This window comes from Streptococcus parasanguinis, assembly GCF_000963275.1.
GTDB classification, from domain to species: Bacteria; Bacillota; Bacilli; order Lactobacillales; family Streptococcaceae; genus Streptococcus; species Streptococcus parasanguinis_B.
This window is the reverse complement of sequence record NZ_JYOW01000001.1, coordinates 175514-233184: the sequence shown is the minus strand read 5'-3', so window position 1 is coordinate 233184 and position 57671 is coordinate 175514. Positions and strand designations below refer to the sequence as shown.

General features: G+C 40.9%; 54 protein-coding genes (2 of these 54 running past the window's edge). 11 read left to right on the top strand and 43 right to left on the bottom strand.

Annotation, left to right across the window (positions count from 1 at the left end):
• The 10 genes from dnaK to TZ97_RS01085 all read right to left on the bottom strand — a co-directional run.
• A protein-coding gene (dnaK, locus tag TZ97_RS01130; protein WP_045759112.1) for a molecular chaperone DnaK crosses the window boundary here: on the bottom strand, positions 1-1557 show its 5' portion. Its footprint begins 267 nt before the window's first position; 1557 of the gene's 1824 nt are visible here — the first part of the coding sequence; the start codon lies at positions 1555-1557; its stop codon lies beyond the left edge, outside the window.
• 244 nt (positions 1558-1801) lie between these two features.
• Positions 1802-2323, bottom strand: a complete 522-nt coding sequence (gene grpE / locus TZ97_RS01125) for a nucleotide exchange factor GrpE (RefSeq protein ID WP_412179258.1) — start codon at positions 2321-2323, stop codon at positions 1802-1804.
• A gap of 24 nt (positions 2324-2347) precedes the next feature.
• Entirely contained in the window at positions 2348-3382 is a 1035-nt protein-coding gene (hrcA, locus tag TZ97_RS01120) for a heat-inducible transcriptional repressor HrcA (protein ID WP_045759110.1), read from the bottom strand.
• A 168-nt stretch (positions 3383-3550) separates the two neighbouring features.
• Complete coding sequence (locus TZ97_RS01115) at positions 3551-4324, bottom strand: M15 family metallopeptidase (protein WP_045759109.1); 774 nt, start codon at positions 4322-4324, stop codon at positions 3551-3553.
• Complete coding sequence (locus TZ97_RS01110) at positions 4314-5015, bottom strand: histidine phosphatase family protein (RefSeq protein ID WP_045759108.1); 702 nt, start codon at positions 5013-5015, stop codon at positions 4314-4316. The genes TZ97_RS01115 and TZ97_RS01110 overlap by 11 nt, the downstream gene beginning before the upstream one ends.
• 123 nt (positions 5016-5138) lie before the next feature.
• Entirely contained in the window at positions 5139-5828 is a 690-nt protein-coding gene (locus tag TZ97_RS01105) for a histidine phosphatase family protein (RefSeq protein WP_045759107.1), read from the bottom strand.
• A gap of 81 nt (positions 5829-5909) precedes the next feature.
• Positions 5910-7247, bottom strand: a complete 1338-nt coding sequence (locus TZ97_RS01100) for a PFL family protein (protein ID WP_045759106.1) — start codon at positions 7245-7247, stop codon at positions 5910-5912.
• A gap of 18 nt (positions 7248-7265) precedes the next feature.
• Positions 7266-7532, bottom strand: a complete 267-nt coding sequence (locus TZ97_RS01095) for an ACT domain-containing protein (RefSeq protein WP_003004214.1) — start codon at positions 7530-7532, stop codon at positions 7266-7268.
• A 284-nt stretch (positions 7533-7816) separates the two neighbouring features.
• The gene (locus TZ97_RS01090) at positions 7817-8938 is read right to left on the bottom strand and encodes a VanZ family protein (RefSeq protein WP_045759105.1); all 1122 of its coding nucleotides are present in this window, start codon (positions 8936-8938) and stop codon (positions 7817-7819) included.
• 144 nt (positions 8939-9082) lie between these two features.
• Positions 9083-9673 carry a rhomboid family intramembrane serine protease gene (locus TZ97_RS01085; protein WP_045759104.1) on the bottom strand — a complete coding sequence of 197 codons (591 nt, stop codon included), beginning with the start codon at positions 9671-9673 and terminating at the stop codon, positions 9083-9085.
• A 317-nt stretch (positions 9674-9990) separates the two neighbouring features.
• Here TZ97_RS01085 and TZ97_RS01080 point away from each other — a divergent pair, with 317 nt between their 5' ends.
• Entirely contained in the window at positions 9991-10194 is a 204-nt protein-coding gene (locus tag TZ97_RS01080) for a CsbD family protein (RefSeq protein WP_003014014.1), read from the top strand.
• A 1123-nt stretch (positions 10195-11317) separates the two neighbouring features.
• Here the strand turns inward: TZ97_RS01080 and TZ97_RS01075 are convergent.
• The 12 genes from TZ97_RS01075 to TZ97_RS01020 form a co-directional block, all read right to left on the bottom strand.
• Entirely contained in the window at positions 11318-11644 is a 327-nt protein-coding gene (locus tag TZ97_RS01075) for a hypothetical protein (RefSeq protein ID WP_031576111.1), read from the bottom strand.
• A gap of 8 nt (positions 11645-11652) precedes the next feature.
• Entirely contained in the window at positions 11653-11949 is a 297-nt protein-coding gene (locus TZ97_RS01070; RefSeq protein WP_031576114.1) for a hypothetical protein, read from the bottom strand.
• A 14-nt stretch (positions 11950-11963) separates the two neighbouring features.
• On the bottom strand, positions 11964-13340 hold the full coding sequence (locus TZ97_RS01065) for a hypothetical protein (protein ID WP_045759103.1): 1377 nt from the start codon (positions 13338-13340) through the stop codon (positions 11964-11966).
• Between the two features lie 4 nt (positions 13341-13344).
• Positions 13345-13932: a hypothetical protein gene (locus tag TZ97_RS01060; protein WP_045759102.1), complete on the bottom strand. Its 588-nt coding sequence runs from the start codon at positions 13930-13932 to the stop codon at positions 13345-13347.
• A 366-nt stretch (positions 13933-14298) separates the two neighbouring features.
• Positions 14299-14583, bottom strand: coding sequence for a hypothetical protein (locus tag TZ97_RS01055; RefSeq protein WP_014334291.1), 285 nt, complete (start codon positions 14581-14583; stop codon positions 14299-14301).
• A gap of 69 nt (positions 14584-14652) precedes the next feature.
• Positions 14653-14787, bottom strand: coding sequence for a hypothetical protein (locus TZ97_RS11010; RefSeq protein ID WP_003004655.1), 135 nt, complete (start codon positions 14785-14787; stop codon positions 14653-14655).
• Between the two features lie 45 nt (positions 14788-14832).
• A complete protein-coding gene (gene cadX, locus TZ97_RS01050; protein ID WP_025022989.1) occupies positions 14833-15171 on the bottom strand; it encodes a Cd(II)/Zn(II)-sensing metalloregulatory transcriptional regulator CadX in 339 nt (112 codons plus the stop codon).
• An 11-nt stretch (positions 15172-15182) separates the two neighbouring features.
• Entirely contained in the window at positions 15183-15797 is a 615-nt protein-coding gene (locus TZ97_RS01045) for a CadD family cadmium resistance transporter (protein ID WP_045759101.1), read from the bottom strand.
• Between the two features lie 631 nt (positions 15798-16428).
• Positions 16429-17064: a PBECR4 domain-containing protein gene (locus TZ97_RS01035; protein ID WP_268747582.1), complete on the bottom strand. Its 636-nt coding sequence runs from the start codon at positions 17062-17064 to the stop codon at positions 16429-16431.
• A 390-nt stretch (positions 17065-17454) separates the two neighbouring features.
• Positions 17455-18621, bottom strand: coding sequence for an HNH endonuclease family protein (locus tag TZ97_RS01030; protein ID WP_045759098.1), 1167 nt, complete (start codon positions 18619-18621; stop codon positions 17455-17457).
• A complete protein-coding gene (locus TZ97_RS01025) occupies positions 18611-19810 on the bottom strand; it encodes an adenine-specific methyltransferase EcoRI family protein (RefSeq protein ID WP_045759097.1) in 1200 nt (399 codons plus the stop codon). The genes TZ97_RS01030 and TZ97_RS01025 overlap by 11 nt, the downstream gene beginning before the upstream one ends.
• Before the next feature lie 178 nt (positions 19811-19988).
• Positions 19989-21332 (bottom strand): hypothetical protein, encoded by a 1344-nt coding sequence (locus TZ97_RS01020; RefSeq protein ID WP_045759096.1) that lies wholly within the window; start codon positions 21330-21332, stop codon positions 19989-19991.
• Between the two features lie 174 nt (positions 21333-21506).
• Here TZ97_RS01020 and TZ97_RS01015 point away from each other — a divergent pair, with 174 nt between their 5' ends.
• The 6 genes from TZ97_RS01015 to TZ97_RS00990 all read left to right on the top strand — a co-directional run bounded on the left by TZ97_RS01015 (position 21507) and on the right by TZ97_RS00990 (position 26701).
• Positions 21507-21824, top strand: coding sequence for a hypothetical protein (locus TZ97_RS01015; RefSeq protein ID WP_045759095.1), 318 nt, complete (start codon positions 21507-21509; stop codon positions 21822-21824).
• Complete coding sequence (locus tag TZ97_RS01010) at positions 21811-22152, top strand: hypothetical protein (RefSeq protein ID WP_045759094.1); 342 nt, start codon at positions 21811-21813, stop codon at positions 22150-22152. The genes TZ97_RS01015 and TZ97_RS01010 overlap by 14 nt, the downstream gene beginning before the upstream one ends.
• A gap of 250 nt (positions 22153-22402) precedes the next feature.
• The gene (locus TZ97_RS01005) at positions 22403-23494 is read left to right on the top strand and encodes a P-loop NTPase family protein (protein ID WP_045759093.1); all 1092 of its coding nucleotides are present in this window, start codon (positions 22403-22405) and stop codon (positions 23492-23494) included.
• A gap of 232 nt (positions 23495-23726) precedes the next feature.
• Positions 23727-25100, top strand: a complete 1374-nt coding sequence (locus tag TZ97_RS01000) for a Rep family protein (protein WP_045759092.1) — start codon at positions 23727-23729, stop codon at positions 25098-25100.
• Positions 25101-25162: 62 nt separating this feature from the next.
• On the top strand, positions 25163-25414 hold the full coding sequence (locus tag TZ97_RS00995; protein ID WP_045759091.1) for a helix-turn-helix domain-containing protein: 252 nt from the start codon (positions 25163-25165) through the stop codon (positions 25412-25414).
• Positions 25415-25483: 69 nt separating this feature from the next.
• Entirely contained in the window at positions 25484-26701 is a 1218-nt protein-coding gene (locus TZ97_RS00990) for a site-specific integrase (RefSeq protein ID WP_045759090.1), read from the top strand.
• Positions 26702-26811: 110 nt separating this feature from the next.
• Here TZ97_RS00990 and rpsI read toward each other — a convergent pair whose 3' ends face one another.
• The 5 genes from rpsI to rlmB form a co-directional block, all read right to left on the bottom strand.
• Positions 26812-27204 (bottom strand): 30S ribosomal protein S9, encoded by a 393-nt coding sequence (gene rpsI / locus TZ97_RS00985; RefSeq protein WP_000075973.1) that lies wholly within the window; start codon positions 27202-27204, stop codon positions 26812-26814.
• A gap of 18 nt (positions 27205-27222) precedes the next feature.
• Positions 27223-27669, bottom strand: coding sequence for a 50S ribosomal protein L13 (gene rplM / locus TZ97_RS00980; RefSeq protein WP_002876943.1), 447 nt, complete (start codon positions 27667-27669; stop codon positions 27223-27225).
• Between the two features lie 152 nt (positions 27670-27821).
• Positions 27822-28685, bottom strand: a complete 864-nt coding sequence (locus tag TZ97_RS00975; RefSeq protein WP_045759089.1) for a DegV family protein — start codon at positions 28683-28685, stop codon at positions 27822-27824.
• Positions 28682-29197, bottom strand: coding sequence for an NYN domain-containing protein (locus TZ97_RS00970; protein ID WP_045759088.1), 516 nt, complete (start codon positions 29195-29197; stop codon positions 28682-28684). The genes TZ97_RS00975 and TZ97_RS00970 overlap by 4 nt, the downstream gene beginning before the upstream one ends.
• 19 nt (positions 29198-29216) lie before the next feature.
• Positions 29217-29945, bottom strand: a complete 729-nt coding sequence (gene rlmB / locus TZ97_RS00965; RefSeq protein WP_045759087.1) for a 23S rRNA (guanosine(2251)-2'-O)-methyltransferase RlmB — start codon at positions 29943-29945, stop codon at positions 29217-29219.
• 96 nt (positions 29946-30041) lie between these two features.
• On the opposite strand from rlmB, the gene TZ97_RS00960 reads away from it, so the two are divergent.
• Both TZ97_RS00960 and TZ97_RS00955 read left to right on the top strand, forming a co-directional pair.
• Positions 30042-31004 carry an aromatic acid exporter family protein gene (locus tag TZ97_RS00960; RefSeq protein WP_045759086.1) on the top strand — a complete coding sequence of 321 codons (963 nt, stop codon included), beginning with the start codon at positions 30042-30044 and terminating at the stop codon, positions 31002-31004.
• A 114-nt stretch (positions 31005-31118) separates the two neighbouring features.
• Positions 31119-34349 carry an LPXTG-anchored zinc carboxypeptidase gene (locus tag TZ97_RS00955; RefSeq protein WP_045759085.1) on the top strand — a complete coding sequence of 1077 codons (3231 nt, stop codon included), beginning with the start codon at positions 31119-31121 and terminating at the stop codon, positions 34347-34349.
• A 58-nt stretch (positions 34350-34407) separates the two neighbouring features.
• Here the strand turns inward: TZ97_RS00955 and TZ97_RS00950 are convergent, their stop codons facing one another.
• The 12 genes from TZ97_RS00950 to TZ97_RS00895 all read right to left on the bottom strand — a co-directional run bounded on the left by TZ97_RS00950 (position 34408) and on the right by TZ97_RS00895 (position 50146).
• Positions 34408-36075: an alpha-glucosidase gene (locus TZ97_RS00950; protein ID WP_045759084.1), complete on the bottom strand. Its 1668-nt coding sequence runs from the start codon at positions 36073-36075 to the stop codon at positions 34408-34410.
• A 66-nt stretch (positions 36076-36141) separates the two neighbouring features.
• Entirely contained in the window at positions 36142-37272 is a 1131-nt protein-coding gene (locus tag TZ97_RS00945) for an ABC transporter ATP-binding protein (RefSeq protein ID WP_045759083.1), read from the bottom strand.
• Positions 37273-37396: 124 nt separating this feature from the next.
• Positions 37397-38257 (bottom strand): helix-turn-helix domain-containing protein, encoded by an 861-nt coding sequence (locus TZ97_RS00940; protein ID WP_045759082.1) that lies wholly within the window; start codon positions 38255-38257, stop codon positions 37397-37399.
• Entirely contained in the window at positions 38254-38652 is a 399-nt protein-coding gene (locus TZ97_RS00935; protein WP_045759081.1) for a Mini-ribonuclease 3, read from the bottom strand. The genes TZ97_RS00940 and TZ97_RS00935 overlap by 4 nt, the downstream gene beginning before the upstream one ends.
• A complete protein-coding gene (gene cysS / locus TZ97_RS00930) occupies positions 38645-39988 on the bottom strand; it encodes a cysteine--tRNA ligase (protein ID WP_045759080.1) in 1344 nt (447 codons plus the stop codon). The genes TZ97_RS00935 and cysS overlap by 8 nt, the downstream gene beginning before the upstream one ends.
• A gap of 20 nt (positions 39989-40008) precedes the next feature.
• A complete protein-coding gene (locus TZ97_RS00925; protein WP_045759079.1) occupies positions 40009-40875 on the bottom strand; it encodes a GNAT family N-acetyltransferase in 867 nt (288 codons plus the stop codon).
• 12 nt (positions 40876-40887) lie between these two features.
• A complete protein-coding gene (gene cysE, locus TZ97_RS00920; RefSeq protein WP_003018264.1) occupies positions 40888-41505 on the bottom strand; it encodes a serine O-acetyltransferase in 618 nt (205 codons plus the stop codon).
• A gap of 24 nt (positions 41506-41529) precedes the next feature.
• Positions 41530-43752, bottom strand: coding sequence for a polyribonucleotide nucleotidyltransferase (pnp, locus tag TZ97_RS00915; RefSeq protein ID WP_045759078.1), 2223 nt, complete (start codon positions 43750-43752; stop codon positions 41530-41532).
• Between the two features lie 584 nt (positions 43753-44336).
• Positions 44337-45074 (bottom strand): hypothetical protein, encoded by a 738-nt coding sequence (locus tag TZ97_RS00910; protein WP_045759077.1) that lies wholly within the window; start codon positions 45072-45074, stop codon positions 44337-44339.
• Positions 45075-45086: 12 nt separating this feature from the next.
• The gene (locus TZ97_RS00905; RefSeq protein WP_045759076.1) at positions 45087-46409 is read right to left on the bottom strand and encodes a DUF6287 domain-containing protein; all 1323 of its coding nucleotides are present in this window, start codon (positions 46407-46409) and stop codon (positions 45087-45089) included.
• 78 nt (positions 46410-46487) lie between these two features.
• Entirely contained in the window at positions 46488-49133 is a 2646-nt protein-coding gene (locus tag TZ97_RS00900) for an SEC10/PgrA surface exclusion domain-containing protein (RefSeq protein WP_045759075.1), read from the bottom strand.
• Positions 49134-49180: 47 nt separating this feature from the next.
• Positions 49181-50146, bottom strand: coding sequence for a hypothetical protein (locus TZ97_RS00895; protein ID WP_024054789.1), 966 nt, complete (start codon positions 50144-50146; stop codon positions 49181-49183).
• A 330-nt stretch (positions 50147-50476) separates the two neighbouring features.
• Between TZ97_RS00895 and pepF the strand changes: the two genes are divergently transcribed.
• Together pepF and TZ97_RS00885 are read left to right on the top strand one after the other, a co-directional pair.
• Positions 50477-52273: an oligoendopeptidase F gene (gene pepF / locus TZ97_RS00890; RefSeq protein ID WP_045759074.1), complete on the top strand. Its 1797-nt coding sequence runs from the start codon at positions 50477-50479 to the stop codon at positions 52271-52273.
• A 129-nt stretch (positions 52274-52402) separates the two neighbouring features.
• Positions 52403-53278, top strand: coding sequence for a hypothetical protein (locus TZ97_RS00885; protein WP_045759073.1), 876 nt, complete (start codon positions 52403-52405; stop codon positions 53276-53278).
• A 77-nt stretch (positions 53279-53355) separates the two neighbouring features.
• On the opposite strand, the gene trxA is transcribed toward TZ97_RS00885, so the two are convergent.
• The 4 genes from trxA to TZ97_RS00865 form a co-directional block, all read right to left on the bottom strand.
• Positions 53356-53670, bottom strand: coding sequence for a thioredoxin (gene trxA, locus TZ97_RS00880; protein WP_003013593.1), 315 nt, complete (start codon positions 53668-53670; stop codon positions 53356-53358).
• 12 nt (positions 53671-53682) lie between these two features.
• The gene (locus TZ97_RS00875; RefSeq protein ID WP_024054957.1) at positions 53683-53907 is read right to left on the bottom strand and encodes a DUF4649 family protein; all 225 of its coding nucleotides are present in this window, start codon (positions 53905-53907) and stop codon (positions 53683-53685) included.
• A gap of 419 nt (positions 53908-54326) precedes the next feature.
• On the bottom strand, positions 54327-54596 hold the full coding sequence (gene rpsO, locus TZ97_RS00870) for a 30S ribosomal protein S15 (protein WP_003004251.1): 270 nt from the start codon (positions 54594-54596) through the stop codon (positions 54327-54329).
• A gap of 411 nt (positions 54597-55007) precedes the next feature.
• Positions 55008-57671, bottom strand: partial view of a Cna B-type domain-containing protein gene (locus TZ97_RS00865; protein ID WP_045759072.1) — the 3' portion only. It continues 12 nt past the right edge of the window; only the last 2664 of its 2676 coding nucleotides appear in the window; its start codon lies beyond the right edge, outside the window; it ends in the stop codon at positions 55008-55010.

The following is a 57671-nucleotide window of genomic DNA, read 5'->3' as shown; positions in this document are numbered from 1 at the left end:
TGTCTTTTCAGTCGCAAAGATAGCTTGGTCTACTTCGTTACGAAGGTCAACTTCTTCTTTACGTTTCTTATCTGCTTCAGCGTTTGCTTCTGCATCTTTCATCATGCGGTCGATTTCTTCGTCTGTCAAACCTGAGTTTGATTGGATAACAATTGTTTGTTCTTTTTGAGTTCCAAGATCTTTGGCCTTAACAGATACGATACCGTTCTTGTCGATGTCAAATGTTACTTCAATTTGTGGGATACCACGAGGTGCAGCTGGGATATCAGTCAATTGGAAGCGTCCAAGAGTCTTGTTATCTGCTGCCATTGGGCGTTCCCCTTGAAGAACGTGGATATCAACGGCTGGTTGGTTGTCTGCTGCAGTTGAGAAGACTTGTGATTTAGATGTTGGAATCGTAGTGTTGCGATCGATGAGTTTTGTGAAGACACCACCCATTGTTTCGATACCAAGTGACAATGGCGTTACGTCAAGAAGGACAACGTCTTTCACGTCACCAGTGATCACACCACCTTGGATCGCAGCACCCATAGCTACAACTTCGTCAGGGTTCACTGATTTGTTTGGTTCTTTACCAGTTTCAGCTTTAACAGCTTCTACAACGGCAGGAATACGAGTTGAACCACCGACAAGGATGACTTCGTCGATATCTGACAAGCTCAAACCTGCATCTGAAAGGGCTTGACGAACTGGAGTTTTCGTACGTTCTACAAGGTCACGAGTCAAATCGTCGAATTTCGCACGAGTCAAGGTCATTTCCAAGTGAAGAGGTCCAGCAGCGCCTGCAGTGATGAATGGCAAGCTGATTTGAGTTGAAGTCACACCAGAAAGGTCTTTCTTCGCTTTTTCAGCTGCATCTTTCAAACGTTGAAGTGCCATCTTGTCTGTTGACAAGTCGATACCATTTTCTTTCTTGAATTCTTCAACCATGTAGTCGATGATTTTTTGGTCAAAGTCATCACCACCGAGTTTGTTATCCCCTGCAGTTGCCAATACATCAAAGACACCATCACCCAATTCAAGGATAGATACGTCGAATGTACCACCACCAAGGTCGAATACCAAGATTTTTTCTTCTTTATCAGTCTTATCCAAACCATAAGCAAGGGCTGCTGCTGTTGGTTCGTTGACGATACGTTCTACTTCAAGGCCCGCGATTTTACCAGCATCTTTAGTTGCTTGACGTTGTGCATCGTTGAAGTAAGCAGGAACTGTGATAACTGCTTTCGTTACTTTTTCACCAAGGTAATCTTCAGCATAACCTTTCAAGTATTGAAGAATCATAGCTGAGATTTCTTGTGGTGTGTATTCTTTACCGTTTGCAGAAACTTTTTCAGAAGTACCCATCTTAGATTTGATAGAGATGATCGTATCTGGGTTTGTGACTGCTTGACGTTTTGCAGCGTCACCAACGATGATTTCACTGTTTTTGAATGACACAACAGATGGAGTTGTACGGTTACCTTCTGGGTTTGCGATAATTTTTGATTCAGTTCCTTCAAGAACTGCTACTGCTGAGTTTGTTGTACCTAAGTCAATACCGATAATTTTAGACATATGTTTTTCTCCTCGTTGTTTTTTATCTTTTTTTCTTTTTGATATTTCCCTTAAGTGGTGGGGACGTGAGCAACTCCCTTCGGGATTTCATCACTTATTTTTGAGCCTACTGTCTCAAAAATCCCCTGTTTCAGTAGCACAAGCTACTGAAACTTTCACCACGGCGGGAAATATCTTCCTTGCAAGCCTCCGGCTTGCATCTTATCTTTCTTTCATAGTTTAGTGTCGTTTCGGACAAGATATCCTAATTGTAGACAACTACCATAGCCGGTCTTAGGATGCGGTCATGGAGTTTGTAGCCTTTTTGGAAGACTTGTGCGATAGTGTCTGCTGGATGTTCGTCATCAGCTGGGACTGTTTGAATAGCCATATGATAGTTATGGTCAAATTCTCCGTCCGCTGCGATTTCTTCAATCCCTTCTTCTTTCAGGGCGTGAATCAAGCTTTCTTGTACCATTTCCAAGCCCTTCTTCACATCATCTGTCAATCCTTCGACGGCAAGGGCACGTTCGAGGTTGTCCAGTGATGGTAAGATCGCTTTTGCCAAATCTTGGCTACGGTATTTTTGTAATTGTTGACGTTCTTCATTGGCACGGCGCTGAATGTTTTGCATCTCTGCATGAGCACGAAGGTATTTGTTTTCAAATTCCTCGGCACGCGCTTGTGCTTCTTCTAACTCAGAAGGTTGGTTGCTTTCCTCTACAACTTCTTCAGTTGTTTGGTCAACTTCTTCTTTCACGTCTTCTTTTTTGATATCTTCTGTCAAGGCATACACCCCTTTCATTTGGTCTTAATTTACTTCATAATGGTTGCTGTTGAGGTAACGGTAGTAATCCGTCAACTTCATGACCAATACCCGTCCGATGACATTGACCAAGCTAATCACACGCCTGTAATCCATCTCTACGGGACCGATCACATGCATGAGGGCCATCCCACGATAAGGAACTAAGAACTTGTGACTAATGACCGTCACATTTTTCAAGGCCTTTTCTTGGGATTCCGCAACCAGGATCTGGGTCATTTGGTCTTCCGGCATTCCTCCTCGTAACTCCAAGGCTACGTGTTGGGGATTATCTAAGAACTGATAGGTCTGAAGATCGGCATAACTCAAAGATGAAACCTTTCCTTCTACAAAGACCAGTTCTTGAAACAGTTGCGAGAAGACGTAATCGAATAGATCCAAGACATTGTCTGTCGTCTTGAAATAGCGCTGTACAATCTGTGGAATCTCCGTCCGCAAGCGGTAGTGGATATCCAAGACCGTATTTCCAATGAAACGTTCTTGAACTAGCTGATGGAAGATTTCCAAGTCACTGGTTAAGAAATTCTTTGGAATAGCAAACTGTACGGTGACAGGCTTTGATTCATCCAAGGTCAGAACTGCTAAGGCATCGTGATTGGATAATGGAACAATTTCAAAACCAGTCAAGCGCTGACGTGTCGGTTCAACATCCTGAATCACTGCGGTGTAACCCGTCATCTGGGCTAGTAACTTGGCCGTAGCATCCAAGATATCGTCTAACTTAAAGGCTTCGAAATCAAAGGCTTTCACCACCTGGTAGACATCTTGCTCATCAATCAGCTCTAGATCAAGCGAGTTCTGAACAAAATATTGGAAACCAGCTCGGCTAGGCATGCGTCCACTCGAAGTGTGGGCTTTTTCTAGTAAGCCTTGCTTTTCGAGAGCAGCCATGTCATTTCGAATGGTCGCACTACTGGATTGAATGACATCTTGTAGCGCTTTTGAACCGACTGGTTCGTGGGTCTTGGTAAAGATATCGACAACAAGATTGAGAATCTCATTTTGACGTTCTGTAACCATGACCTCACCTCTCTTTCATTTTTTAGCACTCTAAACACTCAAGTGCTAAACCATGATTCTATTATACACCCATCCAAAAGAAAGTCAAGAGAAAAATCCAAAAAATTAGCACTCTTTTTTCAAGAGTGCTAAAAATCATTCTTAAGACCTAGAGAAGTGAATCTCCTCTTATTTGCCAGCTTTTTTCAATAGCTGAATATATTCTTCCAATACTAGCTGATGCTTGGCCATATACTGAGCATTTTCTACGCCAACATAACGGAAATGCCAATTCTCAAAGTTCACACCCGTGATGTTGCTCTTCCCATCTGGGTAGCGAAGAACAAAGCCATATTGCGGTGCGATGGCAGCCAACTGCAAGCCCAACTCATCACTTTGACCAGCTTCGACACTCATATCAATCGCAAGTCCTGTCTGGTGTTCACTCGCACCAGGGACCTGTACCTGGGTCTGCACCTGCTTTTCAGCTTCTTCGTGCGAAAGGCCGCTAGCCTCTAGTTGCGCAACACGCTCATTATAGAGCTCTGTTTGCTCGGCCACACTTCGATAGCCTGATATCAAGGTTTCTTCTGGGGCAATTTTGCGAGCTGCTTCTAAGAATTGACGAGTTGGTTCTACAATCCGACTATCCACTTTGATAGCATCTACATCTGTCAATTGTGGGTTCAGCTCTGGCTTCACATTGTCACGATTGACCAAGATCAACTGCCAGTCTTTGGTCGAAACGGCTGGTAAATCTGATTTTTCTTTCTTTTTCTTAGAAGAAGAGGGAGTCGTTACAGCTGTTTTTTTAGCCTTCCAAAACTGAAGCCCTGAAAACAAGCTTGGTTTCGCTAAGTAAGCACCAATTCCTGATCCAAGGACCACAAGAAGAAAGAAACTCAATAGGTAAGGCCACCACTTCTTACGTTTTTTTCTTGCGCGTCTATACTTATTCGTCATGGCCACCCTCTAGAAGTTTTGCTCCAACCTTACGATAAGATAGATCCCCAATCTTTTCAATACTGAAAGCACCATCCTCATAGGCCAAAACTGTCACGCTTCCGTTGTCCAAGACCAATTCTTCGACTGCTTTTGGATCAATGAGATAAATCAAGGTCGTAATGGTCATACCATGGCTAACCACAATAGCATTGCCGCCGCCAGCTGCTTCGACCTCTTTTGCGATGGCTTCAAAACCTTCTTTGATCCGACTACTCAAGGCTCCCCAGGATTCAGCCCATCCAGTGGTATCCACTTCGACGATTCCTTCTGCTAACTCCATTAGGCTCAACTGATGGAAATCATCGACCTTAAAGACACGAGGTAAGACCCCCATGAAGAGATCACCATCATAAGCACCGTCAAAACTACCAAAACACCACTCGCGGATCCGTTTGTCATAACGATAAGGGATTTTCCCTGTCAGACCGAGTTCTTGAAGAATAATTCCCATGGTTTGAATGGTGCGTCCAGAATCACTCGAAACAGCCTCTTCAAAAGAAAGCCCAGCTTCCTTGAGACCAAGTCCTAATTCTCGAATCCCACGCTCTCCTGCTTCTGTCAGCGGAGTGTCTGACCAGCCCTGTGCTCGCCCAATGGTATTAAACATGGTTTTTCCATGACGAGCAATATATAATCTGGTTTTTGTCATTCTATTACCTCCGTATGTATCTCTTTCATTATATCATTTTTTGCAAAAAGAAAGTAGGAAAGCTCTTACAAGTTTTGAGAGAAAGAAAAGGCCATGACCAAAGGGTCAGCCTTTCAGGATGGACTAGGATTCTTGCAAGCTTTCACCTACCTCACGGTAACTGCTATCTCCAACCCCCTTAACCGTCAATTTTCCATCTTCATATTCTACAAGGGTAACACTACCGTTTGAAAGAGGCAGATTGAGATTTGGTTTTCCTTCGATCAAGCAGACCAAGGTCTGAATGGTCCAACTATGGCTGACCACCAAGGCATTGCCTCCACCATTTTCTTCTACTTCTTTGGCGATGGCTTCAAAACCTTCTAGGATTCGGCTTTTCAAAACTTCCCAAGGTTCAGCCCAATTCGCTGTGTCCACTTGGCAAATGCCATTGGCCAAGTCTTCCAAGGTCAAGGTCTTATAATCCTCTACATCTAGCACGCGCGGCACGACACCGTGAAAGAGCTCCCCACCGTATGCCCCATCAAAGCTACCAAAACACCACTCGCGGATCCGTTTGTCAAAGCGATAAGGAATCTGGTCTTTCAAGCCCAATTCATCGAGAATGATCCCCATGGTCTGAATGGCACGGCCTGAATCACTGGAATAAGCTCGAGTAAACTCCAAACCAGACTCACGCAAGCCGATTCCCAGAGCCTGAATCCCTCGTTCTCCTTCTGCTGTCAAGGGTGTATCGGACCAACCTTGAGCACGGTCAATGGTATTAAACATGGTTCTCCCATGACGAATCACAAATAATCTTGTTTTAGCCATCTTGTCTCCTTTTGCAAGAAAAAAGTCTGGAGTTTTATCATCACAGACTTTTCTATTTTCTACTATTATACTAGATTTCTCTTAGTTTTTAAAGCTATGAACCGGAGCTGGAATTTGACCACCACGGGCAATGAAATCAGCTGACGAAGCCTTGTTGACCTTCATTACCGGAGCAGACCCAAGAAGTCCACCAAGCTCTAACATATCGCCTTCCTTGCCATAAGGAATGATCCGAACGGCTGTTGTCTTTTGGTTGATGACCCCGATAGCTGCTTCATCGGCGATCATGGCCGCAATGGTTGTATCTGGAGTATCAGCTGGGATGGCAATCATATCTAGACCGACTGAGCAGATAGCTGTCATGGCTTCCAATTTTTCCAAGTTGATATGACCGGATTGAACCGCCGCAATCATCCCCTCATCTTCTGAGACCGGAATGAAGGCACCTGACAAACCACCGACTTGATTACAAGCCATGATGCCACCTTTTTTCACTTGGTCATTGAGCAGAGCGAGCGCTGCAGTAGTTCCATGGGTTCCTACTACTTCAAGCCCCATAGCCTCAAGGACACGGGCAACCGAATCCCCAACAGCTGGCGTTGGTGCGAGAGACAAGTCCACAATCCCAAACTCAACACCGAGACGTTCACTAGCCATTTGACCGACTAATTGACCGACACGGGTAATCTTGAAGGCTGTCTTCTTAACTGTTTCCGCCAATACATCAAAGCTTGCACCGGGGACTTTTTCAATGGCCCGTTGGACGACACCAGGACCTGAAACCCCAACGTTAATGACAACATCCGCTTCACCGACACCATGGAAGGCACCCGCCATAAAAGGATTATCTTCTACTGCATTGGCAAAGACTACGAGCTTACCTGGTCCCATTGGATCCGCTTGGGAAGCTTCTTTAATGATGCGCCCCATTTCTCGGACAGCGGTCATATTGATCCCCGTCTTGGTCGATCCGATATTGACTGAAGAGCAGACAAAATCTGTCTCCGCAAGGGCGCGAGGAATAGAATTAATGAGGATTTCATCCCCCTTTTGGTAGCCTTTTTGAACAAGGGCTGAGAAGCCACCGATAAAGTTGACCCCAACTTCCTTAGCTGCACGATCCAGTGCCTTAGCAAAGGGGACATAATCTGTCGCATTGGTTGCAGCTCCGATAATAGAAATCGGAGTGACCGAAACCCGCTTATTCACAATGGGAATGCCAAGTTCTGCCGCAATCTCGTCTCCAACAGCCACTAGGTCTTTGGCCTTTGTCACAATCTTATGGTAGACTTTTTCCGCTGCCTTTTCGATATCTGGATCAATACAATCGAGAAGGGAGATCCCCATGGTGATAGTCCGAACATCGAAGTTCTGCTCCTCAATCATGGCAATGGTTTCTGTTACCTGTTTAATGTCCATAAATTCTCAACCCCTATCTTACAAATTGTGCATGGCATCAAAAATCGCTGCGCTTTGGATATTGATTTTCACATGCAGAGACTGACCGAATTCTTCCAACTCTGAACGGAGCTGTGTGAAATCTTTTTTCTCATCCGATGATACGACTGCCATCATGGTGAAGTACTCATCCAATACGGTTTGAGAGATATCATCGATATTGAGTCCTAATTCTGCCACTTTCGTTGCAACACCCGCTACGATTCCTTTTTGGTCTTTACCAACGACTGTAATAATTGCTTTCATTTCACTGCTCCATTCTATCTATTTGCTTCCATTGTAGCACAATCCCCTTAAAATCGCCCTTCTCAACTGGGAACGTTCGGATATATTAAACGTGTATAAAACAATAAAGAGGCTGGGACAAAAGTCCTAGCCTCTTTATTGTTTTTGGATTGTCGAGCAAGACGCAGTGGTTGAGTGGGCTCTACTACGCTGATTTCATCAGCTTTTACAGCCCCACTCAACTGTGCGGAGGTGAGACGACGAAATCGAATTCTAACGAATTACCGATTTCTGTCCCACTTTCTCTATTTTGACGATTCAGTTTCATCTTTTAAGAGCTCTTTCTTCACGCGCACCGTACTCTCATACTCAGCTCCAGCTAGACGATCAAAGGGAAAGCGACGATTGAGTAAGACGATGGCAAGAGTGAGAATTAGGTACAATAAAACCACAAAGAAGAGCAATAAAATCATGGACAGGGTTAAGAGGGAATTGTCCGTCAAATCGCTATTCAAGAGCGAAATCAAATAGAACAACCCTTGAGGAATCAGATAGAAATAACCTACTACCAGGATTCCCCGCCAGATGGTGCGAAGCCATTTTTGCTTGTCAAAATGCAGGCGGAATTTCAATAAAGCCATTCCCAAGGTTTTTCCCCGCCACAAGGGAATCAAGGCAAAATAGACAGCCAAAACCGCTACATAAGGAACCGTCTCTAAACGCTCGATTACCGCGTAAAGCAAGGATAGCATCACAAAGTCGATCAAGAAGGCAAGACCCATCCGGAAACCAGATACTCTGGTTCCTACTCGGAAAGAATGCTCGTCAATTTCGTCTCGTGTCGGCAATAACCAAACCAGGAACCAACCGAGCAGATAGCCCACTCCACCACCAGTGGTATTTTGAATAATATCATCGACATCTGCTAGGCGGTAAGGACCTGGATACAGAAAGTAGAGACCTGACAACTGGGTCAGCTCCAAAAAGAGACTAAAGAAGGCTGTCAGAAGGATCGTTTTCTTAAAACCACACTTGAAATAATAGCGCAGATACATCCCAAAAGGAATCAACATCAGGACATTAAAGGCGGGCACATAAAAAGTCGGATGCTTAAGGGCTTGAATCCAAGTACCAGTCTGCGCTAAATCAAAGGGGCTCTCCTTGAAATAATCCACCACAAAAGCAAAGGGATGGAGATTGACCATTTCCGAGTAGCTAGTATGAATCTTACTTGGATCCGGCAGAGGCAAAATCACCAGCAGATAGACCGTCATCAAGTAAAGCATAAAAGAATAGAAAATCAGCACCCGCAATTTATTGACCGAACCATATTTTCGATAATTCAAAATCATGTAGGGCAAGGTCAGCAAAAATGCCAGGAAAGGGAAGAGCTGAACCGCCGTTTTAATAGTAGAGATATACCCCATTGTGTCTCCTTTTTTTCGTTATAAAATCACCCTTTGCACAATGACAAAAGGTGATTTCTTCATTGATATAGAATATTATACGGCCTGGTAGAGGAAGAGTCAAGGAAGTACGATGAAAACCTTACTGAGGAGCCGTCTTAATAGTTAGCTTCTCCCCTTCAAGATAGTACTTCCGATAAAGACCAATAGATAACTCACAATCCCTGAAAGATGCAATAGCGTTGAGATCCATCCGGTGATTACTGGTAAGAGCATGAGACCAGATAGAAAAATTAAAAATAGATAAAACCATTTTACGGTGCGTGAGAACTCTTTCCACACGTTTGGCAGGATCATAACCCCTCCGGTCACAAAGGCGTATCCGACAGCAGATATCCCTGTTGCTTGAATGTCCTGCTCCTGGGTTAAGAGGTGAAAAACGATGGAAGAGAGGACTGTCGCCGTCACAAAAACGATCAAGACTTGTCTGGAGCCTCTTTTTCTTTCTAGCAGTCCTCCAAAAGGAAGGATCATGAGTCCATTTAAAATCAAATGGACCCATAAAAACCAGATAGGGGCTCCTTTACTACCGTGCATCAGGGTCCCGCTGACATATTGCCAAGCATAGACTGGCTTCGAATGAAAGGCCAACAGGTCATACATAGCATCCCCATAAAAGGAAGTCAATAGACCGAGCAACAAACAGATTAGAGCTAAAGTACTGATAACCGGGTAGATTGTGAGGATTCTTTTCATGTTTATCTTCTCTTTTTCAAAAAATAGCGTTACGATGTTTCCATTCACGACCATTATACCATTTATTTCATTGGAGACAGAAAAGTTTTTGCTTCTTTCGTTTCAAATCTTTGCTGGAAAAACGAAATATCGTGACTTATTAGTCGGTCATTATTCGTGACCGGAAAGCGATCCTGTTTTTTAGCCGTAGCAAAAATTTGACTTTCCATTTTAAAAAGAATATACTCATTCTAATCTGAGACAAATATTTTTTATTTTTTTAAATCAACAGTATTGCATTCAGAGAAATAAACGACTAACTTCATGGAGGTGACGCTATGTCATTAGAAGAAAAATTGAACCAAGTAAAAGGTTCTGTTAAAGAAGGCTTCGGTAAATTAACCGGTGATACAAAAACAGAAGCTGAAGGCACTGCTGAAAAAGTTGCTTCAAAAGCAAAAGAAGTTGCTGAAGATGCAAAAGAAGCTGTCGAAGGAGCTATCAAGGGCGTTAAAAATATCTTTCATAAAGACGACAAATAGTCTTTAACATCCTAGACCCACTCTATTTTCTACAGTCATGTTTGACTGTGGAAGATAGGGTGGGTTTTTATTTTCCATTTATCTTAGGTATAGAAAAAACACCCCGAAGGGTGCTCTTTGTAAGTATAGTAATTCTTTCGAATTAACATTTTGCGTGCAGTGGTTGCTATCCATTCAAATATCGCTTCGCTTGTTTTCTTGGGGCAACTGTGCATAGCATATCTCTACGCGACTAAAGTCGCTAGAGCTATCCTAATTACGCACCGCCAGTTCTCATAGATAAAAACACCTTGCAAGATGTAAAATGTTTTCGCTTGTATTCTGTATTCCAGTAACGAATTAACGTTTAGAGGCAATTGACTTCGTCGAATTGCAGCCGTATTTGTATGTAGTTAAAGCCACAACAACTGTGTCAATTGTACCAATTTAGTATGGAAGCATAAAAAAGAACACCCCGAAAGGCGCTCTTTACAAGTATTGTAATTCTTTCGAAGAACGTTTTGCGTGCAGTGGTTGCCATCCAATCAAACATCGCTTCGCTTGTTTTCTTGGGGCAACTGTGCATAGCATATCTCTACGCGACTAAAGTCGCTAGAGCTATCCTAATTGCGCACTGCCAGTTCTCATAGAAAAAAAACACCTTGCAAGATGCAAAGTGCTTTCGTTTGTATTCTGCTGTCCAGCAACGAATTAACGTTTAGAGAACTGGCTAGCTTTACGAGCTTTCTTAAGACCTGGTTTGGAAAGTATGAGTTTCAGTTGGACTAAAAACAGCGTAATATCAAGTCTTTTCAGAACTAAAACTACTTATTCATTTCATAAAATTTGAATCAATATTTTTTAAATAGGGGAATAGTTTAGTTCTGTAAGTATTGATATAACACACCTACAAAGCTTATTATATCAGATTTTTCTCAGTTTTAGAAAAATAGGTAGAGAAAAAAACAACATCTGGATTCTCCAAAAAATCTTGATCAAACAATCTTTACAACGAGTTGACGTATTTATAAATAAAAGGAATCGCTATCAAAAATTAGTTCATTTTCAATTTGGAATTTACACAAATTTTCGGACAATTGGAGCAAGTAGTATTACTATAAAGTATTATAAATAGTGATAGGAGTTACACCTTCTTCTTTTCTTCTTCAAGAGATTCCATGCTTTTATTATAAAGTTTATTTTCTTCCTGATACGTTTGGCTTAATCTAGTTTCAAACCTAGAAATTCTCTTTTCAAAATTATCTCTATTTTCTTCTAATTGCTGCAATTCATGTATTGGAAGTTCTTGATTATGTTTATGACAATAGGAGATGATAAAGTCAGTTATATCTTCATATAGTCTTTTTGCATCTCGCTTCATATCTTGATAATCTAATTCATAATCTGCTACTTTTCTTCTGAAAGCTTGATGATCACTCTCGACTTTATTAATTTTATCATTAATATTCATGTATTCTCTTAAAGTATTGGGCTGGACAGATCAGGTTTAGGTACTTCGGTTAAAGTTTTGTTGATGGCATCAGCAGCACCCCCCGTTAATCCTCCTTCTAGGGAAGCAGGTACTTGAAAAGTGGAAAAATTCTGCATCTCAAACGCCTGATAGTCCAACCATGTTTGTAAAATAGCTCCTTCTGCCATTAGGACAGCTCTTGTTGTTGAAACTAAGGCCTGGATTGCCAATCGTTCTTGAACTTTCATATATTCAATTTTTATGCGCTCTGCTTCTAAACGATCTTCAGTATTCGGTTCAATCATTCATTAACTCCCTTTTAATTGCTAAAAATCTTGGCACCTATTTGATCACTTTCAATAATTCTATCAGCAACTTTATTCAGATTATCTGAAATTTGAGACATTCTATTCCTATAATCGCTTGCCGCAGAGATAGTGTTTGACTCTTTCACACTGTTCCATGCAATATCTAAACTTAGTTCAGATAATAGAACCTCTACTTCACTAGATGGTAAGTGATGAGCAATACTATATGCTTCAGATTTAAGGGATGAAATTTTTTGAGAAACCTTTTCCTTTTCAGATTCAATTTTTGATTTAATTTCTTCTTCGTAAACCTCAGCTTGAAGTTTCGTGGTTTCCGCACTTACTCGGACCAATTCTTCTCTTAAACTAATTTTTTTACTACCAGAACTAGACTTCAAAGAGGCCTTTATCTCTTTTATTTGTTTGATATTTAAAGTGATTAAATCTTGTTTAGTTAGCTCAGAAGCGAAAGGACCGTAATTATCTAGATACTTTTTGACGTAAGACTCTGGTAAATTATAACTACCTTTTACTTTAAAATAATCAAGTATTTTTTTCGTTTTATATTCTGCAATCTTTCGGACTTGTTTTTCTGTCATGCCAGAAGCAAAACGGTTATTCTTATAATACCAGTCAATGTCTAAAGCATTACCCTTCATATGTGGTGTCCTAGGTGAATGTCCATCTTCGTCTCCAACGACTTCAAACATCATTGTTTTTCCATAGGGAACAGCACCACCATTACCATCAAGATTAACAACGTCCCTTCTACTATCTCTATAGATCGTAGCGTTCTTATTAAGATAGGCTACCTGTTCCTTTGAAATGCCACCTGTATCTACAGCTTTTTTAGCCGCGAAATCCATGAAATTTGTAACTTTAATATTCCGATTCTCTTTAAGACCATACTTTGAAGCTGTATATGCAACTCCTGGACCTGATTGACTATGACCAGACATGTTAGAGATCACACCATTTTTATCTTTGGATTTAATCTTCTGTTGTGTATCTAAGTAAAATTTATCAATATCCTTTGCCTGAGCCGTCAAGCCAAATACTGTAGAATCTATGGCATTTGAAAAAGAAAACGTAATATCGAAATCTTTTTTCCAAAAATAGCCTTGCTCATCAAAATACTTTAAATGCTCAAAAGGAATCTGAGTCCCCGCCACAACTATCGTTGTTTCCTGATAATTAGGATTATTACCTTTTTGATCATCAACAGGGACAAAAGCAATTGCTTGAGTAGTGGCATCCATACTGTTAACGATTTGGAAATATCTTTCCTCTTCGTTTATATAATAACGGATTATCTTACCAGGCTTTTCTCTGACTTTACTTTTTAGCCCCAACTGTAAGTTCTGTACTTCTTCATCAGACAAAGTCATATCATTAGTCTCCTTTACTCAAGTTAATATTATAAACAATTTCTGCAGTCGGACTCCCTTTACCATTCTTCATAACTCCTTTTAATTGACCATCCTCAACTAATAATTCGATATTTCCATCGATAAAAGGCTGTCTAGTCAGTTTAACTTCATTAGGTAAGTGTTGTTCATTGGAAACATCAATAAATTTCCCATTTGAGTCCTTTAATTCTATAACTTCATTCCCATCTCCATCAAAATCAACTATTATATGTGAGACGATACCAATGTCACTTGAAATTACATTTTTAACTTTAGTACCAAGAGTAGCTTTATTTCCATACTTATCATATATAGTTGGACGCACATAGACATTTGAAAATGTTGAGCCTTCTTCGGTAACGTAGATTGGGGAAAATTCAATCTTTTCAACTCCTGAGTAATACTCTTTGATATAAGTTCCTAGTTGCTCTTCTAGCAAACGAAAGCCATGCTGATAGAGTTTGGCTGTTTTGGGGCCAAGATTTGGTTTAGTCAGCTTATTATACATATATGTTCCTCCAAATATAAGAATGATTACAATAGCAATTATTTTAGTAACCTTATTTCTCATTAGTCGCCTCCGATCTAATTGATTATCCACCATTTTTTCATGCAACCATATTACTTATTATAACATAATTGCAAATTTGTAACATTAAGCCAAACAGAAAAGCATCCCGTATGTTGAATACGAAATGCTTTCAATATCTGTAAATAAGTTTTAACGTTTACTAAATTGTGATGCTTTACGAGCTTTCTTCAAGCCTGGTTTGGAAAGTATGGGTTTCAGTTGGACTAAAAACAGCGTATTATCAAGGCTTTTCAGGACGATATCTACTGATTAATTTCATAAAATATGAATCAATAGATTATAAATAGGGGAATAGTTTAGGTCTGTGAGCATTAAAATAATACACCTAACTTTGATCACCATTTTTTAGTTATTCACTCTTTTTTCAGATAGTGTTTTTAAAGTTATGATGTAAAATGCCGCAATCAAAACACTATACATCATAATCGGAGGATAGAGAATTAAGGATAGAATCAATCCCACTCCTTTAATTATTAGGTCAGGTATCAATAACTTTCTATATTGTGCGGTAGCTTCAAGTAATTCTTTCTGATCTATATTGGGTTTATCAATTACTTTATGTAAAAACCAGTTTGCTACCGTTGAAACAATAACGATCAGTCCATAAAAGAGCTGTGCCGTATGATTCATGAAATGACTACTAACTATTCCAGTAGCATAGGACATAAATGAAACAAAAAATAAAAGATACAAATCCTTTCAAATTCCTCCCTTTTCAACTTGGCTAACTTGACCTGCATTACCTAGGTCGCTTTGCTTTAAATTATACTTTTTTCTTAAACATTTGCTACGAGCAGGTCTTTCTTGTGAGTAATTTTCATCAAAAAATTTCATAGATAAGTCCTATATATAATCATGGAAAAGTAGTAAAAATAGTTGTTATCCTAGTTGATTAAAAAAATCTCTGATTTCCTCATCTTTTATAAAATAATATATAATTTTCCCCTCTCTTCTAGTATCCAAGATGTTTTGATTGGCTAGTTTACGAAGATGGTGAGAGGCAGATGCCATACTGAGATTTAGTAAACAGGCTATATCGCAGACACAGAGTTCTTCGACGGCAAGGAAATAAAAGATGATATTTATCTGTTTATTATCGGTAAATTTTGATAAAATGCGAAGTGATTTTTGGACTTTTTCCTTTTTAAGGTAGTTCGTTGCGGTTGTAACATTTTGTTGATTTATAACATCCACTTGACAGATACTATCTTTTTTCATAATTTTTTCTCCTAGCCTAACACAGCCCATAGCATGTCAAAGCTGTTGTTTTCAATCAGGATATACATCCCCAATCCTAAATAGACAACGGCAATAAACCATCTGCTATATTTTTCCAAAGTTTCTCCAACAGAAGGGACTTGTGCTAATTTTTGGGCAGAAAAAACCAAGAGATAAATCATGACTAGAAAAGTAAGTAAAGTCACTATCAAATTCGCTAAATTTAAGGTGGTAAAATATGGGACAAAGACACCAATATTGTCAGCGCCACAACTTGCAAAAGTAATCATAGCGACTAGAAAAATCAGGTTTTTATTGTCTTTTCGCAAACCATCTTTTGCAATAGCTTCTCCATCAGAATCTCCTAAAAGCAAAACTTTGAGGCCTAGGAAAATTGGAATCAAACCGAGTAAACCTAAAATCTCTTTACTAGGAATATAATTCAAGACAAATGCAAAAAGCAAACTTAGGAATATTAGACTAACAGAGCCTAGAAATTGTCCTAAATAGATGTTAATGATGTCCTTTCTGCTTTTTCTTTTGGCAAAAAATAACATTAGGATAATAAGTAAGTCTACGGCTGTCCCAGAATACAGGATTATTGAAGTAACAACATTTTGAACCATAAAGCACCTCATTCAAATATATTTTTGAATGTATTTTAACATTAAACTTTGTAGATGTCAACTTAAAATCCACCAATTAATAATTGCATGTCAATATTTGTATTGTGAAACTAGTTTCAGAAATATATAGTCTTAAAGTATGTCCACTGCCAATGGTTTTTTCAATATTTAAGAAGAGATTTATAATGGTTCATTTCTATAAATTTATAAACGAGTTATATATTTTGTTTAACCAATTATTAACTATTTTTATCAATAATCACTTCATTAATTTGTACTTTTTAATTTTCCCAATTTGTAAAATTAAACCAGAAAAAAAGCATCTCGTATTAGACGAAATGCTTTCAATAAGTATAAATAAGTTTTAACGTTTACTAAATTGTGACGCTTTACGGGCTTTTTTCAAGCCTGGTTGGAAACACTTCTATTTGAATAAGTTTTAATATGTGCTTAAAATCAATGTTTTCCAACATTTTCAGAAAACAGAATTTCATCTAATTTGAATAACTTTCATTTTAATGGTGTGAATTTTACCCTAAAAATACACGAATTGAGCTAGATTTTACCCAAAAGTTCACACCATATATAGCAACAATCACTATCAAAAAATAGCTTACTTGATATCAAGAAGCTATTTTTTATATAGTGTAGTAGTAGTTTCTCCCTGTATTTTTTCAACTTTCACTAAGTTGATAAGAGTTTGACTCATTTCATAATGTTTTGCGGTATTCCCTGCTCTCATTTCGCTCTGTATTTTTTTTCGAAAAACTGAAACTGGGTAGCAAATATCAGTATTCTTAACCTTCTTAGCGGATTTATCAAATAAAAAATAAAATTCCTTATCCCTATATTGAAAATGTAATAAATACTTTGCTTTAATATTAGAACCTATTTTTTTGGGATCAAAATAATACAACCCCTTTAAGTTACCCCTTATATTATCCAACATCGTATAAATTAGATTCAGAGAAGTTGCCCTAGATAAAAATGCGGCCTTGTGCTGAGATGTATCTTTATCTAAATCATAAAAAGTAATATGGTTTCCCAAAATTTGGTTATATATATCCTGAGCCGTCTTACCGTTGAAACACTTGACTTTATCTACCCCTTTAAGCTTGTGCAAACCTATAAGATGATGGAAATTCGGTTCTGTGAAGCTTAATTCAATATATTTTTCTGTAGTTTGTCCAGAAATGGTCTGAGTAGTAGTAAATTTATACTGAGTGTCCATCAACGTCCTATAACTAAGAATTAAATTCCTTAACATATTATACCTTTTCTCAAAAAAATAAAGAGGCTATTTACACCTCTTTCTACGATATATTTATTCGTCTGCTTGCGGAAAATATATAAAACCCAAATAAGCCTATCTACAAACCACTGACCAAAACAGACCGACCAGTGATTCTTTGGCTACGCTAAAAGCGATAGTTGTGTTCTACAATTACTATACTACCTAATTCCCATCACTTTGTCAAGTAAAAATTTTTAAAAAAACTTTTTAATCAATACGTTCAATAATTTTTATGACTCAAATTTTCATCTAATCTAACTAATATAATCTGATAAGAAAAAATCTCTACAAATACATGAATTAGAACACATCTTACCCAAAAGTTCTCTCCATTGATAATATTAGTCTCAAGAATTAATTTTCCTAGTAATTAGATTTCAAACTATTATGGTGCTTACACAACATTTGAAGGTTGTTACGCTCTGTTTTTCCACCTTTACTCCATGGTACAATATGGTCACCAGCCATTTCGTTATATGCCCATATATGAGTCATGTGGTCATACGGTGTATCAGTATTACAAACAGGACAATTTGAAACGTTTGTCTTTTTAGCTTCGTTGGTTTGTTCTTTATATTTTGATTTTTTATCCGTTTCAGTAAATGCTCGAATTGATAGTAACTTTATTAATTCGGGTTTTTCTTTACTCAATAAATACTCATAAATACCTGATTTCTTTGAAACATCACTATCCTCATATAATTCAGATAGCCGTTGTTCTATTTCAGAGGGATTATAGGAATTATTATGGTAAGTCTCATATAATCTACCCCATTCCAATCCACGCATCTCAGTTTCTACATTGACAAAGACACTCGAAACCCAGTCAATAACGGTGTTAAAATATATCTTCAACTCATTAATAGTCGTATCTTGTCTATGTTTTGACATATAGGCGTCTATGTCACCCATGCTTACCCATTTCAATGCTTCTTCCAAAATCTCTTGCCTATTTGGTACACCTTTGATATAAGATTGCCATTTCTGCTGATTCGCATTTTGTGAGTTTGAAAATTCTTGCTTAGACAATGATACAAACGAACCTGAATAAATAGCATTTCTTAACTCTTGTTGATTTAAGGGAACACCAGCGATATTGATTGTTTTAAACCATTCTTTAATTTCTGTCTCAGTCCCTTCACACTCATAGACGAGTAAAACAGAATTTAAAATAAGTTCTTGTTGCTCTTGACTCAAGCCAGAAAAATAATGTTTATTTCCATTAAATTCTATTGCAAACTTTCCATTCACATATCTACCTATAGACGTTATCCGTTGTTGACCATCTAATACTTCATAGTTATCTTCATCTATCTTGTTGAAATATATCAATCCCAATGGATAGCCCTTCATGAGTGAGTCAATACAGGCTACATCTCTTTTTCCATCAGCATAAATATAATTTCTTTGATATTCCGGCTGAATTGTCAGCTTCCCAGACAAGCCGAAAAGACCCTTTCCTTCAAATTCGTTGTAGACAAAACCTTCTGTGATTTCTTTTACTGTGTATGTTTTTAATTCAGTCTTCATTTTTCAGAGCCTCAATAAAAATTCTTTTATATACTTTACGACCATTTATATATGGCTCGTTGTGTTTCTTAAAGTGAGTCAATTTGTATTTATCATCGATAGCGCCATTATCGCTTGCACCTAATATTTTAAATTGTTCAGGATTGTACTTATCTAAAAATGATATTGGAACTCCCATAACACCCTTGTAATCACTGGGGATTGCATCTGTATATGGTACTTCTAGAGCATCGTAATTTTCGTAATATAAATACTCCTGCCCTTTGATATTTTTGTGTTTACTATACTTGATATTGTCAGCCATCGTCATTAAAGATAAAGGTTGATGACGTTTCCCATGGTCAATATTTGTCAACCAGAGTGCATTATTTGTCGATACAATCCGAGCACCTTCTTCAATCCTGGCTTCAGTTCCATACAATTCATAACTCTCAGGAACAATGAAGCCTGAAATCCAACGTCCCATTCCAGTTCCAAGCCATATTTTATTTTCCTTAATTAATGGGAATACTTCTTTATAGGTAATTGCATTCATATTTCCAATGATTAAGAATTGTTTCTCCAATGGATTAATCCAACTTAAAAACTCACGAAATAGGGAAAATGGTGGGTTAGTAATTATCATATCTGCTTGATTTCGTAGTCCAGTTACCTCTTCACTTCTAAAATCACCTGCAGAAAACCTGCTAATGCCATCTGGGTTATTATCTCCATTCAAATATGATAAAATTTGACTATTTTGGCCTGAATCTATTAAATCTTTTTCTTTTTGTAAACGTTTTATAACATCTTCTATATTAACTGTACCAGTCCCATCTTCATCAATCACTTCATTTAATTCTATTTTGTATGCTCCTTTTATCTGCTTATCACTAGATACTTCAAAATCGATATCCGGAATAAGTTCAGGTAGCAAACTTAATTGGGTATTGACAATAGGGCTCGGAGCATATGAGGTCGCTATCAGCTTTTTGATTCCAAACTCATTAAACTTTGTCGCAAAAAACTTAAAAAAATTGCTCTCAAAAGGGTCATCAGCTGGGAGTAAAATTATTTTGTTACGAAAAACATCTGGATTATATTCGATATATGCATTAACCTCTTTTTCTATATCCGACCACTGAGTATAAAATTCATCATTCTTTCCTTTTTTTGCTTTTGTCAAATGCGCTTGACGCGAATTAGCCATTTAGATTCTCCTATTATTTTGATATTCCTTATTTAATCATTTCTTTAAATATCCCATTAAAAAATATATTTGTTAAACTTTATACTATATTTCTTTTCTTTAATTATATCATGTAGTTCCCATAAATAGAAAACTAGAGCCGATAAAAGCTTAGATTTCTTATTTTATTATCATATTTTCATTTATCAAGCAGTTCAAAGTATTCATCAGCTTCCATATAATATCCATACTCGATTAAATCAATATTTGAGAGATAACTATTATACTTCTTTAACCAATCACTATGAAGATTTTCAATATCTGAACACGCTATATAACATCTTTCTAGATCCTTTTGAGCAGAATCTACTGATCTTGCTCCATCTGTAAGCCACTGAATATGTTTGAGATCAGATATGTAAACTTTGGTAGTTTGCAACCACTTCTTATACATGTTACTATTCGGATTTGTAGTATCATCAAATTGTTCTTGAGAAACTTTACTTGCGTAAGAAAAAATACTTTCAATATCTGTTTCAATAATATTTTTTACTCTATATCCAAGCGAGTAGTTTTTAAACTCATCCGAATCGCCTAATAATTCCTTGAAAAACGGTGTTAGAATATTCAAAGTAAATTTAGATATTTTTTTATTTAAAGATTTAAAATTATCCAGTTGATAAAAATAATCTTGAAACAATTCAAGTAAACTATCAAAATTTGTATAAATGATACGGCCAATCGCCTCTCTCCTGAAGTATTCTATATTTGTTCTCAATATCTGAAATGAAATAAAAACAGAGTGTATATCATTTCTATCCTCATTTTTCCCAACCAAATCCATTATAAAATTAATTGTTGCATACATGATAATTGCCAAATAGTCTCCTTTTTGTAAACTATTAATTAGGTGTTCAAGATCATTATCTAACAAATTAATAAATGTATTCCATATTTCACTATTTTTCTTTTTAATTCCCATCAAATCTGACTGATCTGAAGATTCACTATACTGTTCGATACATCTCTCTACAATCATTTGGTAATACGCTAAATCTCTAGAATAAGGAACATAATCTATTAAACACAAATTTAGTATCTCACTCAATTCCGACTGATTATCAGCCAATACTTCTTCAAACAAATTTGTATAAAAAGTCTTTGCTATATATTCAGTTTCAACAGACGCTCCCCAAAATAGCTCGCGTTTACTATTAAACTGTAACTGTTTTACTAATAATTCTTCATATGAAGGTGGGATCAAAAAAGGATTCGGGGAGCTTCTTCTTCCAATCTTTCCCCTCTCATTATTAATAATTCGTGAAATTAAAGTAGAGTCAAATTTCGTTTTCTCTATATTATCCTCACTTATAAATTTTTCAGGCTCATCTTCATCTGTTGCCCAATCCTTATACGCCTCGTAATGCACAAAAATTTTTTTTCTAGCAATCACATCATTTGTTAATTTCAGCACCTCTCTACGTCTTTTCAACCTATCTGCTGTATATTGGTAAAATACATTACTACTATTAATAAAATCCATCTTCCTCACCTTTGGTGTATTTTTTTTATTAAACCATCTGAATTCTACACCAAAATACACCAAATGGCAAATGATACAATTAAATCACAAAGAAATCTTGAAAAGAATTTTTTTGTGATAACATCTCCTGTTGGCGGAGAACTTGCCAACTAGAATTTTAACGAGGTTAGTAACATGGTTACAAATTTAAAACAAACACTTCGTGATTTACGCACTAATCGCTTGGTAAATTACGGAAATACGGCATACCAACGAGCGAGTGGCGATTATCATTTTAAAAATGTACCAATTGAACTGAGAGAGCTTTGGTATAGACAAGATGACTTGTCGTTCTTAACTTTATCTATAGCTTATGATTCAGATATCGATGTAATGTCTGAAAATAAGCTACTAGATCAGATTGACAAAGAACGTCAAATCAAAATTCGTTTGGAAGATATTTTTTCCAACCTTGACAAAAAGAAAGTAGGTAAGAGCAATGGCAAAAACTAATTGGAATCGGACTCTTGCGGAAGTTCTAATGCATGAGACTCAACCAAAAGTAATGACTAGTGAAAAAACTGGAAATGAGTATACAACTGATGTTATCCCGACTTTAAAAGTAGTCTCAATTGGTTCAATTGAGGAAATTGATGGCAAATACAAGTATTCTGTCGTAGACACCACCCACGACCTCGAATATACCATTAAAGCACCTAACAAAGTCGAAGTTAAGTTCGGTACCATTCTTCAATTTCAAATTGTACGTGGTGGTGCAACTGCAAATGGTATCGGTTGGTATGCTGCTGATTCAGTATCTGTGGTCCCACGTAATGCGTAGACATAAATACCGAAGAATCAGACCTATACCAAATTGTACACCTCAGGGCTATCAACTCTCTCTGATAGCCCTTACGGTTACAATTGGGTTGACTGGATTGATCTTCTTAATAAGCCAAACAATAACAGTACTGTCATTATATCTGGTAAAACCATTGATATACAGTATCGCTGTAACGATCATCACATTCCTCATACTATTATATAATTGGTTTCAACGTGAAGAAGTTTCATCGATCGAGATACCCCCCATGTCTAACAAAGCTCGAAAATTAGCACAGCAATTAACACATTTAATTAACGACAAGCAGATCACAGATGTCCTCAAGTTATCTAATACTACACGCTACGGGCATGAAATGCCAGAAATTCGTGTCTGGGTAGATGAAGACCTACTGAATGGTTATATTGCTATCGAGAACATCGCAAACTGGGAACGAGCAAACCGCGAAAAATTTGAGCAACGTGTATCTGGAATCTTAGCGGGTAAATATCAAAGGTTTGCTGTTATAAGCTCAGAATTGTCAGTCGGTGATAGTTTTATCTTATTTTATTTTGAAGATGTGTTAACCTCTCAACGATTAACTGTCAGAGACAAGGACTCCTTGAACAGTCTGGTATGTGAAAACAAACAATCCATACGCCTATCTAAAGACCTTATTTGGCATTCCGATATTGTACCTCATTTGAGCATCATTGCTCGCACTCGAGCAGGGAAATCCGTGCTTGCTGGTCGTTATATGGCTCGTTTAATGCTGTTACAAGGTTGGGTTGTTGAATATAATTCCGCTAAGTATGATAGATACGTTAAGGAGTTTGATGGTCAATCAGACCCTGTTAAAATTGTAGAGCGTGCTGAGTTTTGGTGTTCTGTGATGGACGAACGGCTTGCTGAAATCAACGAAGCTAACAAAGAAAAGTACCTCGAAATGGAAAATATGCCAGATATTGGACTTTTCATAGACGAGCTAGGAAACCTAAACGCTTCTCTCGAATCTTTAGATAAAGTGGATAAAAATCTAAAACTCACGTCACGCTGGACTACTGCTATCAACCGTCTTTCCGCTACTGGCGGGTCTGCTGGGATTCATATTATCGCTATATCTCAATATGCTACTAAAGAGGGATTCTTACCTAGCTTAGCTCGTGTAAACTGTTCCGATGCAGTAATTATGTTGGGTGGTGCTGCCGATTCTGCGGATGAACGCAAGTATCTGATGAGCGGGTTTGCGGACATGCCTAAACGTAGCTATGGGAAAGGACAAGGAGTCGCTCGTATCCTTGGTTCTGGAAAAAAGTGGGAGGTCCCCCACTTTTATGAAACTCCTTGGTTTGAGGATTAGATAACGGATTCATGACGAAGCCGATGAGACACATGATCGGTCATCTTGAAAAGATGAAACAAAACTAATTCTAACTATTCCAACGCCTGCACGGCACTGGGCTTGTCAAGTGCCGTGCATATCAAAAAAACAGATAGAACAAGGCTTTGAGCATTCTTGATAAAATTCAAACCCTTGTTCTATCAAGGGAATAGTTAAAAGAATAATTATATTAAACGAGGTAACTATAACTATGGGGAAGAAAGAAGCAAATCTTACCGCAATTATGTTGGTACAACAATTAGAAGAAAAATACTGGCTATCACCTGACTATAAAGGGCCCGTCCAACAGGCTAAGAATGGCGATTGTCGTCCATTGCTTGAAATGATTATCAAGAAGCTCAAATCTAGCGATATTATCGTTAAAGAAGCTTATATCATTAGACATGACAAAGACAAGATTTCGACTTGGGATTCCAACCTGATGACAAATACAGTCGAAGATAAAGCAGTTCACGTTCATGCTTTGTTGAAATTTGAAAAAGGCGCTTCCTTGAATAAAATTGCATTAGCTGTTGAAGTTGAACCACAGTACCTAGAAAAACTCAAGTCTGGTAGGTATGGTTATGACAATTGCTTAGCATACTTAGTGCACGCAAAAGATGAAACAAAATATCAGTACCGGCCAGAAGAAGTCACCACCGTCTTAGGCGAAGATTACACAAGCATCTACAATCGAAGCATAGAGACATGGCTTAAAGGTAGAGCTACAAAAAAAGCCAAGGAAACAAACCTCAGTGTTGATTGGCTAGTTGAACGGATATTAGATGGTGAAGTGACTAAACGTAATATTATGCTCACAGACGAGTATTACGCCATTTATGGCCAACATAAACGCAAAGTAAATGAAGCTTTAGAAACTGCTGGGGAGCGTAGAAGTTACCGTACAATAGCAGAACTTGAAGCAGGGAAATTTAAGAAGACAGTAATTTTTATACAAGCTAGTAGCGGTGTAGGAAAAACGAAACTCAGCAAAGACTTGATAGAGCTTATTCAAGCAAGCGCAGTGAAAAATGGATTAAATTGGGAAGCATGTATGACTGCTTCTACAAATGCATTCGACGAATACAGCGGTCAAGAAATTCTATTCCTTGATGATATTAAAGGAAATAGTTTCACTGTTTCCGACTGGTTAAAGTTATTAGATCCATACACAATAAGTCCAATATCAGCTCGTTATCATAATAAAATGGGCTCAGCAAGAGTGATTATAATAACAAGTACAAAGTTACCAGTTGAGCTATTCTATTTTGCGAATGGAAACCACAATGAAGACTTAGGACAATTTGTACGAAGAATTGACTTGTTAGTACACATACACAATGACATTTTTCATGTTTGTCCTCACGAAAAAACAGCAGAGGAAAGCACAATAGAAGCCTTCGGAACTAACATTCGGGTCCACCATTCTTACACTTTTCAAAAGTCTCCTGCTATTCAGCGAGATGAGGCGTTAGAAGAAATTCTAGAAACAGTGACGACAAATATGAATTGGAACAAAACAAAAAAGGTTATCGATGCAAGCGACCAAACGAACAACGATAACCCAAACAATCAACAAAAATAGCACAACTACTTTTGTTGTTGCTATTATCTCAAAATTCCCTGAAAGAAACAAGAGGTAAGTAAATGCAAGTATTTTTACCAGATGAACAAATTAAGTTTCTTATTGATGATGCAGTCAAACGAGAAATTGAAAATCAACTAAACAACAGCAACATTGAAAGTTCATATTTAAACAAACGACAAACCTGCGAATACCTTGGGATCTCCAATAACACTCTTGACAGTTGGATCCAAAAAGGTTTACCAGTCATTCGTGTCGGAAAAACTGTCCGATTTAACAAAATTGAAATCAATCGTTGGTTACAAAAGCAGTAGAATTTTTGCCGTGGTTTGTTTATAATAGAGCCACGGTATTTTTCTGGCTCAATTCAAAAGGAGAATACTATGTCTATTACAAAAACTAAAAACGGAACCTATCGCTTACGTGTTTATATTCCTGAGGAGGTTAAACCTTCGCTAGGTATTGATAAGAAAGTAATTGAAAAACGGTTCAAATCAAAGAGTGAAGCAAAAAGATACGAACTAGAACTTCGCAATAAGATAGATAAAATCTTAAGTGGAGAATCAACATCATTGAAAACAAATGGTTCAATACTCTTTTCCGATTTTTATCGCGATATTTGGTGGGGAGCCTATACAGCAGGTCAAACAACATCTACCATAAAACCACCTTCACAAGCTACCATTGACGGTACAGAAATTGTCTTCAGAAGACACATCTTACCCTTACTTGGAAATTATTCAATAGACTTTCTTAATCAAAATAAGCAAGTTGTACTAAATCTATTGACTCAAAAGGCTGAAGAATATGCAAATTTCAAAGTTATCAGGAGCTACGTTAACTCTATCTTTGACTGGGCAGAAGAATTAGAGTATATCGAAACTAATCGCCTATCAAAAACTATAAGCCGTATCAAAGCCACTAAGAAAATCAAGCTACAGGAATCTAAAAAAGATGAAGATTTATATCTATCTCAAGAAGAACTTCAAGCATGGTTTACAGCTTTTGAAAGGGATTTAGAGACTGAAAAAATTCTATTCAAAGACTATGTTTTGTTCTATACTACCTTCTTTTTAGGAGATAGAAAGTCAGAGAGCTACGCTTTGCAATGGAAACATATTGATTTCAAAAATCAACAAATTCAATTGGTTCAAGCCTTAGATCGATATAAAAATCAAAAGTCAACTAAAGGGAATAAAAAGACGATTTTTTCGATTCCACAAGAACTTACCGACTTGTTAAATTCTTGGAAGAAGCAACAAAAATCTGAACTGGCTTCATTTAACATCATGCAAACTCCTGAACAGTATGTTTTTACGTATATTGATACAAAGGGAAATGTAAACAGTTGTCTCCATGCTGATTATCTTAACAACAAGATGAAATCTGTTAAGCGTCGTCATCCAGAACTCGCACATGCAACCCCTCATAAATTACGACATACAGGAGCTACACTCGCTAAACAGGCTGGAACCTCTATGGAGGCTATTTCTGAAGCACTCACTCATAGTGATACGATTACAACTAAGACTTATGTGAACACTTCAAACGTAATCCCAATGGCTGTTGGAGAAATTGCCTTTCGCAATCTTAAAAAGTAATGGTGTGAATTTGGTGTGAAAAGTGGTGTGAATTTTGCTAAAAATCATCAAAAAAACACTCCATGGTGTGAACCATGAAGTGTTTCGAAACGTTGATATAATCGTTTTGATTAACGTTTTGAGAATTGTGAAGCTTTACGAGCTTTCTTAAGACCTGGTTTCTTACGTTCAACTTTACGTGAGTCACGTGTAAGAAGTCCTGCGCGTTTCAATGAATCGCGGAAGTCTGGGTCTACTTGAAGAAGGGCACGAGCGATACCGTGACGGATAGCTCCTGATTGACCAGCGTATCCACCACCTACAACGTTAACGAAAACGTCGTATGAACCTACAGTTGAAGTAACTGCGAATGGTTGGTTGATGACCAAACGAAGGTCAGCGTGTGGGATGTACTCTTCAACATCTTTTTTGTTAACAGTGATTTTACCAGTTCCTGGAACAAGGCGAACGCGTGCAACAGCGTTTTTACGACGTCCAGTACCTGCATATTGTGCTTGTGACATACTTTATTGTTCCTTTCCTTAGATAAGTCCTGAAATATCAAGAACTTCTGGTTGTTGTGCAGCGTGAGTGTGCTCAGCTCCAACGAATACTTTCAATTTCATACCTTGAGCGCGGCCAAGAGTATTGTGTGGAAGCATACCTTTAACTGATTTCTCGATCAAACGAACTGCATTTTTAGAACGAAGTTCACCAGCAGAGATTGATTTCAATCCACCTGGGTGGTTTGAGTGAGTGTAGTAGATCTTATCAGTTGCTTTTTTACCAGTCAATTTAACTTTTTCAGCATTGATAACGATTACGAAGTCACCTGTATCAGTGTGAGGTGTGAATGTTGGTTTGTTTTTTCCGCGAAGCACGCTAGCAACAACTGCTGAAAGGCGTCCAAGAGGTACATCAGTTGCGTCAACAACGTACCATTTGCGTTCTACTTGGCCTGGTTTAGCCATGAATGTAGTTTTGTTCATGATTTCTCCTATATGAATGTCGTTTTTGTTTACAGGGCGGATGTTCCGGTCCGCGAGTTATTTGAAAGGTTCCGGGGCCTTACAAATGGGGTAAACAATACCGCCTACTATTGTATCAAAATTCTAAGATAAAAGTCAACCGATTTGGAAAATTATTTACGATTTTCTTTTCCAATGACAAATCCGATCAAGGAATTCGGGCCGACGTGGGCTGAAATAACTGGTCCAAGAGGCATCACGAAGACTTCATCGATGCCTTCAAGCGCAAGCATTTCTTGCTTCAGTGCTTCTGCTCCTTCTAGATCGTTGGTATATGATACCAAGGCTGTGCTTTCACCGATATCGGCTTTGATCAGCTCCAGTAATTCTCGGACAGCTTTTTTGCGTCCCCGAACCTTGCTAATAGGAACTAGTTTTCCTTCCGCATCAATCCAGAGAATGGGTTTGATGCTGGCCAAACTTCCCATGATCGCAGCACTTTTTGAGAGACGGCCTCCACGCATGAGGTGGTAGAGATCATCGACGAGGAAATAAGTCCGCAATTTTGGCGCTAAGTCCATGATTTCTTCTTTGGCTTCTGCTAATGAACGGCCCGCATCACGCGCAGCTACTGCCCGCATAACCAGGTAGCCCTCTCCAATCCCAGCAGCCTTCGGATCGACAATCTCGATCACGGCTTCCGGGTAGTCTTCTAAAACCAGGTCTCGTGCCATGACTGCACTCTGATAGGTCCCAGATAAGACCGATGAAAAGGCTACATAAAGTACAGCTTTTCCTTCTTTTGCAAAGTGCTTAAAGGTCTCCTGGAATTGGCCCACATTGACCTGACTGGTTGTCGGTTTTGCTCCATTTTTCATAGATTCTAAAAGCTCCGGGCTGGTCAATTGACCTTCTCCTACTGTCTGGTAAACCGTCCCATCTAACTCAATGGTCAACCCAAGAATAGTCACCTGGTGTTCCTTGGCCCAGTTTTGGTCCAAATCTGCGGTCGAATCAGTCAAAATAGCAAATGTCATTTCTTGTCTCCCATCATTTCTTGTAATTGTCGCAATACTTGGTGATCGAACGGTCGCATGGGTGGTTTTTGATCATTGACCACTCGTTGCGCCTGATTAAGGTTTCCTTTGACGACCGCGACTCGTTTCTCTAACTCTCTAGCAGATACCCGAAGGGCTCCTTGAGCAAAGACGGTCCATTGCTCATGTAAGTCACTGGTCGCGACGGATACCTGGTGGAGGGGCGTATTGAGCTCTGCCGCCAAGCGCTCGATATAGTCATCTGCCGTCTCATCCTCACCGGTAAAGACCACCTGAACATTGAACTCATCGTAGGTCTGCCGCACTCCTGGCATATACTGGGCATCAAAGACACAGATGACTTCGATCCCTTCAAAGCTAGCATAATGGCTCAGTTTTTGCAGGAGGATGTTGCGCGCCGCATCGAGCTCACTTTTTTGAAAGAGCTGGCGGGTCTCCTGCCAGAAGGCAATCATATTGTAGCCGTCAACCAATAAGATTTTTCGTTTCATATCATTGCCTTTCTACTATTTATAGTCGGTTGCGAAAGACCTCATACATGAGGATGGCTGCTGCCACACTGGCATTGAGGCTTTGAACATGGCCATTCATAGGAATGGTGATCATCTCATCGACTTGCTTTTTGATATTGGTTGAGATCCCTTTTCCTTCATTACCAATGATCAAAGCCAACTTACCAGCCGTATTCCACTGATGAGATGGCGTGCCGTTCATGTCGGTTCCAAAGATCCAGAAGCCCTCTTCCTTTAACTTGTCTAGGGTTTGGCTAAGATTGGTCACACGCGCAATGGGAATGTGTTCCACTGCTCCAGTAGAAGTTTTTGACACCACTGGGGTTACCCCGACTGCCCGATGCTTAGGAATGATGACTCCTGAGACATTGGTCGCATCAGCTGTCCGTATGATAGATCCAAGATTGTGCGGATCTGTTAAGCCATCGAGAATCAATAAAAGAGGGTTCTCTTCTTTGGCTGTCTGTTTCAGAATCGCTGCCAAGTCTGTGTAAGCAAAGGCTGCCACACGGAGAACAAAGCCTTGGTGAACAGCTCCTTCCGTCATTTCCTGCAGGGTTTTCTTTGGCGTCCAAGAAATCGACACTTTTTTCTCAGCTGCTAAGGCCTTGATCTTGTCGACATTTTTTCCTCGGAGGTCTTCTTGAATATATAATTTATTGCCTGTATTGGCTTGTAAAGCCTCGGTGACTGCGTGGACACCGTATACGATATCGTTATTTTCCATAGAACTAGTATACCACAAGAAAGGAGGAAGAGGCCAATTCATGATATAATGAAATCAAATCTATCTCAATGAACGAAGCAAACTAGAAAGGAAGCCATGCCTCTTTTTCAACGAACCATCAAGCTCACCTTGGCCACCTGTTTAGCAGCAGCCCTTGCTTATGCTCTGGGCTTGACCTATGCCATCTCAGCTGGCGTCATTGCCATCTTGAGTATCTCTGATACGCGTCGCAGTACCATCAAGCAGGCCTACCAGCGCTTTATGTCGACCTTACTGGCCCTTGTGATCGGAAGTCTCGCTTTTTCCTTTTTTGGATTCAACCTTTGGTCACTGGGAGTCTTTATCGCTCTCTATGTTCCTTGCGCCTTCCTATTGGGTTGGCAGATCGGCATCACGCCAAGCACGGTGCTGGTCACCCACCTCTTGATTGAGCAGTCTACTTCCTGGGGACTCTTGCTCAATGAACTTGCTCTCTTTTTAATCGGGACCAGCTTTGCCCTGCTGGCCAACCTCTATATGCCTTCTAACCAAGGAGCGATCGATCATTACCATGATGTTGTTGAAGAGCAACTGAAGAAGATTCTTGGTCGTTTTGCGGAATTACTTGGTAAAGGGGATGGCCGAAATGATGCGCGCTTGATTAAGGAATTAGATAGCATCCTACAGGATGCCTTGAATCTAGTCTATCTGGACCATTCCAACCACCTCTTTCACCAAACCAACTACCATATTCACTACTTCGAAATGCGCAAGCGGCAAAACGATATTCTGCGGGATATGGCAGAAAACGTCAACCGCTGTCAGTTGGCGGCGAGTGAAAGTATGATCCTAGCACAACTATTTAAGAAGACAGCCCAACAGTTAAGTCAGGAAAATCCCGCCCAAGATCTTCTTGATGATATTAGTCAGTATTTAGCGATCTTTCGCGAACGCCCTCTTCCTAAGACCCGTGAAGAATTCGAAACACGCGCTACCTTGCTCCAACTCTTAAGAGACTTAGAAACTTTCATCCAGGTCAAGGTTGATTTTTACCAACAATTCCATGAGGAAACAGAATAGACAAAGAAGCCCTTGCAAGATGCAAAGGCTTTTTTATTAGGGCAGTTGTTGTAAACGCTTTCCTAAAATGGTATACTAGAACTAGAAAATAACTTTTTAAGGAGGGTCTTCTATATGAAGTCTTCGTATAAGAAACATTTGTACACTACAACACTCAGCCTCTCAGCGGCTGTCTTGCTTTCCGTTATCGGTCATGGCCAAGCTTCAGCCGATAGCTTAGAAGCGCCTCAAGCGGAACCAAGCACGGTCCTTGAAGCGACACCTGCTACTGAGCAACCTGTGACAGCCGAGACGACCAGTCCTTCTGTAGCTGAAAAAGAAGACACCGCAGTCACTGCCACTTCTGCGGAACCAGCAGCGACTTCTGATGCGACTTCTACTACAGAAGTTGCTCCAGCCGCTAGTCCAAGCACTAACCGTGCTACAACAACCGCTGACCAAGCGACTCGATTGGCGGATAGCACCATTTATCTCTCTGAAAAGAGTACGATTGATGACAAAGTCCAAGAAAAAGCTCAAGCTGCTGGCAAGATCAACTGGACCTTAGACAATAAGCCTCTCTCTGAGTGGAAAACTTGGGATATGGAGACAGGAACACTGAGCAAGGATCCATTCCTCACTATCACAGAGACCGCAAACGGCAATGATCTGGATCTCCACATTGACGTGCAGGATCTCTTTGGTGAAGATCTCAGTCTTCGTAGCCCAAATAATATTCGCCGGACTTATCGCAACTACATCGGCAACCATGAACTAGTCGGGACCAATGCAGACTTGGGTGTGACCATCAATAAGACCCTTGTTTTTCGACCTTACCAAGACTACCATACGCATGAAGAGATGCTAGCTGCTATCGAAAAATCCAAGGAAGAAGCGAAACCCGATCGTTTAGTGCAGCTGGAAACCCTTGGCAAGAGTGCCCAAGGACGGGATATGAAGATGGGGATCGTGAGCAAGGACCAAGCCAGCATCGATCACTACCTCTCTAGTACCAACCCTACAGCTTTGACTAAGCCAAGCGAAATGCTGGCCGCCCTAAAAGACAAGACCTTGGATTACAAATTACCTGTCTTAGTCCACAACACCCACGCGGATGAGCAGCCAGGCATTGATATCATCACAGGCCTCTTCAATACCTTTGCGACCAAGGAAAAGGTGACCTTTAACACTACAGATGAAGCTGGAAATGCTAAAACTGTCACGCTAGATATTCCAACCTTGCTCAATAAATTCATCTTCTTATTTGACTTCACGGAAAACCCAGATGGGGATGCTCTCAACCTGCGGGCCCTAGCAAACGGACTCGATCCAAACCGGGATGCCAGCTACCAAACCAACCCTGAAGTTCGCACGGTTATCCAAATGATCAACAAATGGAATCCGATCGCTCTCTACGACTTACACGGTTTTATCAAAGAATTCTTGATCGAACATGCAACGCCGCCACATGATCCGAACTTTGAATATGACCTCATGTCCAACCTCATGCTGGAAAATGCTCACCATATGGGTCGCGCAGGGGTTGCCAATTCCAAATACGAAAGTTACATCATTCCAAAACTGGATTGGGGCGATGGCTGGGATGACTCCTTCTCTGGCTATACAGGGGTTTATGCAGTCTACCATGGTATCTTAGGCCATACTATCGAAATTCCGGAAGGAAATGAAGAATCCTACAAGGCGGGACGCAATGCTGTCCTAGGCGGAATTGACTTCCTCAACCAAGATCCAGACCGTCTCCTTGAGATGCGTCTCAACTTCTACCTGCGCGGTCTCAATAAAACCGAAGATCCAAAAGCTGAAAATGAACTGGTCGGTCCAAATGGGGAAATCGTTGGACGTGTGAAAAATGGTCGTCCGAAATTCTTCCCAGACTACTACGTCATCCCAATGAGCCTCGACAAAGACAACGATGCCCAAGAAGCCTTTAATATGATCGACTACTTCAAACGCAATGGTGTCCTCGTCAAGGAACTCAAAGAAGATATTGGCAACTATAAAAAAGGGGACTTAGTCATTGACATGGCCCAAGCCAAACGTGGCTATGCTAACCACATTCTCTACAAGGGCTCCAACGAATCTGCCTGGGCTGCTATGTACGCAGAGTTGCTGGTCAACTTCCCAGATATGAGAGGGTTCAAGTCCGAACCTGTCTTTGCGGATGGTCTTTTCAACGGAAAATTAGGAGAAGTCACCACCACCCGCGCCACTCGTACCTCTGAGATCGATCCAAAAGCTCCTTACTATGTGATAGCAAATACCTCAGCCAGTGCCGTTAAAGCTGTCAACCAGGCCATCGCGCAAGGTAAATCTGTCTATCTAACAGACGATGGCTACATTGTTGACCGCGATACCTTTGCTTCGCTCCTGCCAAACTATGCCATTTATGGTGATGCCCTCTACAAGGTACCAAGCGGCCCAACCTTGAAACCGATGAAGGTCTACTCTCCAAACTACCACTATAATTGGGCTGGAGTAGATGCGCCTGCTCATACTAGTTTGGTCCTTGAAAAATTAGGCTTCCAAATCGTCAATACGCCAGAAGAAGCGGATGTTGTTATTTTGGAAAGCAATCGCTTTGACGCTTCCATTTTTGGCAAGAAACCAACCCTTGTCATTGGTGGGGAAGCCATGCAAAAATTGGAAAAATTGGGAGTTCTTGCAGGATTTGACGCTGAAAAACTAAAAGGCGGTAGTGACTACGAAGGCTTGATGAAAGCCATCATTGATGATCAGGATCCATTGACCAGCGGATACAAGAAGAATACCCTCTTCTACTCCAACTCAGGAAACTGGATTGAAAAGGTTCCAGAGCATTTCAAGACCTTGATGAGCATCGCTCCGAGCGATTATTATATTGCAGGTTGGTGGCCACATAACGATGTTCTAGCCAACAAAGTCATGGCCATCTCTGGAGAACTGATGGGACAACCACTCTTTGTCTATGCAGGAAATCCAACCAACCGTCAACACCCTATCCACTTCTTCCGTTGGGTAACCAATGCGATCTTTGGCAGCAAGTTGGCAAGTTTGATGGATTACGTTCCAGCTAAAGAACCAGATCAAGTAGTGGTTCCAATTCATAACCAAACAACCAATCCACAGCCAATCTTAGCCAATAAGGACACTCCTAAAGTGCTCCTTCCACAAAAAGAAACGACAACTGAAAATGGAGAAAGCGTGCAAGCCTTGACTTACCAAGTAGGACAAAGCTTCCAAGAAAGTCCAGCTAAGGCACAATTGCCACAAACTGGAGAAGACACAACCGCACACTTCATTCTTTCAGGCTTCTTGTTAGCCGTTAGCGGAGGCTTCCTCCTCTTGAAAAAGAAAGAAGTTGAGTAAGTTCCAGGTTTAGACCTGGATGACATGAAAAGAACCTTCGCATCTGCGAAGGTTCTTTCTATTCTGCTAGTTCCAACACAACCGTTTGGTAAGGGACTAATTCGAGCACTTGGTCTCCTTCTTGGAATAATCCTGCTGTATTATTTAAAACGACTGTTTTAATCGGAGCTGGCAACTCCAAGGTAGCCTGGCGATTTTGGAAATTGCTGATTACCAAGAGACGCTTGTCCCCACGGCGTTCAAAGGCGATGATATTCTCGCGGTCCCGATACGCTGGGATCATATCTCCAAACCGGATGGTATTTCCATATAGGGGATGGCGATACAAGGCCGTCAGCTGACGGTAATAATTCAAAATAGAATCTGGATCCTTTTCCTGGTCTTCTACATTAATAGAATAGTCTGGTTTGGGACTGATCAGCCAGGCTGGTCCATCGCTAAAGCCCAGACCTGGCTCCGCTGACCACTGCATCGGTGTCCGCGCATTGTCCCGGCTGTATTTGGCAATCGCGGCCAAGGCTTCTTCCTCACTCAAACCAGCTTCTTTAGCAACGTGGTAGCCATTGATGGTCGCGATATCATCAAAGTCCTCCACTGATTCAAAGACTTGGTTCTCCATTCCAATTTCTTGACCTTGATAGATAAACGGAATTCCCTTGCGCAAAACCTGAATGGTTCCCAGGGCTTTTTTACTGGTATCGTTTACTGGACCTTCTGCGATATAATGGGACACCCCACGAGGTTCGTCGTGGTTTTCGATGATGGTCGAGAGAACACCAATCCTATCTGCGCGCTCATGCGCTTGGAAAATACTTTCCTTGAGTTCTTCCGCTGTTGGAAGAGTATGGTCAAACCAGCCCTTTCCTTCCTGCCCCAAGCAGGTTTGCTTGAAGTCAAAGATAGAAGAAAAGACACCGTCTTTTCCAATGAAGAAATGCAATTCTTCATCGGTTTCATTGAAAACTTCTCCTACAGTGAAAGCATTGTACTTGGCAAAGGTTCGCTCCTTTAACTTTTGCAAGAAGGGTTCAATGGGTTGCGCATTCACCAACGACTCCGGCACTGGGACCAGGCCATTCTTACGGTCTGATGGAAGCGAACGCCATTCTAAATCCTTTTTAATATTGATGATGGCATCAATCCGGAAGCCCGCGATTCCCTTATCCAACCACCAATTGATCATCCTGTAAATTTCTTCGCGCAAGACAGGATTTTGCCAATTGAGATCTGGCTGATCCTTGTGGAAAGAATGAAGATAGTATTTGTTGGTGCCAGGAACCGGCTCCCAAACACTGCCCCCAAAGTAACTTTCCCAGTTGTTGGGTTCTTTGTCACTTTCGATAAAATAAAAGTAATCCGCATAAGGGCCATCTGGATCCGCTAAAGCCTTTTGGAACCACTCGTGATGACTGGAGCAATGGTTAACCACCAAGTCCATAATGATAGAAATCCCTCGCTTCTTACCTTCCGCAATCAACTCTTCCATATCTTCCATGCTCCCAAAAAGGGGGTCAATGGCATAATAATCGGAAATATCATATCCCTGATCAATAAAAGGGCTCTTGTAAACAGGCGATAACCAGAGAATATCAATCCCCAACTGTTGAAGGTAATCGAGTTTCTCCGTGATTCCTTTTAAATCACCAACACCATCGCCATTGCTGTCCTTAAAGCTTTTTGGGTAAATCTGGTAAGCGACCTTCCCCTTCCACCAGTCTTTTTCCATGTCTTGTCTCCTTAAAATGAAAGAGACCGAGACAAATCGTCTCAGTCTCTATAGTGTCAGTAGGTATTAGTATACTGTTTTTTCAGTTTCTTTATCGAAGAAGTGAGCTTTGTTCAAGTCAAATCCAAGTTCGATTGTTTCACCAGTTCCAAGGTAGTCACGCGCATCTACTTTTGCGATAAATTCGTTGTCACCAACTTGGCAGTACAAGTGAGATTCAGAACCGAGCAACTCAGACACTGAGATGGTTGCTTTCACGACTGATTCTGGGAAAGTTTCAAGGAAAGCAGCTTCTGTGTTCACGTCTTCTGGACGGATACCAAAGATCAATTCTTTACCATCATAGCCTTTTTCACGAAGAACTTTCAAAGCACCTTCTGGAACTTTCAAATTCAAGCCATTGGCAACGATGTATCCACCTTCCAATTTCACGTTAATGAAGTTCATTGCAGGGCTTCCGATGAATCCAGCTACGAATTTGTTGACTGGGTTTTTATACACTTCTTGCGGAGTACCGATTTGTTCCACACGTCCGATAGTACCAGTACCAGCTGGGTTTTTAGTAGCAGACATGATAACGATACGGTCAGCCAATGTCATCGCTTCTGTTTGGTCGTGGGTTACGTAGATGGTTGTAGCTCCGATACGACGGTGGATTTTCGCAATTTCAGCACGCATGGATACACGAAGTTTCGCATCCAAGTTTGACAAAGGTTCGTCCATCAAGAACACTTTTGCATCACGTACAATGGCACGTCCCATAGCCACACGTTGACGTTGACCACCAGAAAGGTCAGCTGGTTTACGATCCAAGAATTCTTTCAAGCCAAGGATTTCAGCTGCTTCTTGTACACGTTTGTCGATATCTTCCTTGCTATATTTACGCAATTTCAAACCAAATGCCATGTTATCGTACACAGTCATGTGTGGGTAAAGAGCGTAGTTTTGGAATACCATGGCGATGTCACGGTCTTTAGGTGCCACGTTGTTTACAACAGTACCATCGATTGAACATTCACCTTCTGTGATGTCTTCAAGACCAGCGATCATACGAAGAGTCGTTGATTTACCACATCCTGAAGGACCTACGAAAACGATAAATTCTTTGTCTTTGATGTCCAAGTTGAAGTCTTCAACTGAGTAATGTTCGCTATTTGGATATTTTTTATAAATGTGACTAAGATTCAATTCTACCATGATGGTACTCCTTTGATTTTTATAGTTCTATTGTAAATGAAAACGTTTTACAAATCTATGGCAAGTCTCACAAAAAAGAAAAAGAGTTTTGTGCAAGTTGCACAAAACTCTGGATTTATTTCGTTTAAATCACATCTTGTAAGACCAAATGATAGCACAGGGCTAGATCTGTCAGATTTTTCAACTGAAGACCCGTCAACTCCTCCCACTTGTCAATCTTGTATTGGAGCGAATTGCGGTGGAGATAGAGTTGCTGGGCGGCCTTGGTTACAACTGCCCCATTGTCCCAAAGAGCAACAATGATGTCTTGCAATTGATCTTGACTTTCAATCAACTGATGCAAACTTGCCTTGATTGGAGTGAGATCCAAATCTGCCTGCTCGATTCCCCACAGATAGAGTTGAGAAAAGCGATAGACACCTTGATGACCTTCTCGAATCCAAGCTCGAAAGACGGCCTGTTCTGCTCGGATAACCGGAGATACTTTCCCAGCTTTTGACTCAGTCCATACTTGCCCGACCATGATGGATAAGCGAATGTTGAAATCATACTCCATGGCAGAGACGGTATCTTTTAAGATATCAGCCACAACCAGCGACTGCTCTTGATCTAGAATGAGTACATAGTCCTGTCCACTCAGTTGCAAGACTGCCCGAAAGTTGGGCAAGAGTGTCTGCATCATCTCTAACCAAGAAGCCGTCCCTTCTGCTGTTGAATGCGAGAGGTGGCAATAGACGAGCTGCATTTTTTTGATGACTTGAGGGGCTTCTCCCTTTCCATCGATCAGGTACTGGTACCAAGGATTAGGGGCAACCTCTTCTTCACCACCCAACCAGGAAATCAATTGTTTTTCTCGCTCGGTTAGCTCTTCTTCCTTCAGCAGCAGCCATTGATGAGCCTGAAGGGGAATGGCTACATAACCAGCTGGTGGATTGGCTTGATCCGTCACCTCTGCATGAGGAAACCACTCTCTGATATTTTTCACTGCTTTCTTCCTTCTTCTACTTGCTGGATGCACCAGTCAATCAGCTCTTCTAGACGAGAGAACTCCCCCGTCATATGGAGATAGCCCATGACAGCCTCAAAGCCCGTCGACATGCGATAGGTCACGACATCCGCATTTTTGGCCTTGGTATGGCTATTGGTATTGCGACCGCGCTTGTAGATCTCCAACTCTTTTTCCGCCAGAATTTCTTGCTCCAGCATGCTTTCAATCAAGCTAGCCTGAGCTCTAGCAGAGACGTAGCGGGTTGCAGCCTGGTGAAGCTTATTGGGCTTGGTCATCCCTTGAAAAATTAGGTGCCTGCGAATATACATGGAATAGACCGCATCCCCTTCAAAGGCAAGGGCGATCCCATTGATTAGATTGACATCAATCACGTGTCCACCTTACACCTTCTTTTGTATCCAAGAGCTTGATTCCTTGCGCAGCCAATTCATCGCGAATCGCATCTGCTCGCGCAAAATCTTTCTTAGCCCGCGCTTCCTGACGTTCAGCGATCAAGGCTTCAATATCCGCATCCAAAACTTCTTCAACAAAGACCACTCCAAAGACTTCTAACATCTTTGCCAAGGCATCCTTAACGTCTTGATTGTAGTGACCTGAATTGATCCATTTGGCCAATTCAAAGACAACGGTGATTCCGTTAGCGGCATTGATATCCTCATCCATGGCCGCAATAAACTTGTCCACAAAGTTTTGTAAGTCTGCTGGATCCACTTCTCCGGCGAAAGGTTGCTCATAAGTATTTTTCAAATACTTGAGGTTAGTCTCCGCATCGCGGACAGCTTTTTCTGTAAAGTTAATCGGCTTGCGGTAGTGCTGGGTCGCAAAGAAGAAGCGAAGGACTTGCCCATCGATGGTCTTCAATGCATCATGCACAGTAATGAAGTTACCTAAGGACTTGGACATCTTGACATTGTCGATATTGACAAAGCCATTGTGCATCCAGTAGTTGGCAAAGGTCTTGCCCGTTTTAGCTTCAGACTGAGCAATTTCGTTGGTATGATGCGGAAACTCAAGGTCGGCTCCACCACCGTGGATATCAATAGTATCGCCTAAAATCCCCGTTGACATGACCGAACACTCGATGTGCCAACCCGGACGACCAGGTCCCCAAGGGCTATCCCAAGAAATCTCTCCTGGTTTAGCAGCCTTCCAAAGGGCAAAATCGACTGGATTTTCCTTGCGGGCCGTCTCTTCATCTGTCCGACCAGAAGCACCTAGCTCCAAGTCTTCTAGAGTTTTGTTGGCTAACTTAGCATAGTTGTGAGATTTTTCCACACGGAAATAGACATCGCCTTGGCTCTCGTAAGCATAGCCTTTTTCGATCAAATCAGCGACAAAACGGATGATGTCGTCCATAAACTCAACCACACGAGGGTGGCGGGTTGCAGGCTTGACACCAAGAGCCGTCACATCTTCACGAAAGGCCGCGATGTACTTATCCGCCACTTCCTGAGGAGTAATGCCTTCTTCCTTGGCACGGTTGATGATCTTATCATCCACATCGGTAAAGTTGGAAATATAGGCAACTTCGTAGCCACGATACTCAAAGTAGCGACGAATCGTGTCAAAGGCTACCGTTGAACGGGCATTCCCAACGTGGATATAGTTGTAAACTGTTGGCCCACAAACATACATGCGGACCTTCCCTTCCTCGATGGGGGCAAATTCTCGCAAATCACGAGACATGGTATCATAAATTTTTAACACGCTTCATTTCCTTTCTGTTTCTACTCTTTTGGCTTCAAATAAACCACCTGAGTCTGTTTGACAAAGCCAATCTTTTCATACAAACGTTTGGCACCTACATTGCTGTCTTCCACTGCAATCTGAAATGCCTTATCATTTTGCTCCATGAGTTGGTTGACGAGGGATTTTGCTAAATAGCTTCCATAGCCTTTTCCGCGTTCAAGTTCAGCAATTGCTAAACCGTAGAAGTAATTGGTATTACTCGATAAATCAACCGTGCAAGTCCCAATAACCTGACCATTTTTTAGCAAAATATACAGGCGACTTTCTGGATCTTTCAGAGCTTTGGCGACATATCTATCCACAACTTCTCTCGATTCATGTTCCTCTGAAAATGCCTCAAATTTTAACTGACTAATTTGATCCTGATACGAACGATCTGCTAACAAAACTTCCAGATTGGAATCATTTACTAACGGATAAGGTCTTCTATCTTTATATAACCAGGTTTCTGTTTCGTCATCCTCAACCAGTCCCCAATTGCTGGCAAAATCAGGATGATTCTCTAGAAAAATACGCTCTGTCTGAAAAGTCACAGACTCAATTGGATAAGACGCCGTTTCTTTCTCAAAACTTCCATACAAAGCACGTGCAATTCCCTGACGACGGTGATTAGGGTGGACCAGGATCGCTACTTCCACATCTTGGTCATCCGCATAGATAGTTAATAGGCCAACAAGTTCACCTTTTTCATAATAAAGGAAAAAGGCCGGCATATCGGGATCAAAATTGAGCATATTGGAGAGATAAGGATCCCGAAACGTTCCGTCATACTTCTGACAGATGGCAATAAGGGCCTTTGCTTCCAGTAGTTGGTGGTCATTCAATGTATTGGTTGATTGAATCACGTAGCGATCTCCTTACAAGCTCGAAGACCGATGGCTAGCTTCCTTAGCATGCTCCAGCTTGTTCATGTAGTATTCCCGTTTTTCTTCTTCTTGATGAATGACTGGTTCGTCTTTTCGACCGTGTACCCGCACAATCTTGGCAGGAACACCGACAACGGTCACATCACTTGGTACATCTGAGACGACGACAGCCCCTGCTCCGACTTTGGCCTTGGCTCCGATTTCCACCGGGCCGATGACTTGGGCATGGGCGGAGACCAAGGCTCCTTCACGTACCGTCGGATGGCGTTTGCCGACATCCTTTCCTGTTCCCCCAAGGGTCACCCCATGGTAGAGCATAACACCTTTTTCAACAATGGCTGTTTCCCCGATAACGAGGCCCGCTCCATGGTCGATAAAGACACCAGAAGCAATGGTCGCACCTGGATGGATCTCAATCTGGGTCCAAAAACGCCAAAATTGGCTATGCATCCGCGCCAAGAGCTTAAAACCATGGTTCCACAAAAAGTGGGAAACACGGTGAGCTGCCAGTGCTTTGACGCCCGGATAGGTCAAAAGGACCTCCAGCGAGGTACGCGCTGCTGGGTCATTTTCTTTTACAATATTGATGGTTTCACGCCACCATCCCATACCGTGCTCCTCCTTTTCTAATGCTTATTCTGAATCTTTTTGTGTAATGGTAAAGTCTTTTTTAGGTTTGTGGTCTTTGTTGTGGTGACGAGGACGATCGCCGTGACGAGGACCCTTTTCACCTTTTTCTTCTGAATGTTCAGGTTTTGGCGGACGTGGCAATAGTGCCTTCATAGAAGCATCGACACGACCTTTTTCGTCAATCTTGATAATCTTAACATCCACTTCATCGCCAATCGCTACCAAGTCTTCGACACGGTTAGTGCGCGTCCAAGCCATTTCAGAGATGTGAACGAGGGCATCCGTCTTGTCAAAGAGGTTGACAAAGGCACCAAATTTCTCGATCCGAACCACTTTGGCATGGTAGACTTCATCCACTTTGGCTTCACGTACCAAACCTGCAATGATCTCTTTGGCGCGGTTAATTGCATCTTGGTCGCTCGAGTAGATCGATACGTTTCCTTCTTCGTCGATATCAATCTTAACGCCTGTTTCAGCGATGATCTTATCGATGGTTTCTCCACCCTTACCGATGACAATCTTAATCTTGTCGACATCAATCTTGATGGTATCAATTTTCGGAGCAGTTGGAGCCAATTCTGGACGAACTTCTGGAATGGTTGCTTCGATGACATCAAGGATTTCAAAACGAGCTTTCTTGGCTTGAGCAAGTGCCTCAGTCAAGATTTCTGCAGTGATCCCTTGGATCTTGATATCCATTTGAAGGGCTGTGATCCCGTCACGAGTTCCTGCAACCTTGAAGTCCATGTCTCCAAAGTGGTCTTCCAAACCTTGGATATCTGTCAATACTGTATAGTTGTTTCCATCTGAGATCAGACCCATAGCAATACCAGCTACTGGCGCCTTGATTGGCACACCACCAGCCATAAGGGCAAGTGTTCCCGCACAGATAGAGGCTTGAGATGAAGAACCATTTGATTCTAAGACTTCTGCTACCAAACGGATGGCATATGGGAATTCTTCCAAGCTTGGCAATACTTGAGCAAGGGCACGCTCACCGAGAGCACCGTGACCAATTTCACGGCGACCTGGTGCACCGTAACGTCCAGTTTCACCAACAGAGTATTGCGGGAAGTTATAGTGGTGCATAAAGCGTTTCTTGTACTCTGGATCCAGACCATCGATGATTTGTGTTTCACCCATTGGTGCCAAGGTCAAGATAGAAAGGGCTTGCGTTTGTCCACGCGTAAAGAGACCTGAACCGTGCACGCGAGGAAGGAAGTCGACTTGCGCATCCAAAGGACGGATTTCATCGACCTTACGACCGTCAGGACGAACCTTGTCTTCTGTGATCAAACGGCGCACTTCTGCGTGTTCCATTTGTTCCAAGATTTCAGCCACATCCCGCATGATGCGATCAAACTCTTCGTGGTCGGCATATTTTTCTTCGTAAGTAGCAATGACTTGGTCTTTGACTGCTTGAGTTGCAGCTTCACGCGCCAATTTTTCTTCTACTTGAACCGCTTTTTGAAGGTCGCTGTTGTAGGCTGCGATGATTTCAGCCTGCAAGTCAGCATCTACATGAAGCAATTCCACTTCTGCTTTTTCTTTACCGACCGCCGCAACGATTTCTTCTTGGAAGGCAATCAATTCTTTAACGGCTTCGTGCCCTTTAAGAAGGGCTTCCAACATGATTTCTTCCGACAATTCTTTGGCACCAGACTCTACCATGTTGATAGCGTGTTTGGTACCAGCTACTGTCAATTCAAGAAGAGAGCGCTCAGCTTGTTCTTGCGTTGGGTTGATGATGATTTCCCCGTCAACATAACCCACTTGTACCCCAGCGATTGGTCCGTCAAATGGAATATCTGAAATAGACAAGGCCAATGATGAACCAAACATGGCAGCCATTGGTGCAGATGCATTTTCATCGTAAGAAAGCACTGTGTTGATGACTTGCACTTCGTTACGGAAACCTTCCGCAAACATTGGACGGATCGGACGGTCGATCAAACGCGCTGTCAAAGTCGCATCTGTTGAAGGACGTCCTTCACGTTTCATAAAGCCACCAGGAAATTTCCCAGCCGCATACATTTTTTCTTCGTAGTTGACTTGAAGTGGGAAGAAATCCCCAGTTGCCATTTTCTTAGACATGACAGCTGCCGTCAAGACAGTTGACTCACCATAACGCACGACAACAGAGCCATTTGCTTGCTTAGCAACCTGACCAGTCTCTACGATTAACTCACGACCCGCAAAAGTCGTTTGAAACACTTGTTTTGTCATTGTAATCCCCTTTGGATTGATAAAATTATACGACTTGCCTACAAAGATCAAGATATTTTGGACGGTTCGGCTTGCCGAACATTTCTGTAGAAAAATAGGAAGGTGACGCCGCACTCGATGAGTGCTAGGAAGCTTATCTTTTTTCCTAAGAAATGAGGCCGAAATTCAGTTCATCAGGATACAAAGGGCGTGAAGAATCCCGTATGAAAATAGGAGATTGACACAGTGTGCGATGCACACCAGGAAATCTATCTTTTTCACTAGGGATTTAGCCCGTGTTCAACTATCAAGATACTAAGGCCGTCAAAAGCAAAGTAAAAATAGGAAACTGGCGAAGTCTTCGATGAAGACAAGACAGTTTATCTTTTTTACACAGCTTTTCGGCCGGGTTCAATTACGCATGATAGCATTCTATTGACGCAGCCCATCTGTATGTTATATCCTCATCTTTGTATCCAAGCACGTATACCTTTTATTTTAACATATTCAAGCCCAAAAGAAAAAGGCTTTAAGGGCCTTTTTCTGCGAATCTTCCAAGAGACCTATATAAAAATTTTAGATCCAGGTATAGCTTCTATTTATTTTTAAGATTTCGCGAATTCAGTGCTGTCGACATAAAAGCGTGTTTTGTGGGTTCCACCCTTGTAATTCTTGTTGTTGCGTTTCAAGACAAAACGTCTGTATGGATCGGAAGTTCCTTGGATGGTCGTTGTCACTTCAACTGAATCTTCATTGATCACCCATTCATCCGGTGAAGAGATTTCCATCGGTGGCATCGCTCCGCCACGACCACCAGGAACAACTTCGTAGAAGGCCTTGTCTTTTGTCGAATAGATCCAGCCATTTTTCTTTTCATTTGTTAGTTGGATCAGCTGGTCTTGTGAAAGACTGCGGATAGAGTCCGATGTCTCTTCTGCATTCAATTTATCAATGACATCTTGCAGATTATAGGTCCCAGGCGTGTAGGTATTGTAGTAATCAATGAACATGTCTTGTGGGTAACCATCAACCGCACCGTGATCATTGTTCAACTCCAGCAAGCGAGTCGGTTGTACCTGAAGCGAATAGGTCAAAGACGCACTGTTTTCAATGATCGAATAGATGTCCGCTTGGTCTGCTTTTGACAAGGTCCCAATGGCTTCTTTGTCCTTTTCATCTGACTTTTCTTCTTGCGACTGCTCTTTTTCTTGGGTCTCACCAGAGGACTTCTTGATGGATGAAGTTCCTACTGGAGCATGCTTACGCTCGTAGCGTTTCGGAGCACAGGCTACTAAAGATAGAACAGACACACCCGCCAGTAGTGAAATCATCAATTTTCTCATAGTACCACTCCTTTAGTCCACACGGTAGAAGAAGTCGCTTGCTTCCCACCCTGCTGATTGACCTGTCCAAATACGGTCTTTTCCAATATCAGAAGGATCTGCTATTTGTTCAACGTATACAGGTAGGGAAGTTCCTGCTGGAATGAATCTTATAATTGCACCACCCACCTTATACTTAGGATTACTGAATCCTCCACTAAGGTGATTATCTGTTTGTTGAATTCGATTGACCAGCATATTTTCACCATTCAGGAAAACCTGATCTGGCGATCCAGCACCATCAAACACTAGCGTCCAACCTTTCCCATTTCTCCAGGTTCCTGCAATACTTGAAAAATCACCGTTCTGAATTTCTTGAATGTTCATTTTGTTGCTTGTCTTACTTGAGCTTTCTGATTTAGAACCATTCACGCGCGTTGTATAGTCAAGGGCGATCCAGCCTTGCCCAGATTCCAATTTGCCCCAAGTATGACCTTCCGCTTCTACAGTTTCCGTAATGGTGTGAGTTCCTTTTGCAATCATTCCTGCAGAGGGTGCTGAAGTAGACGGTTCTTTCCGAATACGAAGATCGGCCACGCCAACTTGTACTTGGAAGCTTTCTGATTTTTTCTCTTCTGCTTTCGCTGTTGATTTGGAATCCCCTGAACCATCAAATTTTTTCCAATCAAGCTTACTAAGGTCCAACTTCTTGGCTGAAATCCCAAGAGCCTGTTCTGCCGTTTCCTTCCCACCAATTTGAATGGTTGCTTTCTTTTCTTCCTTGGCTTCCCCTTTTCCTAGCGAATAAAGGGTCAATTCCATTTCTGGATTCACAGATTGCCAAGTAGCATAGACGATTTGTCCATTGTCAAAAACATCTAAGCTAGAGCGATAGCCACCCACCGCAGCTGTATAAGCTGTATGGAGCAATTCAGCTTTTTGACCTTTAAGGTAATAGATAGCAGAAACATACTGTTTGTTTCCCGTGTATTGATTAGACACCAAGAGCTCATCCACACCATCTTGGTTCAAGTCTGTAAAAGCGTATTGGAAAGTTACGGGAGTTCCCAAGCGTTCCAAGGCATCCAGATAGATATTTTCTTCTGAACCCGATTGTAATTTGCCTAATTCCTCAAATAGGCCTGTTTTATCCCCATTTTTAAGAGCTGTATCATACTTAGCATACCGCTTCAAAACCTCTTGATAATACTTCTGACCTGTATCCTTCTTTTCTTTTTTAACCGATGATGACGTTGCTGTCTTTGGCTTGCTTTGGCGTTCATAACGTTTGGGCGTGCATGCCACTAAAGATAGAACGGACGCACCCGCCAGTAGTGAAATCATAACCTTTTTCATAAAGAATTCCCCATTTAACAATCTTTTTCTTAAAATTATATCATTTTAGGCTGGGTTTCCCCAGCCTAAATAGTGTTTTTATTTTGATTCACGTTTGCGTTTCAATTCAACAAAACCTAGAGCTGCCATTACTAGCCCCATAAGTCCAAGTGCACTTGTAGTTTCACCAGTTGATGGCAATTCCTTCGTATTTGCTTGTTCTTCTTGAGCTGCAACTGGTGTTTTTGCACCAGGAGTTCCTGTTACGATCGGGACGATTGTCTTCATCACTTTGTTTTGAGTGGATTCATGACGAACTGGTTCGTTGCGACGAGTTTCATTTTCGTGTTTGATACGTTCTTGCTCACGACGAATTGTTTCTTCCAATTGTTTTGCTTTAACGAGTTTTTGGTAAGCTTCGAAAACACGAGTGTAATCTTCTTGAGAAGCTTTCGCTTTCAATTTCAAAGCTTCAAGTTTTGCAATTTCTGTTTCAAGAGTTGCTTTAGCTTCAGCTGTTTTAGCTTTAGCTTCAGTCAATGCTTTTTCAGCTTCAGCAAGTTTCACAGGTGCGTTCTTAAGCAACTCAAGATAGTCTTTTGCGTCTTGTACAGCTTGCTCTGCTGATTTGACAGATTGTTTAGCACGTTCAACTTGAGCTTTTGCTTCAGTTGTTGCGAGACCTTTTGCTTTCAAATCGTTTTCAGCATCAAGCGCTGCCTGAAGGGCTTGTTTCAGAGCTTCTTCTTGAGCAATCAATTTAGCTTTAGCGTCTTTCAATCCAGATTCGCGTTGCGCACGAACTTGTTGCAAGTTTGTAAGATTTGATTGAGCGGTTGCCAGTTCTGCTCTAGCTGTTTCAAGAGCTTTAGCTGTCTCTGCTACTTTAGCTTGAGCTGCTGGAGTTTGTTCTTTGACCGCAAGTGCGTCATCGTATGCTTTTTGAGCTTTCGCAATAGCATTTTGAGCAGCGTTCAATTTTGTTTGAGAGTCAACTTGAGCTTTTTTTGCGGAAGCAAGATCATTTTCAGCAGATTTAACGGCATTATCTGCCGCTGTTTTCTTATCTTTTGCTGCCTGAAGGGCCTGTTCTTTCTCTGCAATCGAAGAAGTAAGGGATGCTTTATATTCAGCATCAGTACTAATATAGTCTGATTTATCTTCGTTCATAGCACGACTTGTTGACAAGATGTGGACTGCACCAGAACTTACGCCGATACCAATACCAGTTCCTTGAAGTGTGATTAAATGTTTTGTGTGACCGTTAGATTGGTCACCATCGGCAAACATCATTTTACGGATAGCGCTCGCAATGTCTTGTTTGATATTTAACATAGTGTATCCGTCAAAGTTTTCTTTATGCCATTCTGGTAAAAGTCCCCCAAGAGATTCTCCCGCACCGTATTGTCCAAGAATTGAAGATAGATGTTCCCAATTTTTAAGAAAATTAAACTTATCTGGTGTCCCTCCATTATCCGCATAGAACTTAGAATATCTACGAGCGATAGTGTCAGCCATTTCTTGACCACCTACTGTCAATTGGAGCGGTTCAATTGTTTTACCAGGTTCGCGTTGTGACCAGTATTGTTGGTTAAGGTCGTTCAACATTTGAGAAGAAAATTCAGCAAGTTCTTTACGTTGAGCTGATGTAAGATTTGCAAGATCGATAACTTCTTTGTTAGAACCAATGCCTGTTTGGCTATATGCATCCCAGTCAATTTCTGGTTGCAATTTCATATATTCATCTTGATGAGCAATAAACCATTGGTAATCAGTAATATCATGTTTTGCATATTCTTTAGGAATAACAATTTTACGAATGGATTCGTCTTGCTTTAATTTGGCAAGTTTTTCTTGATACACTTTATTAGCATCGTCAAGTGCTTTTTGAGCAGCATCGACTTCGGCTTGTGCAACACCAGCTTTTGCTTTTGTTTCAGCAAGAGCTTGTTCTTTAGCTTCTACGTTAGCTTTTGCATCAGAGAGACCTTGTTCAAGTGCAGGAACGTTCTTTTCTGTGCGTTCTTTATCAAGAGCTGATTTTGTTTCGTTAATCTTAGCTTGACGAGATGCGTCGAATTGTTTTGCACGATTCAACTCATCTTGAGTCGCTTTGTGAGTTGATTCAGCGTCTTTTAATTTGTTCCCTGCAATCGTTACTGTCTCTTGTGCTTTGCTTAATGTCGTTTCATTGAGAGCTTGTTCTGCCTTCTTAACTTCTTCCTTGGCTAATTCTACTTTTACTTTTTCATTTTCTACTTGTTTAGTAGCCTCTTCATAAGCTTTTTCTGATTCAGATTCTGCTTTTTCAGCTGATTTCACACCTTCTTCAGCTGATTTAACAGTTTCTTCAGCCGATTTTACACCAGCCTCTTTTGTTTTAATGGTATCTTCAGCTTTTGCGATATTTTCTGGTGTTGCTTTTTCTGCAGCTTCCTTTGTTTTTTCATAGTTTGCTGCAGTCGTTTTTTCAGCGGCTTCAGCTTCCCTAGCCTTTTGATCGGCCACGCTGACAACTTTTTCTTGTTCAGCTACTGATTTAGCTGCTTCATCAGCTTTCTCTTTTGCTGTATCAACTACCTCTTTTGTAACCTCAGCAGTATGATCGATATTTGAAACAGTTGCTGATGTCCCTGTCTGAGGTTGAGCAACTGACGCTTCTTCAGCTTGTACAACTGAAGTTACAGCAGTAGCGGCAATAATAGTAGCACCAATAGCAATACTTTTCTTTGTTGTTTTATTCATAATTATATTCCTTCTATTTTCTTCCCTACCTATTTATCCCGGATTTCTTATCTTCCATAACGAATATTCTCAAGTTCACTTGCTACAGCACGTGATGCAGCAGCTGCTTCTTGTGTTTCTGCAATTTGTCTTGCACTTAAAATATTTGCATGTTCTTGAAGCTTGATCATCCGTTCTTGATTAATAATCTGCTCTTTCTCAAGTTCGATCATCTCTGCCTCAAAGGCTCGACGTGCTTCTCGGTCTAAATATGTATCATATAAATTAATCGCTTCTTTTATGTTATCTGCTTTAAAGTTATTAAACGCGTGAATTAGATAATTCACTGCATCTAGTGCGTAATAATCCTTAGGGTACCATCCTTGACCAATTGCTACAGCTTGATTCCGGAAATTTTCCATCAAACGTCCCTCTTGCTGATAGGCCAATTCTAATCGTTGATTTTCTGCAACCACTGCTTGGTAATCTCTTAAATGCTGTTCATTTTTATTACGAATACCTTTATTCACAAACGCAATCATTAATTCCAGCTTATTTTGAATGATAAAATAAGTGGCTACAATTGACACTCCAAGTAGAATTAATGTTATAGGATTAGGAGTCAAAAGCAAACGTAGAGGGAATACAAGTAAGATCCCTCCCATAATCAGTGTCGCTGGATAAATCCAGCTATCCTTTGAACCTTTCATACGACGAAATAATAGAAATAAAAATCCTGATAAGAACAAAACTTCAAAGATAATATCACCGATTAATCGATTCACAGCACCAAGTAAGATGACATACAATAAATCCCCTAATAGTATCGAAATACTTGAAAATACCATAATTGAAAAAGCAAGCTTGAGGGATTTATGAGACAATGTGTTTTCGTTATATTCATCTTGTTGAATCAATTTGGCTGTTCTCATTTGATTAACAAGTGTAACTTGACGTGAACGGGCTTGAATAAATCCCAATATATTCTCACGAATGAGTTCTAATTTAGAGACAATTTCTTCTCTTGTTTCCATTAATAACCTCCTCTATCACTAATTAGCAACATTTTACTAAAATTTTGAATATAAGAATTGCCACAAAAAATTATTAAGCAATCCTTATATTCTTTAGAGCCATTAGTGTTGAGTATTGCATGAAATGCAATACTCTGATGTACTAAGTATATCAGCGAAATTCCAATCCATGCCTTACCTAAATATAGTGGTTAAACTTAAGTTTTTTAATCTTAACTTTTTTCCAGCTCTTTTCAAGATTTTTACACAAGCATTTTCCCCTCTCCCTCTATGTTTCTGCCCTTTTTTCTGATATACTTAGTATAGTTATTTGATCAAAAGGAGAACACTATGGAATTAAAAAAACGTTCTGAATTTCCTGAGAACGAACTCTGGGACCTCACAGCCCTCTATCAAGACCAGGAAGACTTCTTGCGTGCTATTGAAAAAACGCGCGAGGAAATTAATGAATTTGTCCGTAACTACAAGGGCAACCTCCACACCTTTGAAGACTTTGAAGCTGCCTTTGCAGTCTTTGAACAAATTCAGATCCAACTCAGCCATATTGGCAACTACAGCTTTATGCCCCAAACGACGGATTTTGGCGATGAAGCTTTTGCGGAAATTGCCCAAGCAGGGATGGATTTCGAAACTTGGGCAAGCGTTGAACTTTCCTTCTTTGATGATGCTTTGGTAGAAGCGGATGAAGATGTCCTTGAACGCCTGGGTCAACTCCCTCACCTCACTTTTGCCATTCGTCAGGCTAAAATCAAAAAAGCTCACTACTTAGGAGCTGATGTCGAAAAAACGTTGACCAACCTGGGTGAAGTCTTCTACGGACCACAAGACATCTATACCAAGATGCGGGCGGGCGACTTTGAAATGGCTGATTTCGAAGTGGACGGAAAAGTTTACAAGAATAGCTTTGTCACCTATGAAAACTTCTACCAAAACCATGAGAATGCGGAAGTCCGTGAAAAAGCCTTTCGTTCTTTCTCAGAAGGTCTCCGCAAGCACCAAAACACAGCTGCAGCTACCTATCTAGCTCAAGTTAAGTCTGAAAAACTGATCGCAGATATGCGGGGCTATGACTCTGTCTTTGACTATCTCTTAGCTGAGCAGGAAGTGGATCGCTCTATGTTTGACCGCCAGATTGACCTAATCATGAAGGACTTCGCTCCAGTCGCTCAAAAATTCCTCAAACACGTAGCAAAGGTCAACGGTCTTGAGAAAATGACCTTTGCTGATTGGAAGTTAGACTTGGACAGTGCGCTCAACCCTGATGTTACCATTGATGATGCCTATGACTTGGTCATGAAATCTGTGGCACCTCTTGGGGAAGAATATTCCCGCGAAATTGCCCGCTACCAAACCGAACGCTGGGTTGATTTCGCAGCCAATGAAGGTAAGGATTCTGGTGGCTATGCAGCCGATCCATACCGCGTTCATCCTTATGTCCTCATGAGCTGGACAGGACGCATGAGCGATGTCTACACCCTGATCCACGAGATCGGACACTCTGGTCAGTTTATCTTCTCAGACAACAACCAAAGCTACTTCAACGCCCACATGTCGACCTACTATGTGGAAGCTCCTTCTACCTTTAACGAGCTCCTCCTCAGCGACTATTTGGAACACCAGTTTGACGATCCTCGTCAAAAACGCTTTGCCTTGGCTCACCGTTTGACAGATACCTACTTCCACAACTTCATCACCCACTTGTTGGAAGCAGCCTTCCAACGCAAGGTCTACACCCTGATCGAAGAAGGTGGTACCTTCGGTGCTAGCAAGCTCAACAGCATCATGAAGGAAGTCTTGACTGAATTCTGGGGAGACGCCGTTGAAATCGATGACGATGCAGCTTTGACCTGGATGCGCCAAAGCCACTACTACATGGGGCTTTACAGCTACACCTACTCAGCAGGCTTGGTTATCTCAACAGCGGGTTACCTGCATTTGAAGAACTCCGAAAATGGAGCTAAAGATTGGCTGGACCTCCTCAAATCAGGTGGTAGCAAGACCCCACTTGAGTCAGCCATGATCATCGGAGCAGATATCTCAACTGACAAACCACTTCGCGATACCATCCAATTCCTTTCAGACACTGTGGATCAAATTATTGCCTACAGTGCAGAATTGGGAGAATAAGAACAATTTTCAGACTTAGTTTAATCTAAGTCTGATTTTTTTATTAAAATGTTACCAGTTAGTGATTGAAAGCGCTCTTATATTGTGGTATGATTATTGTGAAAAATATTACTAAATATGGAGAAAAAAATGAAAAAGTTTGTCGATTATATCATGGCCCAACCAGTTTGGAAAGTCGTTCTTTACGGTCTCGAAATCCTCTTTATGATTTTTAATCCCAAGATCATTCTTCCTATCCTATTTTTTTGTGGTATAGGATTTGCCTGGTATTTTGCTAAAAAGAAACCCAACGCTGCTAAAAGAAATATCGCTGCTATTGCTTCAGTTCTTGCAGTCGGAGGTGCATACTTAATCAACCCTAATATTGCTTCCACTAAGCAAGAAGAGCAGGCTCAAGCCACTCATTTTGCATCCACTCCTTCTAAAAATGATGAAAGTGCGAAAAAAGAGGCTGAGGCAAAACGTGAAAAAGAAGTAAAAGAAAAAGCTGAGAAAGAGAAAGCAGAGAAAGCTGAAAAAGAGAGAAAGGCAAAAGAAGAACAAGAACGAAAAGAAAAAGAAGAACGCGAGAAAAAGGCGAAAGAAGAACAGGAACGAAAAGAAAAAGAAGAGCGTGAAAAAAAAGAGGCTGAAGCAAAACAACTTGCTGCTCAAGCTGAGTCTGCCGTACAAGCCTTAGAAAACAATCAAGTAATAGAAAATATTGCTCCAGCTCAAGCTGCCATCGCAAATGTAGCTGATCAAGGAACAAAAGATCGCTTAACTCATCGTGTTGGATTAGTACAAAATGCTATTACTGTCAGAGAACAACAAGCTGAACAAGCTCGACAAGCCGCAGCTGCTGAACAGGCAAGACAAGCTGCCCAACAAGCGCAGCAACAACAAGCACAAAATCAAACTGTTTCGGGCGGTGGATATTATAGAGATGCAAGTGGAAGATGGCACAGACCAAATGGGCAATTCGCTTCAAAAAAAGAAATAGCCAGTATTGGATTAGCATGGTAAGCTCTCTAATAGAAACGAATGTCATCGCGCATAAAAAAAGCTAAAGAAGGTTCATTCTTCTTTAGCTTTTTTGCTTTTTAACTCAACTCCGCCACAATGGCCTTAATTTGTGCTGCGGTATGCACTCCTGCTACTTGTTTAACAACCTGCCCATCTTTTTTAAAGAGCAAGGTTGGGATAGACATAATGCCGAAAGCACGCGCTGTTTCTGGATTTTCGTCCACATCCATTTTTAGGATTTTTAACTCATCTTCCGAAAGTTCTTCCGATAATTTTTCTAAAATAGGAGCTTGCATGCGACATGGACCACACCAGGTTGCCCAAAAGTCTACCAAGACCAAGCCTTCTTTTGTTTCTGCTTCAAATGTTGCGTCTGTAATTGCTTTTGCCATTTTCTTTCTCCTTTAGTTTTGGTACTGCGTCAAATCTTGCTTCATCAAATAGAAGAAGACATCTCCGTATGTCCCTTGGTAATCCAACTCATGACCATTATAGGTTAGTTTCACAACAGGATAAAAATCTGCTACCCCAATTAAGCAAGCTTGTTGGGAGCGTTCAAACTCATCGTAGGAATCAAAATGCATGACTCTTTCTTGTTTTGCACCGTCTAGATATGTAATATCAATCATATCGATAACCTCTATTTCTTATGATGCATCAATTGTAACTCTATACATTACATCTGTCAAACAAAACGACTCCCTCAGAATAATGAATCTCGTTCGATAAGGAAAAGACAAGAAAACAGCCCTCTGAATTCAGAGAGCTCCATTCTTGCTGGATAAAACGTTTCTAGACAAGGCGACGAACCGAAGATTGTACTATAATTCTAGTGAAAAAGAAAAGCTACTCTACAATAGAGTAACTTTTTTGTATTCAATTGAACACGGCCTAAGCACTTGGCAAAAAATAACAGCCCTCTGAATTCAGAGAGCTGTTTTGAGCTCGGGCTAAAATCCTAGTGAAAAAGATGAAACTCCTTGTGTTCATCGAACACTGTGTCGTTTCCCTATTTTCATACGGATTTTTGGCGCCCTTAGCATCATGATTAACGACGAAGTCCAAGAGAGTTGATCAACTCACGGTAACGGTTAACGTCGTTTGTACGAAGGTAAGCCAACAAGTTACGACGGCGACCGATTTTCTTCATCAAACCACGGTAAGTAGCGTGGTCTTTTTTGTGTTGTTTGATGTGTTCGTTCAAGTGGTTGATTTCCCAAGTAAGGACAGCAACTTGTACTTCTACTGAACCAGTGTCACCTTCGTGACGTGCGTATTGTGCAATGATTTCATTTTTTTTCTCTTTTGAGATTGCCATGATAAGCTCCTTTTCTTTATGCTCTATCCGAGTGGCAGGTTTGGCATATCCTGCTACCAAGAAAGAGTTAGTTGTCTATTCGACCTTTTTATTCTACCAAGATTTCATCTTTCTGTCAAACACTTATGTTTCCTTTAAGAGGAGCTTTACTCTTTTCTAAAAAGAACCTTGGGAATTTGGACAGCTTAACGAATTCATTCTTCAAGCAACTTATTCAAAAGAGAGTGGGACAGAAATCGGTAATTCGTTAGAATTTGATTTCGTCGTCCCACCTCCGCACAGTTGAGTAGGGCTGTAAAAGCTGATGAAATCAGCGTAGTAGAGCCCACTCAACCACTGCGTCTTGCTCGACAATCCAAAAATAATTGAGAGGCTAGGACTTTTGTCCCAGCCTCTTTATCGGTATGAAGCTTATTTCTCTTTCCGTTTACCACGCAAGAGTAAAGCCAAAGCAAAAATTGCTAAGAGGGCACCGAGTATGGTCAATCCGTAAGCAACAACTTCACCAGTTGATGGAAGAATTTTTTTCTTTCCTTCTTTTGGTGTAGTTGGAGTTTCTGGTTTTTCCGGTGTGCTTGGCGGCGTTGTTGGTGGTGTCGTCGGTGGTGTCGTCGGTGGAGTTGTAGGCGGAGTCGTTGGCGGTGTGCTTGGTGGTGTACTTGGTGGAGTGGTTGGAGGTGTTGTTGGTGGCGTATGACGGTTGGTTACCGTGAAACCATCAATAGTTGTTGTATAACCAGCTACTGGATCCTCTGTAATGGTGTAAGTAATCTTCTTACCTTCCTTGTATACGGGTAGATCCGTAAAGCTTACCTGCCAATTATCAGTAGCTGTGATTTCTTTTACAGCCACTTCTTGACCATCCGCAAGGAGACGAACAGTGATTTTTTCAGGACGAAGACCCTCTTTGTTGTCTGCGTCATCCCAGATCTTCTTAACCGCTACTTCCGTTACTTCTGGCGTACGGCTATTAGTGATCACTACATTTCCCTTGTTACTGTCATCAACCGTACTAGTATAGCCTTTGACTGTTCCAACTTCTTTCACTTGGTACTGAATCTCTTTGCCTTTCGCTTTTAGAGGCAAATTGCTAAAGGTATGAGTCCAGTTATTTTTAGCAGAAAGTTCCACTTCTTTTCCTTGAGCTTTGCCGTCTGCATAAAGCTGTACCTTAATGATGTTTGGACGTTTTCCATCTTGGTCATTGTTGTCTTCCCAACGTTTTGTAACAGTGACGCTGGTTTTACCTGGCTTGTAGCTATTGGTAATAGTTGTTCCATCAATCGCAGCAGAGTAATTGGCTACTGTGTCTTCTGTGACTGTGTAGACAATTTGTTTACCGTTATTGTATTTTGGAAGATTGGTAAAGACTGTCTTCCAATCAGTCGCTGCACTTAGCTCTTGGCTAGCTACTTCTGTACCATCTGCAAGGAGACGAACAGTGACCTTGTCAGGACGAACACCATCTTGATTATCATTATCTTTCCAGATCTTCGTTACTGGAATTTCAACAACTTCTGGTGTACGAGTGTTGGTAATATTGGTTCCTTCGATAGTTGTTTCATAGCCTTCAACAGGTTCTTCTGAAACAGTGTAGGCAATGACATTGCCAGCATCATCGACCACATCGAGATTATCAAACTGATAAGCCCAGGTTCCTGCAGCATCTGGTTTCACTTCTTTGGAAGCGACTTTGACACCATTTGCTAGGAGATTGACGGTGATTTTTGATGGACGCTTGCCATCTTGGTTATCATTATCATTCCATGTCTTTTGACCAGCAACGCTTGTTTTTTCTTTTTGGTTTACGACATCACGAGAAATCGCGAGGTCATTTCCAAAATCATCCTTGCTGATCTTGATAGGTTCTTCAGAGAGCACATAGCCTGTCGGAGCTTGAATTTCTTTAACCGTATAAGCTTGCTTGATCAAACCAGTAATGGTGCCAACACCATTCTCATCTGTCGTAATGGTTCCAACTTGCTCACCTGTATCATCTGCTGTCACGGCAAAGACAGCACCTGCAAGAGCTTGACCATTTTCACCTTTTTTATGAATAGTGAAGGAGTATTTCTCACCATTGAAGTCTCCATCAAGAAATTGATACAGAATATCTGCAACCTTATTTTGCTCCTTGATTTCTGTAGCTGTCATCTTCGCATTGTTTTTGTAGGAAGTATTGATGGCTGGGACCTTGTCCAAATAAACATCATAACGAATCGTCATTCCTTGTTCAGGAGCTAGATCTCCAATATGAACCGTTAGAGAACGACCATCAGCGCTGACAACAGGGGAATAATTCTTGGTGACGTTTGTGGTATCTTTTAAATGATAAGCCCCATCTTCATCACTGACCTGCCAAGTTCCTGTATGGATGTTGACAGAATCTGCTTTGATCTTCCCATCTGTAAAGGCCAATTGGTCTTTAATGTCAATATTATGAAGGGCTGTGTGGCCTTGATTGATGTTCAAGGTATAGGTCAATTTTAATTTATCGTCTGAGTTGGTCCACCCCCACTTGCTAAAGACTTCTGGAGTAGGAGGATTCTCACCCGGGTTCACCCCTTTGTAATCGATATTCCCACCTGAAATCACTTTCTTATCGATCGTGAGAGTAAAATCAAGTGTCTTTTGACCTTTGACGACTTGGTGGTCTACACGCGCAAAGAAACGCAGTTTCCCTGTCACATTGGCCATTCTTTCAGGATAATCCGTATAGGTTACAGTGATGACTTTTCTTTGATCATCTACTGTTGCTGTCGCGACCTTTTGACCACTTGGATCCAGCAGGTCAATGGTATCCGTTTCAAAGACCTTAAAGTCATCTCCAAGTTGGATAACGGTCTGATCTCCCTTTTTTACACGTCCATTTGGCAACACAAAGTTTGCTTCAACTTGAAAACTTTCCCAAACACCGAGTGGATCTGTAATGGCCCCACCAGTTGATTTCGAGATGTTTACAGATGTCACAACATCATTGATCGTATCTGCATGGACTTTAGCCGGACTATTGGGTTTGGCAAATCCTAAAGCCGCTACCAAAAATAGGGCAACTGCTATCACAACAGAATAAAG

Excerpts from the sequence above, each read along its gene's own strand:
- TZ97_RS01110 (WP_045759108.1), bottom strand. The coding sequence starts at position 5,015 with ATGACAAAAACCAGATTATATATTGCTCGTCATGGAAAAACCATGTTT.
- rpsI (WP_000075973.1), bottom strand. The coding sequence starts at position 27,204 with ATGTCACAAGCACAATATGCAGGTACTGGACGTCGTAAAAACGCTGTT.
- TZ97_RS01015 (WP_045759095.1), top strand. The coding sequence starts at position 21,507 with ATGGTTACAAATTTAAAACAAACACTTCGTGATTTACGCACTAATCGC.
- trxA (WP_003013593.1), bottom strand. The coding sequence starts at position 53,670 with ATGGCAAAAGCAATTACAGACGCAACATTTGAAGCAGAAACAAAAGAA.
- TZ97_RS00910 (WP_045759077.1), bottom strand. The coding sequence starts at position 45,074 with ATGAGAAAATTGATGATTTCACTACTGGCGGGTGTGTCTGTTCTATCT.
- pepF (WP_045759074.1), top strand. The coding sequence starts at position 50,477 with ATGGAATTAAAAAAACGTTCTGAATTTCCTGAGAACGAACTCTGGGAC.
- TZ97_RS01115 (WP_045759109.1), bottom strand. The coding sequence starts at position 4,324 with ATGACGAATAAGTATAGACGCGCAAGAAAAAAACGTAAGAAGTGGTGG.
- TZ97_RS01090 (WP_045759105.1), bottom strand. The coding sequence starts at position 8,938 with ATGGGGTATATCTCTACTATTAAAACGGCGGTTCAGCTCTTCCCTTTC.
- TZ97_RS00895 (WP_024054789.1), bottom strand. The coding sequence starts at position 50,146 with ATGGAAACAAGAGAAGAAATTGTCTCTAAATTAGAACTCATTCGTGAG.
- TZ97_RS00970 (WP_045759088.1), bottom strand. The coding sequence starts at position 29,197 with ATGAAACGAAAAATCTTATTGGTTGACGGCTACAATATGATTGCCTTC.
- TZ97_RS01000 (WP_045759092.1), top strand. The coding sequence starts at position 23,727 with ATGGGGAAGAAAGAAGCAAATCTTACCGCAATTATGTTGGTACAACAA.
- TZ97_RS00875 (WP_024054957.1), bottom strand. The coding sequence starts at position 53,907 with ATGATTGATATTACATATCTAGACGGTGCAAAACAAGAAAGAGTCATG.
- TZ97_RS00885 (WP_045759073.1), top strand. The coding sequence starts at position 52,403 with ATGAAAAAGTTTGTCGATTATATCATGGCCCAACCAGTTTGGAAAGTC.
- TZ97_RS00960 (WP_045759086.1), top strand. The coding sequence starts at position 30,042 with ATGCCTCTTTTTCAACGAACCATCAAGCTCACCTTGGCCACCTGTTTA.
- TZ97_RS01005 (WP_045759093.1), top strand. The coding sequence starts at position 22,403 with ATGTCTAACAAAGCTCGAAAATTAGCACAGCAATTAACACATTTAATT.
- TZ97_RS00975 (WP_045759089.1), bottom strand. The coding sequence starts at position 28,685 with ATGACATTTGCTATTTTGACTGATTCGACCGCAGATTTGGACCAAAAC.
- TZ97_RS01085 (WP_045759104.1), bottom strand. The coding sequence starts at position 9,673 with ATGAAAAGAATCCTCACAATCTACCCGGTTATCAGTACTTTAGCTCTA.
- TZ97_RS01095 (WP_003004214.1), bottom strand. The coding sequence starts at position 7,532 with ATGAAAGCAATTATTACAGTCGTTGGTAAAGACCAAAAAGGAATCGTA.
- TZ97_RS01010 (WP_045759094.1), top strand. The coding sequence starts at position 21,811 with ATGGCAAAAACTAATTGGAATCGGACTCTTGCGGAAGTTCTAATGCAT.
- TZ97_RS01100 (WP_045759106.1), bottom strand. The coding sequence starts at position 7,247 with ATGGACATTAAACAGGTAACAGAAACCATTGCCATGATTGAGGAGCAG.
- TZ97_RS01045 (WP_045759101.1), bottom strand. The coding sequence starts at position 15,797 with ATGGTTCAAAATGTTGTTACTTCAATAATCCTGTATTCTGGGACAGCC.
- pnp (WP_045759078.1), bottom strand. The coding sequence starts at position 43,752 with ATGACAAAACAAGTGTTTCAAACGACTTTTGCGGGTCGTGAGTTAATC.
- TZ97_RS01020 (WP_045759096.1), bottom strand. The coding sequence starts at position 21,332 with ATGGATTTTATTAATAGTAGTAATGTATTTTACCAATATACAGCAGAT.
- TZ97_RS01025 (WP_045759097.1), bottom strand. The coding sequence starts at position 19,810 with ATGGCTAATTCGCGTCAAGCGCATTTGACAAAAGCAAAAAAAGGAAAG.
- TZ97_RS01035 (WP_268747582.1), bottom strand. The coding sequence starts at position 17,064 with ATGTTAAGGAATTTAATTCTTAGTTATAGGACGTTGATGGACACTCAG.
- TZ97_RS00905 (WP_045759076.1), bottom strand. The coding sequence starts at position 46,409 with ATGAAAAAGGTTATGATTTCACTACTGGCGGGTGCGTCCGTTCTATCT.
- TZ97_RS01070 (WP_031576114.1), bottom strand. The coding sequence starts at position 11,949 with ATGATTGAACCGAATACTGAAGATCGTTTAGAAGCAGAGCGCATAAAA.
- TZ97_RS01075 (WP_031576111.1), bottom strand. The coding sequence starts at position 11,644 with ATGAATATTAATGATAAAATTAATAAAGTCGAGAGTGATCATCAAGCT.
- TZ97_RS01080 (WP_003014014.1), top strand. The coding sequence starts at position 9,991 with ATGTCATTAGAAGAAAAATTGAACCAAGTAAAAGGTTCTGTTAAAGAA.
- cadX (WP_025022989.1), bottom strand. The coding sequence starts at position 15,171 with ATGAAAAAAGATAGTATCTGTCAAGTGGATGTTATAAATCAACAAAAT.
- TZ97_RS00990 (WP_045759090.1), top strand. The coding sequence starts at position 25,484 with ATGTCTATTACAAAAACTAAAAACGGAACCTATCGCTTACGTGTTTAT.
- TZ97_RS00950 (WP_045759084.1), bottom strand. The coding sequence starts at position 36,075 with ATGGAAAAAGACTGGTGGAAGGGGAAGGTCGCTTACCAGATTTACCCA.
- TZ97_RS01060 (WP_045759102.1), bottom strand. The coding sequence starts at position 13,932 with ATGAGAAATAAGGTTACTAAAATAATTGCTATTGTAATCATTCTTATA.
- TZ97_RS00945 (WP_045759083.1), bottom strand. The coding sequence starts at position 37,272 with ATGGTAGAATTGAATCTTAGTCACATTTATAAAAAATATCCAAATAGC.
- TZ97_RS01105 (WP_045759107.1), bottom strand. The coding sequence starts at position 5,828 with ATGGCTAAAACAAGATTATTTGTGATTCGTCATGGGAGAACCATGTTT.
- cysE (WP_003018264.1), bottom strand. The coding sequence starts at position 41,505 with ATGGGATGGTGGCGTGAAACCATCAATATTGTAAAAGAAAATGACCCA.
- TZ97_RS00995 (WP_045759091.1), top strand. The coding sequence starts at position 25,163 with ATGCAAGTATTTTTACCAGATGAACAAATTAAGTTTCTTATTGATGAT.
- TZ97_RS01030 (WP_045759098.1), bottom strand. The coding sequence starts at position 18,621 with ATGAAGACTGAATTAAAAACATACACAGTAAAAGAAATCACAGAAGGT.
- TZ97_RS01065 (WP_045759103.1), bottom strand. The coding sequence starts at position 13,340 with ATGACTTTGTCTGATGAAGAAGTACAGAACTTACAGTTGGGGCTAAAA.
- hrcA (WP_045759110.1), bottom strand. The coding sequence starts at position 3,382 with ATGGTTACAGAACGTCAAAATGAGATTCTCAATCTTGTTGTCGATATC.
- TZ97_RS00900 (WP_045759075.1), bottom strand. The coding sequence starts at position 49,133 with ATGAATAAAACAACAAAGAAAAGTATTGCTATTGGTGCTACTATTATT.
- rlmB (WP_045759087.1), bottom strand. The coding sequence starts at position 29,945 with ATGGAAAATAACGATATCGTATACGGTGTCCACGCAGTCACCGAGGCT.
- TZ97_RS01055 (WP_014334291.1), bottom strand. The coding sequence starts at position 14,583 with ATGAATCATACGGCACAGCTCTTTTATGGACTGATCGTTATTGTTTCA.
- TZ97_RS11010 (WP_003004655.1), bottom strand. The coding sequence starts at position 14,787 with ATGAAATTTTTTGATGAAAATTACTCACAAGAAAGACCTGCTCGTAGC.
- rpsO (WP_003004251.1), bottom strand. The coding sequence starts at position 54,596 with ATGGCAATCTCAAAAGAGAAAAAAAATGAAATCATTGCACAATACGCA.
- rplM (WP_002876943.1), bottom strand. The coding sequence starts at position 27,669 with ATGAACAAAACTACATTCATGGCTAAACCAGGCCAAGTAGAACGCAAA.
- TZ97_RS00955 (WP_045759085.1), top strand. The coding sequence starts at position 31,119 with ATGAAGTCTTCGTATAAGAAACATTTGTACACTACAACACTCAGCCTC.